Here is a 57,671-nt window from a genome sequence, read left to right on the forward strand (position 1 = left end):
CACGATGATTCGGCACGCGGCGGTTGGCCATCGGAATTGCGTTAACTATTGGTTAACTTTAAATATCTTGCAAAAAACGGTGGAATCGGTTGACCTATCCACGGTAAATAGGTGTGTTTACGAAAATTACCGTGTGTACGAGAGGAAGTCGTGGAAAATCCGGCTCAGCTTCAGAAGGCTATTCATAAACTGATCGGCGCTCATGCGCGAGACCTCTCTGGGGCCTTGCATGAGCACCGCGTGAAGCTGTACCCGCCGGAGGCGCGTAAAACCCTGCGCTCCTTCTCGTCGACTGAAGCCGCCAAACTTATTGGTGTCAATGACGGCTACCTCCGCCATCTCTCTATCGAAGGGAAGGGTCCGCAGCCCGAGATCGGAAACAACAATCGCCGCTCTTACACCATCGAGACGATCCAGGCCCTCCGCGAGTATCTCGATCAAAACGGAAAGAACGACCGGCGCTATTCACCCAAGCGCTCGGGTAAGGAGCATTTGCAAGTCATCACCGTCGTCAATTTCAAGGGCGGTAGCGGAAAGACAACGACAGCAGCACACCTTGCTCAGTATCTTGCTTTGAATGGCTACCGTGTTCTTGCAATCGATCTCGATCCGCAGGCCAGTATGTCGGCGCTGCATGGCTTTCAGCCGGAGTTCGACGTCAAGGACAACGAAACTCTCTATGGCGCGATGCGGTATGACGACGAACGTCGCCCGCTAAAGGACGTCATTAAGAAGACCTACTTTACTAACCTCGATTTGGTCCCCGGCAATCTCGAGCTCATGGAGTTCGAGCACGACACGGCGAAAGTTCTTGGCTCCAATGATCGCAAGAACATCTTCTTTACGCGAATGGATGAAGCCATTTCCTCCGTCGCCGACAGCTATGATGTTGTCGTTGTCGACTGCCCTCCCCAGCTGGGCTTTTTGACGATTTCAGCACTCTGCGCTGCGACTGCTGTGTTGGTGACCGTTCATCCTCAAATGCTTGATGTCATGTCGATGTGCCAGTTCCTCTTGATGACATCCGAGTTGCTCAGCGTCGTTGCCGACGCCGGCGGAAGCATGAACTACGATTGGATGCGCTACCTCGTCACGCGCTATGAGCCAGGCGACGGACCGCAGAACCAGATGGTGTCCTTCATGAGGACGATGTTTGGAGACCACGTTCTCAATCATCCGATGTTGAAGAGCACCGCGATCTCCGATGCGGGGATCACCAAGCAGACGCTCTACGAGGTCAGCCGTGATCAGTTCACGCGAGCTACCTACGACCGGGCGATGGAAGCTCTTGAGAACGTCAACTCTGAGATTGAACAGTTGGTTCGCGCGGCATGGAGAAGATCTTCATGATACGGCGGATGAAAATAGAAAGTTGTCGGGCGACAACTTTCGGCCCGATGCCCAGTCAGTTTTCCCGGAAAGGGGCCGTCTAATGGCTCGCAAGCACCTTCTATCGGACCTAGTTCCTACGAAGTTGTCGGCCGACAACTCTCCGTCCGAAACGCCTCCTTTGCCGGAGCAGAGCGCCTTCGTCGCCCGTGGAGCAATCGGTGCGGTTTCTCGATCGATCGAAATGTTGAAATCGCAATCCATCAGCGAGATCGACCCTGATCTGATCGATGCGCCGGATATCACAGATCGCCTCGATGAAAGCGAAGAGCACTTCGAGGAATTCGCGGTGCAGATCAAGGAGCATGGGCAGCAAGTGCCTATTTTGGTGCGGCCACACCCAGGGGCAGAGGGGCGGTACCAGATCGCTTATGGCCGGCGGCGACTGCGCGCAGTGAAAGCCGCCGGGCGGCTGGTCAAGGCTGCCGTTCGGCAGATGACTGACGAAGAGCTCATTCTGGCGCAGGGGCAGGAAAATAGCGCGAGGAAGGATTTATCATACATCGAGAAGGCTTTGTATTCGGCTGAGCTGGAGAGCCGAGGATATTCGAGGCAGTTGATTATGGCCGCCCTGGGGGCGGACAAAGCCGCTGTCTCACACCTGATATCCACAGCTGCCCGTATACCAGCCGACCTTATTCGAATGATTGGTCCGGCGCCTAAAGCGGGGCGTGATCGCTGGGTCGAACTTGCGAGCCGCATTGAGCGGAAAGGTGTTCTGGAAAAAGTACGTGCACAACTGCAGGGGCCGCTGAAGGAAAGGTCTTCAGACGAAAGGTTCGTGCGCGTGTTTGAAGAACTCGCGCCAGCTAAGAAGGCCGCGCCGCGCGCTCGCGTGTGGACGGCGGACGATGGGGTGAGAGCAGCAAAGGTCAGAGACGACGAGAAGTCTCTTACGTTGATAATCGACAAGCACGCGGCGCCTGAGTTCGGCAGCTATGTGATAACGATGCTACCTGAACTCTATCGATCCTACATGAATGCCCGCAACGGCACCAACGGCGAAGAAGGGAGCAACTGAGCAAAGAAAAAGCCCTCCGAAACAGCGTTCCGAAAGGCCTCTCTCAGTTTGGTCACTAAGAGAATCGCATTTCCCGGAATCGCAGTCAAGACATAACTGTCGTTTCGACAGGCGCTTTTGCTTTGCCTTTTGAAAGGTGAAGATGATGACTGCTGTAAACGTAACGACGCCCTTTGGGCGGCGGCCAATGACGCTCGGCCATATTGCAAGCCAAATGGCTGCAAAGGCGGTCGCACCGGATGCCGTGGCCCACAAGTGGCAGGTCTTCCAGCACATCCGTGAATCTAGGGAGCTGATCGGAGCGACGGACCGTTCCCTCTCGATCCTGAACGCGCTGCTAACGTTTCATCCCGAGACAGCCTTGACCGGTGGTACCGAGTTGGTCGTGTGGCCGTCTAACGAACAGCTGATGGCTCGCGCCAACGGCATGCCCGCCACGACACTGCGTCGGCATCTTGCCGTCCTGGTTGATTGCGGGCTCATCATCCGCCGCGACAGTCCCAACGGCAAGCGGTTCGCCCGCAAGGGGAGGGGAGGGGAGGTAGAACAGGCCTACGGGTTCGATCTGTCGCCGATCGTCGCGCGCGCCGATGAGTTCCGCGATCTCGCCCAGGCGGTGCAAGCTGAAAAGAAGGCCTTCCGGGTGGCCAAGGAGCGTTTGACTCTTCTTCGCCGTGACATCGTCAAAATGATCGAAACTGGCATTGACGAGAGCGTTCCCGGAAAATGGGGGAGAGTTTCACAGACCTATCAGGGGATCGTCGGCCGCCTACCACGCTCTGCGCCTCGCCAGATTGTCGAGAGCATTGCCCAAGAGCTTGAGGAACTCTGGACTGAGATCCGTGACATATTGGAATCGTTTACGAAAACAATGAATTTGGACGCCAATGAGTCCCACAACGGTCGCCACATACAGAATTCAAAACCAGACTCTAAATTTGAATCTGAATACGGCTTCCGAGAAAAAGATGAAGCGGGCGGCAACGCTGCGGAAACCGACAACGTGCGGAGCTTGCCGAAACGTGAGCTGCCTTTGGGGATTGTGCTGGACGCCTGCCCCGAGATTCGGGAACTGGCGCAAGGTGGGTCCATCCGGCACTGGCGCGACTTGCTGGCGGCGACCGACCTTGCCCGGCCGATGCTAGGGATCAGCCCAAGTGCGTGGCAGGAGGCCCGCGAAACCATGGGCGAGCAGCACGCAGCGATCACGCTGGCGTCGATTTATCAGCGGGCCGGTCAGATCAACAACGCCGGCGGCTATCTGCGCAGCCTGACCGATCGGGCCAAGGACGGGAAGTTTTCGACCTGGCCGATGGTCATGGCGTTGCTCCGGGCAAAGCTGGACGAGCAAAAGAATGCAGCCAGCGCCGGAAAACCACGAACGGATGAGGACGCCGAAGACGATAGCCGCGTCCACGTTTCGGCTTCGCTGCTGAAAAGCCTGCAAAAGCCGAGATCGTGGTGATCTCCTCGTTACTCGGCCACGGCGATGTCGACGTCGGTGATCAACCCCGACCGTTGGGCGCGATCGATGAGGTTCTTGACGGACGAGGGCGACCATTTGGATCCGCCGCGCGGCGTACGCTCGTGCAGCCTTTCGAGCTGAACGGCGATCTCGCGGAGCTTGAGGTTCGGGTTCGAAGAATGGATGCCAGCCACAAGCGTCATCAGGCGGTCTTCGGGAAGACGGGGCGGAGATTTTTTCAGCAGCGCTGCATCCGCCATGCGTTCCGTCACCATCCACTTCACGGCGCGGCGAAGACGTTCTGGCGTCCAGTCGAGGCCCCGCTGCTTGAGCATTCGGGCGATGTCGTCCCATGTGTGATCCGGCCGCATGCGCCGAACGGTAGGAAGCCATTGGTTCGCGGAGGCCTGAATCCGATCGCCATATGCCGCTTTCTGGGCCGCGGTCATCCTTGCCAGCGCCTCCGGGCGTTTTTCCCGGATGCCAGGGTTGCCAGGAAGCTTTCCTTTGGACTTGGCTGCCCGGATACCCGCCTTCGTTCGTTCGGAAATGAGCGCGCGTTCGAGCTGCGCCACGGCGCCGAGAACCTGGAGCGAAAACATGCCCTGCGGCGTGGTCGTGTCGATTGGATCGCACAGCGATCGGAAATGCGCTCCCTTCTCCGTCAGATCCGCGATCACCTCGAGCAGATGGCTGACCGAGCGCGCCAGACGGTCAAGCCGAACCACAACGAGCGTGTCGCCGGCGCCGATCTCGTGAACGAGTTTGGAAAGCGCAGGGCGGGCACGCGAGGCGCCGGATCCGTGTTCCTGGACAATCACATCGCACCCGACCGATCGCAGCTCGATTTCCTGTGCTTCCGTAGCCTGCTCGTCCGTAGAGACGCGTGCATAGCCGATCAGCCGGCCCTGTGGTCGACGGGAAGCCTGATTGTTGGTGTTAGCGACCATTTGCAGTGCCTGAGGAGTGTTGAAGGACAGTTTTCCAAACGCAGAGGATAAGGATAAACGATCATTTGTAAACGTCTCTTGATGCATTGAAACCTCGGGAAGTTCGACGCAAGAGGCTGGAAAAGAACGGTTTTCGTCGATGTCACGTCCGTCGGCGCTGATCCTGTACAGTTCGAACGCCCTGGCAACTCTATCTAGTACGCGCGCGAGAAAAAGTATCTGCTATGATTGAAGTGTATGCTATTATAGCTTCATGATTGGCTAAATAGATGCGTTAAAACAATGAGATATGAAATCGGTGATTTGCCACTGGCGGCGCTGCTTCCGGCCATCGCAAGGGCGGAAGATCAGCTCGCGCGTCTCGACGAAATTGTTCGTCGCAGCCCCGTCAGGCAGGGCTTTACCGAAAGGTCGCACTTCATCGAGGCGGCCGCCAGCATGTGGGTCGCCGGCGAGCTTGTCCATCTCGAGGATCTCGTTCTCCACGACGCAAATCGGGATGTGCGCACCCCGACCCATGAAGTCACAATCGCACATTCAATCTTGAGGGCGCGGCGGCGCATCGCAAGCGCTGACCCTGGCTGGGCGACGAGCAGGGCTGGGGTCGTAAGCCTCGCGGGGCGGTCAGAGGACTCTACGGAACGAGATGTGGTAGGCGAAGGGAGCTCGCCATTGTCCATCGAACTGGCATTGAACGAAGACGAGAACGGTTTTGCGGCGGAGATGGCCGAAATCGATGCGGTCCTTAATCGATCCGCCCGTGTGCTCGAAGCGGTGGCAACGGGCGAGGGCCGCAAGGCGGATCCTTTGATGGTCGGTGAGCTCATTGTCCGGGATCCGGGTTGGAACGAGGAAGGGCGCCTTTCGGATTGGAGAGCGGCTCTGGCTGAGGCCGACGCCTTGCCAACCACGTTGGCGGCCGCAGTTATATGGGACGCATGGGAATGCATGGAGCCATTGCAGCGGCAGCATTGGCTTGGTGCCCAACTTGTGAGTTCCTATTTTCGGGTGCGCGGAAAGGTATCTTCGCACCTGTTCTGCTTCTGCTCTGGTCTGAAGGGTGTACCTCGGGAACGGCGGCGATCGCCGAAACGAATATCACGAGTGCTCGCCGGGCTGGATGCGATGGCGAGCAGCGCTGAACTTGCCATGAAGGAAGCCATTCGGCTGGGACAGGCGAGGGAGCACCTCGAGCGCAAACTGAAGGGAAAGCGCTCGTCCAGCAGTTTGCCGCTCGTTGTGGACTTGCTGATGGCGCGGCCGATCGTGTCCTCGTCGATGATAGTCAAGGAATTGAAGGTGAGCCATCGTGCGGCGCTCGATCTGGTCGCCGAACTCGGCGTTCGGGAAGTGACGGGGAGAGGAAGCTTCCGTGCATGGGGTGTAATTTAAAGGATGAGATAGAGGCTATGCTTGCTGTCACTTCGCATCGAACATGGATCCGGTATCCGAGCGAACTGCATAAACTGCTCGTTTCTATGCCCGCGGTGTATTTGACTTGACTTGTGCCCAACGGGCAACGACGATCATGCAATGGTTGATTGCCGTTTGCGTCGCGATGATGGGCTTCGGCCCATTTCCGTATAAGGATGCCAATCCAATGCCGACATGGCCGAAAGACAAGCTGCTGAAGCATGGCCCCGATCTTCCCCTGGAGGAGCGTATCCGTCGTTATCAGCACAATATCCGGACTATTCGGAAATCCGGCTGCAAAGTGCCAACGTCTGCTTTCATCGATACGCTTGACCCCACCGAAATTGAGCTATGGTTTGCGGACAAGGCTTTCACAATCGATCGCCTCAAACGGGTCATGAAGGATGTTGCAGATTTGCCGGAAGGGACGCTGTTGCCATCCCCTTTTATCCCTCTCCGAAAGTAGGTGGTAGCCCGCTCCCCTATAGGCACGGACGAATTCGAGTCGAATGTTGCGGCCGTGTCGGCGGGACGCAATAGAAAGCCTTATAGTTCCGCTCTACGATGCGACCTTTGGGAAACAATCTGGACAAACCGGACAATTTGCACTATCTTTGTTGTAATCAAGAAGGAAGACGAAGATGGTTGCCGTCACCCGTAAATCGCAGATGCGCGCAAAGCTAGAAGTCAATCCGGCTGCGGTCGCCGATGTTCTCAAGGTTCTGGCCCGACACAATCCAGGCCTTTCAAAGCCGGCGCTTGCAGCGACTGGCAAGGTCATGGCCGTGGTCTCCGCGGCAGCAGCGCGCCTTTCTGTCGAGCAACAGCATCGGATTGCCGACGATGAAACGGAACTCGCCCATATTGTGGAAGCCGCCGTCGCCGAACTGGCTGCGAAGCCAGGTCATGTACTCGCGGAGGTATCGGTCGAAAAGCCTGTGGAGGTCAGCCGAGGTGCTGGTCTGGGGCAATCGGTAGACATGGAGGAAGGGCGCCGCAGGCTCGACGAATTTGCGACGCCGACCCGCATCGAAGACTGGGCCGGTCCGGTCGCCGGTCCGGGCGATATCGAGAAGAAGTTCGGCACGAAGCGATCGACCTTGCACGACTGGCACAAGCGCGGAGCTGTCGTCGGTCTGCTCAAGGGCGAGCGAAAGCATGTCTTTCCCCTGGCTCAGTTTGTCGATGGCCGGCCGGTCGAGGGCATGCCTCAGGTCACCAAAATCATCCGCAATCCGCGTGTGGCGTGGCAATGGCTGATCCAGCCAAAGCCGAGTATTGGCGGAACGCCGCTCGACAATCTCAAGATGGGCAATCTTGACGAGGTTCTGGATGCAGCCGAGCGCGATTTTGGTTGAGCTGAATCGTGAAACTTGATCCCCAAACGGTTCGGGAGCTCGCGCTTGCGTTTCTCCCGCAATCCTATCTCCGCATCATCCCTGTAGCCCACATGTCGACCCCGCTCGGTATGGGTTTCGGTCAATCGCGGTTCTCAAGTCCCAACCAGATGTTCCGACTGCTTTATGCCGCATATGATCTCGCGACCGCGATCGCAGAGACGATTGTCCGCGACCGCTTCGAGGGGACCCAGGAGCGAGTGCTGGATGAGAGCGAAATCGAGGACTGGTCGGTCACTGAGGTGACGGCCACGGATGCTCTCATTCTTCTCGACCTGCGCACGACCGGCCTCCTGAGGTTGGGCGTCAGCACGGACGCGGCCCGCGGCAAGGAGCATCAGGAAGGGCAGAGACTGAGCGAGTCGATCTTTCGATCCTATGCAGTCGATGGATTGCTCTATTCCTCCCGCCTCACGGCGGCAGATTGCGTGGCGGTCTACGATCGGGCTGTCGCTGCGAAACTTGTCGCCTCTCCGGTGGTCGAGTTGGTTCGTCAAGCCGACCTGATACCCGCCCTGCGGTCTATCGGGGTGTCGATCCGGGCTGGGCGGTAGGCATGTCCGTTACAGTCACGTCCGAAAACTTCTCGGGGCGCTTTAGGGCGTTGAATGGCACGAAAACGCTGCCAGCGACACATGCCGCCATCATCCGCTCGTTGCTGACCGTCGGCTAGGCTATGGCATAGAGCCAATTTCGAAACCTTTTCTGGACGACGGCAGTCTGATTTCAGTCCTGGAAGGCCGGGTCGCCCCCCATCCGGGGTTCATGCTGTGTTATCCAAAGAACCGGAATATTTCCGCTGCGCTCAAGGCATTGCGTTCGTATGTAAGATAGCAGAGCCGTGCCGGTAGTAGACTGAACGACGAACGTGTGAATGGTCGCCTTGGATCTACTCATATTGTTCGAACATGAAGTGCGCTCTTGAATGTCAGAAAAATATAGCCTAATTTCTGACACATGAAACCCCTCGCCATATCAGTTCCAGACGTAATTATGAAGCGTGCCCTTGTCGGCGGGCGCGGCAGTGTCTTCACGCCGAGTGATTTCCTGGACGTGGCCGCGCGATCGACTGTCGACCAAGCCCTTTCCCGGTTGGCAAAGAGTGGAAAGCTTCGGCGCCTGACGCGAGGCTTGTACGACTTCCCAAAGGTTCATCCGCAACTTGGGCCCCTTTCGCCGACCCCTGACGATGTCGCGAAAGCGTTGGCACGGGAGACCGGATCTCAGGTGCAAATTGCCGGCGCGCGCGCGGCGAATGCCCTTGGCCTTTCAACGCAGGTTCCGGCAAAGAGCACCTATCTGACTAATGGCCCCTCCCGCCGTGTCGTACTCGGTAAGCGCGTGGTCGATCTGCGTCACGCTTCGCCCAAGCACCTTATTGCTCCGGGCAGTGCTGCAGGTACCGTCGTCCAGGCTCTTCGTCACGTTGGAGCATCACGTGCCGCCGACGTTGTGCACGTTGCCGTCCGTTGGTTGTCGGTCAGTGACAAGAAAACGCTTGCATCCAATGCGATCCAGGCCCCCGCATGGATGCGGCCGACGCTCGTCTCTATCGCTAACGCAATGCCGAGTGAGGTAGATGGATAACTATGCGAATGTGTCCATCAAGCTGATGGGAAAGAATTTGTTCTCGTTGCAGTCTCAAATGTTGGGAACTGTTGCTTCGTTCAAATTGCTTTTCTCTATGGCGATCAATAAACTGGATTTTAACCAGTTCTTGGGGAGAGGCGTCTATCTCTCGAAAGTGCCCAAAAGTCACCGCGAGAGGAACACGATGACGCAAATGTGGACCATTCAATCAGAAGGAGCTCGATCTATGAACCGAGCTCAGTCGTCATGACCACGGCGCAGCAGTTGATCTCGCTGCTGAAGAGCCACGTCGAAGGCGACGACGAGCAGTTCCTGACGATTGCATTGCAGGCCGCAGCAAGTGAGGCCCGCAGGGGTCATGGAAAGGTGGCTGTGCAACTCCGCGAACTTGTCGATGCCGCGCGCGCCAACAAGGATCGTACCTCCGGGCGTAAGAAGGCTCCTGTTCCTATTGCGCAGCCACGCGGTGACCTCGTAAACCTCGTTGCAGTTCGCTATACTGACGTTCGGCTGTCAAGCATGATCCTGCCTGCGGCGCTCGAAGCTCGTTTGAAACGAGTCATTCTCGAGCAGCGACAACAGCATAAGCTTCGCAGCCATGGGCTGGCCCCACGTCGCAAACTGTTGCTCATCGGTCCCCCCGGATCCGGAAAGACAATGACCGCGGCTGCGCTCGCCGGGGAACTCCATACGCCGTTGTTCACCGTTCAGCTCGATGGCTTGATGACGAAGTTTATGGGGGAGACCGCCTCGAAGTTGCGGCTGGTGTTCTCGGCGATGGCTGAAACCAAAGGCGTCTACTTCTTCGACGAGTTCGATGCCATCGGCGCGAAGCGCGCGGAACGCAATGACGTGGGCGAGATCCGGCGTGTCCTCAATTCATTCCTTCAGTTCCTGGAAGAGGATGAGAGTGACGGTCTGGTGGTGGCGGCGACCAATCACCCGGAATTGCTCGATCCAGCGCTCTTTCGGCGGTTCGATGACGTCATCGAGTATGCATTGCCGAGCGTTGAGGTCGCGACCGGGATTTTGCAGGCGCGCCTTTCCAGCTTCGACACCCGGGATATCGACTGGACAAAAGCGGTTACAGATGCTGCCGGTTTGAGCCAGGCCGAGATTGCCCGCGCTGCGACCGATGCCGCGAAACTCGTCGTCCTGTCCGACCGGGACCGCATCACCCAGAACGATCTGTCCCTCGCGATAGCCGAACGCAAAGGAGCGGCGTCGCAATAATCGATGGCAGAAGAACCACCGCGTCCACTCCCACACGTTTATTTGCCCGGTCACGGGAACATCCAGGACTACACCGCCAGAGGCGGAGGTGGCGGCACAACCGTGCCGGCGCGCGATAGGGCTCAGCATGCTGTAAAGCTGACAGAAGCCCTTACCCGCGCGGTGGCAGACGCGGAAGCGCAATTGAGAGCTCGCGAGCCCGACCTTGCGGGTGGAACGCCAGGTTTCTATCTTGAGTTCGAACTCCCTTCATCCCAGAGCGAGATCGTCGATAAGCTCGAAAACCGGCAGGGCAAGTTTCCGATCGAACTTGTTAGCGTTCGCCCGTTAGGAGAGGGAGGGAACTCAATCGCCGCCACTGTCTTCGTCCCCGAACGCCAGCGCGATTATTACCTCAAGAAGGTGGCCGAATATCGCGACCAGGACCGGATCCAACGGATCGAGGTCGACGGTGAGATCGTCGAAAAAAACAACGGACCCAAGAATGAAGTGCTCGTAGCCTCGCTTGAGACCGCGCGCCTTGCGGTGGCCAGATCCCTCTATACGGATGACGAGGCGTTCTTTCCGGTGCCCGGTACGGCCATCTGGTGGGAGGTCTGGCTGCGTCTCGGGACCAGAGACACCTTTGCGGCTGCGGCTGAGCGACTGGAGCTGCCGGTGCGTGAACACGCCCTGCAGTTTCCGGAGCGGGAGGTGTTGATCGTCCACGCGAGCGCCGAAACCCTCGGGCGGATCATTGCGCACACCGACACGATCGCAGAGCTCAGAACCGCTCGTGATACACCCGCCTTCTTTATGGAAATGGACGGCGCCGAGCAACGCGCCTGGGCCGCGGAGACGGCAGATCGCATCGTAGCCAACAATGGCGACGGTCCCGCCGTCTGCCTTCTCGATTCAGGCTCTACCCGACGTCACCCTTTGATCCTCCCGGCGCTCTCAGCAGTGGATCAGCAGGCATTCGATCCCGGCTGGAACGTCGAAGACACGAGCAATCAGGGGCACGGCGGCCATGGGACCCAGCTTTCCGGCGTTGCCATTTATGGTGACCTGAGCGATGTTCTCGCCGGAGCCGGGCAGATCATCCTGACGCACCGGCTGGAGTCGGTAAAGATTCTGCCCGACCATGGTGCAAATGACCCCGATCTCTTCGGCGCCATCACCGCCCAATCAATCGCCCGTGCCGAAATCGTCGCACCGAACCGGCCTCGCGCCATCTGCCTTGCCCTGACCAGCGATGGCGATCACTGGCGCGGCCGTCCGTCGTCATGGTCTGCAGCTCTCGACGCACTCGCCTATGGCGCCGACAATGCGCCGCGCCTGATTGCAGTCTCCGCCGGCAACATTCGTGAGGATATCCATCAGAACGATTATCTCGTCCGCAACGATATCACGCCGATCGAAAGCCCTGCCCAGGCGTGGAATGTGCTGACGGTCGGAGCATTTACCGAGAAGACGACAATCACCGACCCTGTCTTCAACGGATGGGGTGTCATGGCCCAGGTCGGCGATCTCATGCCACGTAGCCGTACCTCCGTCACTTGGAACCACGATTGGCCCCTCAAACCCGATGTCGTCTTCGAGGGTGGCAATCTGGGCGTAGATCCGGCGACGCTCATTGGTGATCACCTTGACGATCTCGCGCTGCTGACGACCTATCGGACGCCTGAGCACCGGGCGTTCACGACGACCGGCGAGACCAGCGCAGCAACTGCGCTCGCGGCAAGGATGGGCGCGCAGATCCTGGCTCAGCGTCGCACTCTGTGGCCCGAAACGGTCAGGGCGCTGATCGTCCATTCGGCCGAATGGACACCGACGATGAAAGCCCATCTGGGCGGGATCAACAAGAATGCCTTGATGCGGCGTTACGGTTTCGGGGTTCCATCACTGGTGCGCGCCCTTGGAAGTCTCGATAACGATGTCACCATGGTCATCGAGAACGAGATGCAACCATTCAAGACCGTGGGCAGCAAGATCGAGACCAAGGACATGGTCCTGCACGCGCTTCCCTGGCCAACAGAGGAACTCGAGGCTCTTGGTGAAACCCAGGTCCAGTTGCGGATCACGCTCAGCTATTTCATTGAGCCCAATCCTGGGGAGCGTGGCCAAACACGCCGTCACAGCTACGCTTCGCATGGATTGCGGTTTGCGTTGAAACCGGGCGACGAGCGCCCCGATGTCTTCTTGCGTCGCATCAATGCCGCGGCCGGGGCCAGGCCGCCGGCAAGGGCGGCGGGAGACGCAGGCTGGACGCTTGGTCCCGTTCTTCGCAATCGGGGATCGCTGCATGGGGATATCTGGGAGGGAAACGCCGTCGAGCTCTCCCAGCGTGACGCTATCGCCATCTATCCGACTGGCGGATGGTGGCGGGAGAATACCGGTCAGAGAAGGGGTAATACAGCGGTTCGTTACGCGCTTGTCGCAACGTTACGAACTGCGGCTGATGTCGATCTCTACACCCCGATCAGCACCCCCATCCTTCCAGAGGTGGCGCCCGAAATTCTGATTGAGACTTAGACCCTCCCGCATGGGGGGGCATTGGACCGTGTACGTCCCAGACGAGGTGGCCTTCCGGTCAGTCAACCGACTCGGCAGCTCATATGGGCGGGTTCCGGCCCCACCGCCTTGAAGGAGAGATGTGTGGCTTTCCCCAACTGATCGGGCACGCGTGTGCATGTCAGATATCGACGGCGCCGGGCCAGTGGAGGCGGCTGATCCGGCCTTGTTCGATGACACCGGTACGGCCGCACACGACGCACTGAAACCTTCCCAGACTGGCGAAGGTGCCATGAGGATGTCCCCATATGACCACCACCAATGAAATCGCCGACAAGATCGCAGCCGAACAAAACCTCACCAAGGCGCAGGCCAAGACGATCGTCGAAAGCGTCTTTAAACAGATCACCGACGCGGCGCTTGCTGGCGCTGAAACGTCGATCCCGTCGTTTGGAAAGTTCAAGCTGAAGGACACTCCGGAGCGTGAAGGCCGCAATCCGGCAACCGGAGCGACCATTCACTGACCCGCAAGCGCTGCGTATTCGACCTGAGCCAATCCAACGGACTGATGGCCGATCAGTTCGGCGTAAAATCCACCCAGGCTCATCAGATCACGGTGTTTTCCCCGCTCGACGATCCGCCCATCCCGCATCACGAGAATCTGATCGGCTGCCCGGATCGTCGATAGCCGGTGGGCGATGATAAGGGTCGTCCTGTTGACCATAAGCTCGTCGAGTGCTGCCCGCACATGAGCTTCGCTTGCCGCGTCGAGGTGCGAGGTCGCCTCATCCAGGATCAGCACCGGCGCGTTTTTGAGGAATGCGCGGGCGATGGATATCCGCTGTCTCTGCCCACCGGAAAGTTGAACGCCTCGCTCTCCGACCGGAGTTTCCAGTCCAGCGGGCAAAGACGCAACAAAATCCGTGAGGGCCGCTCGCTGGATAGCCAGATCCAGATCTTCCTGAGTGGCATCCGGTCGAGCAAGCCGGATATTTTCGGCTAGCGTCGCATTGAACAGGTATGTGTCCTGAGCGACGAGTGCGATATGCTCTCGAAGGCTATCGAGCTTAATTTCGCGCAGATCATGGCCGTCGATCGTAATACAGCCTTGCTGAGGATCCCAGAAGCGGAGCACCAGGTTCGCGATCGTGGTCTTGCCAGCTCCCGACGAGCCGACAAGTGCGATCCGTGCGCCAGCTGGCACCTTGAAATCAACCTCCTCAAGCACGGTAGATCCGGCTTTGTCGTAGGAAAAGGTGACGTTCGAAAATTCCAGCTCCGATCCACCGGATGTCTCGGGCAGGATATTTGGACCATCGACGACCGGAATAGGCTCGACATTAACGGCATGGACACGCCGCGTCGACGCGATAGAGTCTGCCAGCTGTCGTGCCGCCTGCGCCAGTTCCGACACAGGCAGGAATGCCGCAGAAGAAAGCAACGCCACAAGCGGGAGGAGCGTCGGCTCGAACGCATGGCTATGGATCATGAAGGCCGCAGTGACCAGCACTGCGGCAGAGCCGAGGGCGGAAACCACCTCCTGCCTGGCCGTCTGGAACGACAGGTCTGCATTGAGCGCCACCCTCGTGCGCTGATAGTCGGCCGTCTGATCGTGAAAGACCTTCCGGCGCGCAGCAACCGCACGAAAGGCGATGAGTTCGCCCATGCCTTGCACTGTGTCCACGACAAAGGCATTGAGGCCACCCAGTTCGGCGCGAGCCTGGCCGCCAAGGGCATCAACCTTGCGGCGCTCGAACACCGGTGCGAGCGCCGCATAAACCAGGAATGGCAGCAGTACGAGTGCTGTCGGCCAGGCTATGAAGGTGAGAGCGATCAGAACGGTCAGTGGTATCAGGAGCGCCACCATCGCCGGCGCCACGACGTGCGCGAAGAAGTATTCGACCGTCTCGACGTCCTGTGTCCCGAGCGAAACGAGATCGCCAGAGCGCCGCTTCAGAAGATAGGCCGGCGCAAGCTTTTCCAGGGCGTAGTAGAGATCGACGCGCATCTGGGCGAGCAGTCTGTAGGCCATGTCGTGGGAGCGCCACGATTCATTCCATTGCAGAAACGCTGCCAGAGGTACCAGTGCCGCCATCCACATGAGATACGCACTAAATGGCGCGCCCGTCTTGATTGCCGCCACTGTCAAAGCGCTGAGCGTGCTGACGCCGATCAAGGCATAGACGCGTCCCACGCCGGAAGTGACGGTCAGGATCAATTGCTTGCGCCATGGCCCGATCAGTTTGAACAGCGTTCCCAAGGTCCGGAATGAGGTCAGGCCTGCGGCAATTCTTTCCCCTTCGGTCAGTTGAGGTTTTGCCGGGGATGCTTTTACGATCTCGGCCGAACGTTGGTTTTGGGGCGCTATGACGGTGTTGAAATCGACCAGGGCGTCACTCTCGCTCAGTTGGATCTGTTCGGCCATGAGTTTCCGGTACGGCCCGTCGCGGGCGATCAGTTCGGCGTGCGTGCCACTGTCGGCGATCAGTCCATCGGACACCACGAGGATACGGTCAGCATCGATCACGCTCGACAGGCGATGCGCCAGCACGATGGTTGTCCTCTCCCTGGAAAGATCATCGAGAGCAGCCTGGATAATGCTTTCGTTCTCGGCATCGACCGACGAGAGGGCCTCATCGAGGACGAGGATGGGCGCGTCCCTCAAGACCGCACGGGCAATTGCTATTCGCTGTCGTTGACCGCCCGACAGTCGGAGACCGCGTTCCCCGATGATTGTGCGATAGCCCTGCGGAAGCGAAGCAATAAATTGATGGGCGTTGGCGGCATGCGCAGCGGCCTCCACCTGTTGCGGTGTCGCGTCGGGACGGGCGATGCGGATGTTGTCTTCGACCGATCCGTAAAAAAGATAGGTGTCCTGTTGCACGACGGCGATCTGATCGCGGATGTGATCGGCAGCAAGCGTTGTGACATCGTGCCCACCAATGCGGATCGTGCCGGCATCTGCGTCGTAAAATCGCAGCAAAAGCTTGACAATGGTCGATTTGCCCGAGCCGCTGTAGCCGACGATGCCAATGCGCTCACCTGCCCTGACGTCGAAAGACACGCCCTTAAGGGCTGCGCCGCGTTCGTCCGAATAGCCGAACCGCACATTCTCAAAGGATATAGACGGCTCGATATCCGGAGTGGCAGAGGTTTCGCGCGGGGGACGCGGTGGTGTTGCCTGAAGCAACGCCTTGATGCCAACGGCGGCTGCATTGGCCATCATGCCCCGGTGGAGGAGGGAGCGCAGATCGCGCAACGGCCGGAACACCTCCGTCCCTGCCATCAGAACGATCAGCAAAGCCTCGATACTCATGTCCCCGTGGCTGACGCGCCATGCGCCAAGCGCAATGGCAACTGCTGCGCCGCCGGCGATGGCGAGGTCCGTGAATGCCCGGCTCATAAGGGCGGCTTGCAGGACAAACATCGTGCTGTCGGCCAACTGGTTGGCTTTCAGGGCAAGCCGCTCGCCGAACGTGGCGCTCTGGCCGAACGCCTTGAGTGTTGGCAAGCCTTGCACGGCATCGAGAAAATCCGCGCCGAAGGCTTTGAAGGAGCGAACGCGGCGCAACGTCGACTGTTCGCCAATACGCTTGAGGACCACCGGAAAGATCAAGGCGAGAATGGCGGCCACCGAGATCACGGCCGCGACGGGGACGTCCCAGAACGACAGGACCGCAAACAGCAGCACGGGCGCCAGAAAGGCGATGGCGACCTGTGGGATAAACTGGCCGAAAAACGCCTGAAGTTGTTCGACGCCATCAATTGTCGACAGGGCGATGCTACCCGTCCGGCGCTCGGCGAGCCATGCTGGTCCCAGCCGCACGATCTGGTCGAAGAGGCTGAGCCTCACCCGGTCCTGGATTAGTGCGGCGGTGCGGTGCGCCACCATGGCGCGCCAGTATTCAAGACCCATGCGCGACAGGATGACCGCCACGAGTACGACGATCGCAACCAGCTGGTCGGCCAGTGGGGCGCCTTCGAACAGACGCGCGATCAGCCAGCCGAGGATAATGAACCTTGCGATGCCGAGTGCCAGCGAAACAAATCCGAGGGCAATGGCTGCGGCGATTCGGGCACGGAAGCCCTTCGTCGCCGCCCAGAGTTGCGCGTCAAAATGCATGTTTATGTCCTAACGAGGCGTTTGTGGGCGTAGTGACAACTACGTTTACTATCTACACTACGGGTGAGGTAATGTCCATTACGTCAGGTGGGAAGAGTGCTCGGTCTCGATCTCGTGACATCGATCAACGTCGCCGGGGCGTTGTCATCCGCCACCATCAGCATACGGCGGTCCGCGATCGCCGTGCTCAGGTCCTGATCATGGGTAATGAGCAGGATGGCCAACTCATCCTCGTCGGCGACCTTGCGCAGGTGCCGGATAACCTGCTCCTGCACCGGAGGATCGAGGCGCGAGGTGGGTTCGTCGGCAATCAGCATCGTCGGCCTCATCGCAAGGATGCGAACAAGTGCCAGGCGCTGCGCTTCGCCGCCGCTGATCTGGCTTGGGCGGCGATGAAGCAGGTCATGCCGCAGGCCAAAGCGCTGCATTAATCCCTCAACCTGTCTGAACCCACGGTCGCCGTCTGGCAGGCGGCGCAGGTCTTCGAGGCTCCGCCCGAGGGATTGCCATGGCGCAAACACCCGCGTCGGATCCTGATGAAGTTTTTGAAGGGAGCCGCCGCGTTCGGCCGTCGGCCGCCGGACGATCCCCCCAAGTGGAGAGGTTTGACCAAGAAGCGTTCGGCCAAGGGTTGTCTTTCCGATACCGCTCTTGCCCAGAAGCGCTGAAATATGTCCGGCATGACAATGAAAATTCACATCGTCCGCCAGAACCCGTTTGCCAATACCAATGCGCAGGCGATCGGTCTCGATCACTTTCGTGGTCGTTGACCGTGCATAGGGGCGGGGTTCCCACGTTGCGGGATCGCTCGCGATGTAATGACGCGCATAGGCCGTGCGGGGGTCGCTTAGGATTTCGGTCGCAGGCCCGGATTCTATGATCGAGCGTTCATCGAGAAAGGCGATCTGATCGGCGAGCGACCGGACGAGCGCTATGTCGTGGGTGATGAGGAGGATCGCGCGACCGCTCTCCCGCAACGCGGTAAAGACCTGGGCCACGGCATCACGCCGGTCTGCATCGAGACCCTTGGTCGGTTCATCGGCGAGAATGATACCGGCACTGGTCACGGAGGCGATCGCCGCCATCACACGCTGGGCCATGCCCCCGGACAGTTCGAATGGACGCTTGTCATGATGTTCAGCATCCAGTTGCATGGCCGAGAGCGCTGCGCCGGCTTCATGTGATTGTCGTGGCGAGTGAATCTGCTCTGCGACTTGCGACTTTGCACTCAGGAGAGGCGCGAGTGCGTTGAGCGGTTCCTGTGGCAACAGGAACAGATCTTTCGCCCATAGGGATCGAAGTGCTGTGCGGTCGGCGGCGTCATAGACGCGCCCGTTGACGATGATGCGCCCCGAGACCGAAACGCCGCGCGGAATGAGACCCATGATGGCACTGCCGATCAGACTTTTGCCACTGCCTGTTTCCCCGAGAACGGCGAGAATCTCGCCAGCAGCGATGCTGAGCGAGATGTTTTCCACGATGACACGATCGGGCGTTGCGATTGTCAGTCGTTCGATAGCAAGAGTACTCACAAGGCGACCTCCTCGATCCCCTGGCGGCGGGCGCTGTAATATTCGCCGATCAGCGTTGCCGAGAGCGTGCAAACCAGAATGGCTCCAGCCGGAGCCAGCACCATGTGGGGATAGGTACGGAAGAAGGTCATCGTGCTGGCGATCATCCCGCCCCATTCGGCATCTGGCGGACGAAGGCCAAGACCGAGGAAGCCGACGGATGAGATCGTAAGGACATTGGCGCCGACGGTCAGGGCTCCCAAGGACGTAAGATAAGGGGCAATCGCCGGCAACACGTGGGTGCGGAAGATGTAGGCCGAACCGAATCCGAGCAGGCGGGAGGCTTCGACATGATCGGTGGCCAGTTCACGCGCGGTAATCGCAGCGGTAAGGCGGGCAAAGCCTGGCCACTGCGACATCCACAAGCCAAAAAGGATCGGACCGACACCGCCGCCCAGCAGACCCGAGACCAGGATCACGAACAGGAGACTGGGGCAGGCGATGATCACATCGGACAGCCGCATGATGACCTGCCGCGTCCAGCCGGTGCGGAACGCGGCCAGAAATCCGAGCGCAAGGCCGGTGGCCAGCGAGGCGACCACGCCGGCAAAGGCAATCCCCAGTGATACGCGTGTGCCCGCAATCAGCCGGGCTGCAATTGATCGACCAAGATTGTCTGCGCCCAGAAGGTATTCGGCAGATGGAGAAGCATAGGCTGCACCGAGATCCTGCCGGTTGGGGTCGACCGTCAGCAGGAGCGGCCCGAACAATCCCACCAGTAGCATCACAGCCAAAGGCATGAATCCAAAGAGCACGATCGACAGTGGCGGCATGCGCCGGGGCCTCATGGTAACTCGATCGAGCGGTGAAAACGTCATGGCTGGTGGCCCGCCACAAACAGCCGCGGATCGAGCAGCCTGACCGTGACGTCGCTGATACCATTGATTGCGACCACGGAGATGCCAATCAGCAATCCCGCACCCATCGCCATCGGTATGTCGGCCGCCAGAACGCTGTCGATCAGCCGCGTTCCGAGACCGTCAAGGTTGAACAGTACGTCGATGACGACAAGACCGCCGATCGTATGGGCGACCAGCGGCCCGAAATAGGCAATCACCGGAACGAGTGTCGGCCGCAGCGCATGTGTAAAGATAATCCGCAACCAGCTCTGGCCCTTGATCCGCCCATAGGTCGGATAGAAGTCCTGCATCGTTGCGACCACGGCGTTACGGACCACGCGCGAAAGCTCCGGAAGCAGCGCAAGCGCAAGCGTGCAGGAGGGAAGGATCGCGTAACCAGGCAGGTTATTACCGGCCGCCGGCAGCCAGCGCATACCAATGGCAAATATCGTGATCAGAATGATACCGAGCAGGAACGACGGCACTGATGACAGGACCGCAGAAACGACCAGGAATCCCCGATCGAAGATACTGTCTTGCCGCATCCCGGCTGCAAAACCCACCATCAGGCTCAGGACAAGAGCGACGCTGACACCGATGATCGCAATGCTCATCGTCGTCTGAAAACTCTGCCACACTTCCGGCGTGACCTCGCGGCCACTGATCATGGAGCGTCCCAGCTGTCCGGTGAATACGGAGCCGACCCACCGGCCATATTGCAGAATGACGGGCTGATCCAGTCCCGTCATCTGGCGCGCCTGATCCACGGTCTGCAGGGAAATCCGCTCGCCGTAACGAGCTTCCGCAACCCGAAACGCAATATCGCCCGGGGCCATCTGCACAGCGACAAACGCGAGGCTGGCAACGGCAAACGCAACGCCTGCCGCAGCCACCAGATGACCGATAACCGCTCCGGCAATGCCGCGCATGGCAGGCATGCCTCAGCTAGCCCATTTGACGCGGTCGATCCAGAAGCTGACCTCGAGGGCATCGATTGGCACGCTGTCGAAAGCGATCCGGTCGGAAATCGAGACATTGTAGTCGTACCAGACCACCGGAATGACCGGCAGATCGGCATTGACGAGCGCACGGATCTTCTTTCGAGCCGCTACGCGCTGGTCCTCGTTGCGAGCGGCAAGATAGTCGCTGAGGGCTTGTTCCATGTCCGGATTGCGGTAATTCACACCGCTCCACACCGCGTTCGCCGCATTGCTTTCGGCATAATCCAGCACAAGAGTGGCGACGGGATCAGGCACGGCACCATAGTTTCGTCGCGTGAGGCCGAAGAGGAAGCTGCCCTTGGCGACGGCCTCCAGAACTTGTCCCTGGTTGCCGTTTTCGAGCTTGACCTCGATGCCGACGTCGGCGAGCTGCGCCTGGATCGCTTCCGCCAAAGATTTGACTTCCGGCTGCTTGCCGACAATCATCGTCAACGAGAAGCGCGTTCCGTCGCGGGTCAGGACGCCGTCCGGGCCTTTGGTCCAGCCAGCCCCGGCCAGTAGCCGCTCGGCTTCTTTCACGTCGCGTTCGATCTGCGGCAGATCGGGATCGTACCAGTCGGGAAAGGCAGCAGAGAAGAGCTGGTTGGCGGCGGCTTTTGGATTGCCGAACAGTGCCTGGGCAATTCCTCGCCGATCGACGGCCAGGGAGATCGCCCGACGCTCGACAGGGTCATCGAAACGCACGTCCCCTGCATTGACGAACACGCCGTTGATCCGCGCAGTCTGGACCTGCTTGACCTTGACCTTTCCGCTGCCTTCGACCCGGTCGCGCAAGGCCTGCGGCAGACCGAGAACCAGATCGACCTGACCCGCTTCTGCCATGTTGGCAATCGTGTCGGGCGACGTCGCGCCGGTGAAATGTACCTTGGCGATATGCGCTGGCGTTCCCCAATAATCGGAGAAGGCTTCCAGATCCACCGAGGTTTTGCCCTCGATTTTGGTGATCTTGTAAGGCCCTGTGCCGATGATGTGTTTGACGGTCCCGTCAGGAGCAAAGGAGGATTTTGCCAGAATAACGGCCGGGCCATCGGTGAAGAAGTCCGCCACGAGGCTGAACGGTTTCGTCAGAGAGACAACCACTGACTGACCGGCAACGCTCACGGACGAAATCGGCAGTTGCGGCACCATTTCGGTATTGTTGCGCGACTTGCGCATGACTTCGATCGCGTCGCGAACCAGTTCCGGGGTCAACGCACTACCATCATGGAAGCGCACGCCTTCGCGAATGACGAAGGACCAGTTCAGACCGTCGTCGCTGACCGACCAGCTTTTGGCAAGTTCCGGCGCGAGCTTGCCGTCCGGATCGATCGTCACCAGGGTTTCGGCGACCCGAAGCCTACGGAAATGGTAGCTGGTGTCAGCCAGCTCAAGGCTGGTGATTTCTCGGGGCGAGGTGATCTGAAGGATCCGTTCCTCTTTTGCAAAAGCGGCGCGGCCGAGCACGGTCGTTACGGCGCCGAGCGCCACGGACGCGGCAAGCACCGCTCTTCGGGAAATCATGAATAGGCTCCTCGGGTTAAACTCGACATGACGACGATGCCGAATGAGGCCCCAGCCTGTCCGGCGCGACGCTGCCTGTGGAATGACATCGTGTTCCGGAGCCCGGCCACTACGCAGCGTAGTAGCTGTTACCATTCATGATAATAACGATCAAGTTTAAATATCGCCAGAATTGCTCGACCCGGTCGGCTTCCCAGCCATTGGCCCCATTCTTCGTCATCCCCGTTCATCATTAGCGTAGTGTTGACGACGCAGTGTCCGGCTTTCAGGTTCTGCGATCCAGTTCACTGCGAAAATCGCGAAGTCGGCGCGCCGTCTCCATGGCCTGATCCGGGCCAAGCTGGGTAAGAGACAGGACAAGGGTCTCAAGCGCGAGCAGGATCGTTCCATAGAACGTCATATTGCCGACCTCGGTTCGTGGCACTTCCAGAACGGCCTGAGCACCAACCGCGAGGCGACCGGTCGGGTTGTCGGTAATGACGACGAGTATTCCACCGATACGCTGAAGCTCCTCCTTGATGAGGAGGCTTTCCTTGTGCACCTTCCCGTAGGCGAGGAGGACTACCGCATCGCCTGGCTGCAGGCCGAGCAGTGCGTCGGCGAAGGCGTGGCCGGTACCCTCCATCACGAAATTCGCACGGCCTATTCGGCCAAGATGCGTTGCGGTCTGCTGCGCCAGACGGGAAAGCGGCCCGCCGCCATGGAGGCCGATCCGGCTGGCATCGTTCAGGAGGTGCGCCGCAGACTGAAACTGCTCTGGCAATGCCGGTCGCGACAGTCTCTCCAGTGTCCTGGCATAGGCCTCGACCACCATTTGGAGCGGAGGCCGGCTTCCATCCTGTGTCAACTCACTCACGGTCACGCCCACCTTTTCTACCGGTGTACGGGCACCCTCGTCGAGTTTCTCTGCGATCACGGTCTTGAGGTGAGGTAGCCCATCGAAGCCAAGCGTCTGGATTGATCGGATAACGGTGGCGTCGGATGCGTCAATCTTCGCAGCTAGCTCGAGAGCAGAACTGACGAGCACGGCATTGGGATGTCGCTCGATATAGTCCAGGAGTCGAGTAGCCGCGGCGCTGAGATTTTGTCTCTGCTGCACTTCAAGCATATGATATTCCACTATCCGTTCCTGGGTTCCTCGAAGGGCTGAGCGCCATAACTAGCCCGAACAGGGAACGAATTCCAGCAGCAGGAATGTTTCGCATCCCCTCACGATGCCGTTCGCCGGAGGACAGCGTCACAAGACACCGCGGACTTGCCCAGCTTGTCGATCATTGCGAGGCATGCCTCGATAGGCCGAAATCTGTTCTTCAAGTCGAACGGCAACTTTGTGCGCTCGCTGATAAAATGCCCCTCGGCCATGCCATATCGGTCTATGTGGGTTTCCAGATTGAGCGGTGCTTCGTATTTTGTTGCCGCGATTGCGCGTGTAACGGCTTCCCAGTCGATCCGCCCATCGAAGGGCAGAAGATGATCATCGGTTGCGCCAAAATTGTCGTTGATATGCGTCGTGATAAGACGATCTCCGTACTGTTCCACCACGGAGCATGATCCTGGCGCGATCATTTCCCAATGGGCTCTCCGGATTTGGACACGATCGTGGATCCGTACGGTTCGCGCGACGAAATGATCAACGCATCATCTGGCAAAGGTCGTGCCAGTTCTTTGGCTTCGTCCCATGGCGCCTGCATCCACACCTCGGTCTCCTCTTCGGTCAGGAGAAGAACAGGCATCGCCTTCTCATGGATCGGCTTCACGAGATTGTTGGGATCAGTGGTCAAAAACCCATAGAGGTCGTCGGTCGTCGGCCCATCCTTCACCTTCCGGACGCTCTGCCATTGCGGGACATGGATGCCGGCGAAGAACATCAGCGACTTTTCCTCGTCGCGCGCAAACCAGGCGTTCGGCACGTTCCCGCCGGGTTGCTGGCTGGCGGGATCGGGTTCGGCGAAGCTGGTGACCGGGACGAGGCATCGGTGCTCGACACCAAACCATCGTTTCCAGTGTGGGAAGGTGAGCTTGCGGACGTTGGTCGTGCCGCGGTCCGCCTCCATGCGGATGAGCTCTTCAAGATCGGCGGGCTTCCCTTTGGCTTTCAGTTTTTCGGCCTTGGCTTTGGCGGCCTTTTCCAAGGTGAACCGCGGCGAGGGAAGACCCCAACGCGCATGTGCCAATTGTCTCCTTCCATCAGCGGAGTTGCGGACAATCGGTCCCATCTGATCGGGGTTCATTTGATAGGCTGGCATGAGGTTGATGAGGCTCTCGGCGTCCTGAGCCCATTTTGAAACCCAGTCCTTGTCCTCCATCCGATAGAGATTACACATGCGACCCCCTCCGCTTCGACCAAATACGGCTACTCTAGCGCATGTCGCTTGTTTCGCTAGTCGAGCTGGTAAACGTCGGCATTGTCTTGCCGTTCCCGCAGGCCCTTGTACGACGGATGACGGAGTTTCCCGTCCGATGTCCAGGCGCGAAACTCGATCTCGGCGATCAGGGTAGGCTGGACCCAGACAATGTCGGCAGTTCCGGAATGGGGCAGGGGCGGCTGCTTTCGCTTCCATCGCAGCGTGTCCAGCATCTTCCGCAACCGGATGATCTCGGCTCCCTTGAAGCCCGTGCCGACGCTTCCGACGTGGACGAGATCGCCATCGCGGTAGGCGGCAAGCGCTAACGAGCCGAAGCCGGCAGGGGATGCCGTCGACCTCTCATAGCCGACGATGAAGAACGCTTCGCTCTGTACGCATTTGACTTTCACCCAATCCCCGGTCCTGCCCGAACGATAGGGCTGATCGAGGCGCTTGCCGACGATGCCTTCCAGGCCGAGGCGGCAGACATGCTCAAGCAGGACAGCTGGCTCGGCATCGAGTGTTTCTGATATCCGAATGGCGCTGGCTTCATTCGTTGGGCCGTTTATCGTGTCCTCGAGAAGGTGTCGGCGCGAACGGTATTCAACACCGCGCAGATCGTGCCCATCCAGATAAACAAGATCGAAAGCGTATAGGACGGCGTGGGAGGCGCGCTTGCCAGCTTGTTTGCCGGATGCACCCAGCGATTGCTGCAGCAGCCCGAAATCCGGCCGCCCCTCATCGTCGAGCACGACGGCTTCCCCATCGATGATCATCGTCGCCGGCCCCAGCGCTCGGGCGGCCTGCTCTATGGCCGGAAACCGATGTGTCCAGTCGTGGCCGCCGCGGGTAAGGATCCGGATCCGCTGGGGCTCGATATGGACCGCAAGGCGATAGCCATCCCATTTCAGCTCCCAACTCCATTCGTTTCCGGTGGGAGGCTTAGCCTTCAATAGGGCCAGCGCCGGCTCGACGCGATCAGGTATGGGATCGAAGAGGAGCTGTGGTTGAGCTGGATTACGCTTCCTGCGCGGCTTTGAGCGGATTGGCGGCTCGGTGTCGCGCAGGAGGGGTTTTGATCTCGGAGGCCTCGTCATCCGGCCAGTTCATCAGAAAAACCTTAATAATACTGTGACTATCCCTATATTGTCCCCGCTATTCACCGATCAGGACATAAGACTGTAGAAGCCAGCGAAATTTCTTGGTCGCAGCTATTCACCTGATTCTCATGAAGAATCTCGAACTTCTAATGTTCGGAACAATACTCGTACGTTTTTTGCCGCCTTGACTCCTTTCTCATATGGGAACAAAAACAGAACATTGACATTTGCACGACATGAAGTCGCCCTGCCAACACGACCTTGAAGGGAGCCGTGAACAATGACTGCTGCCCGCGAAAGGGTAATCTGCGATCTGCGGGAGCGTATTGCATCGCTCGAAACCAGCACGGCGAAAAAAGCCGGTTGGTTGCCATTTGGCGTGCCGGAGATGGATGCGGTTCTGCCTGGCGGCGGCCTTGCTCATGGCGCGCTTCACGAATTTGCCGGTGGTGGATCGGGCACCGTCGATGGTGCGGCCGCTGCTCTTTTTGCAGCCGGCATAGCGGCACGGACGAAGGGGCCGATCGTGTGGTGTCTGACGCGACCAGATCTGTTTTTCCCCGCGCTTGCGCAGGTCGGACTGCATCACGACCGGATAATCTTCGTCGAGTCCGACACGGAGGAAGACGTGCTCGCCAATATGGAGGAGGGGCTGTCCTTTGGTGGGCTCGGCGCCGTCGTCGGTGAACTCGTTCGCCTGCCGATGGTCAGCTCGCGCCGCCTGCAGCTGGCGGCCGAGCGCACGGGGACAATGGCATTGGCTGTGCGTCGTTGGAGGCGGCAGACAGAGGCCAATGATTTCGGGCAGCCGACGGCGTCGACCACGCGGTGGCGGGTGAGCGTGATGCCATCGGAGGATTTGCCAGTGCCGGGTGTGGGGAGAGCCCAATGGTTGCTGGAATTGATGCGCGTGAAAGCGGGTGAATGTGCTGAGTTTCTCGTGAGGGCGTGCGATGACAAGGGTTGTCTCGATCTATCTTCCGGATCTGCCGACGGATCGCATTCGTCGCGCCGATCCATCCATTCCGCCTGAACAGGCGATCGCGGTGATCGCCAGGAGCGGCTCGAAACGCTGGGTATCGGCGGCCGACGCAGCCGCCAGACAAGCCGGCGTTCATGTCGGCATGCCGGCTGCGAAAGCACAGGCGCTGTTTCGCGGCCTGATGCTGGTCGATGCGGATCCTGCTATGGATGCCGCAGCACTCGAACGCATCACCCTCTGGGCGCTGACGCTTTATTCCCCGATCGTCGCGGTCGATGGGATCGACGGCATCGTCATGGACACAGAGGGTGCCGATCACTTGCAGGGCGGAGAGCTGCCGATGGTGACGAAGATCGCCAATCAGTTCCTGGCAAGGAAACTCACTCCCCGGGTCGCGATCGCCGACACCTGGGGTGCAGCACACGCCTGCGCCCGTGCCATCAGCCGCGAAACGGTCATAGTGCCTTCAGGTGAGACCGTCCGCGCCGTCGAGAAGCTGCCGATATCGTTGCTGCGCCTTCCCGGGAAAGTCGTCAGTGATCTGCGCACGCTTGGCTTCCAGACCGTCGGCGAATTGGCCAACACGCCGCGCGCGCCGCTGACCCTTCGTTTCGGCCCGGAGATTGGCCGGCGGCTGGACCAGATGTTTGGCCGCGCCTGCGAACCGATCGATCCGATCCGCACCGCCGAGCTCATCGAGGTGAGCCGCGCCTTCGCCGAACCGATCGGTGCTGCCGAAACCATCAACAAATATGTCGGCCGGCTGGTCGTGCAACTGATCGAGGAGCTGCAAAGGCGCGGCCTTGGTGTCCGGCGCGCCGACCTGATCGTCGACAAGGTCGATGGCACACGGCAGGCGATCCGCGCTGGCACCGTGAAGCCGGTGCGCGACGTCGCCTGGCTGACGAAGCTGTTTCGCGACCGGACGGAGAAGATCGAGCCGGGCTTCGGGATCGAAAAGCTCACTCTGGTCGCGGTGATGGCTGAGCCCCTGGAGGAGCGCCAGAAATCTTCCTCGCTGGTCGAGGAGGAAGTGAAGGACGTGACGCCGCTGATCGATATCTACGGCAACCGCGGGCAGCGCGTCTATCGGGTGGCACCGGTTGCCTCCGACGTTCCAGAGCGCTCCGTCCAGCGCATCAGTCCTGCTGCCGATCCGGTCGAGGTTACCTGGGTCAGCCATTGGCGCCGGCCGGTCCGGCTGCTGGCCCGTCCGGAGCTGATCGAGGCAATCGCCTTGCTACCGGACCGCCCGCCGGTTTCGATCACCTGGCGCGGCAAGCGGCGGAAGGTCAAGCGGGCCGATGGGCCCGAGCGGATCTTTGGCGAGTGGTGGCAGCGCGACGCGGAGATGGAGGCGGTGCGGGACTATTTCGTCATCGAAGACGAGGCCGGCGAGCGTCTCTGGGTGTTTCGCTCCGGTGATGGCATCGATCCTGAAACCGGAAGTCACCGCTGGTTCGTGCACGGGATCTTCGCATGAGCTATGCCGAGCTGCAGGTCACGACCCATTTTTCGTTCTTGCGCGGTGCAAGCTCGGCGCAGGAACTGTTCGAGACCGCGAAGGCTCTCGGCATCGAAGCCCTCGGCGTTGTCGATCGCAATTCGCTTGCCGGAATCGTCCGGGCGCTTGAAGCATCGCGCGCCACCGGCTTACGCCTCGTTGTCGGTTGCCGGCTTGATCTGGCCGACGGCATGTCGGTGCTGGTCTACCCGACCGACCGGGCTGCCTATTCCCGGCTGACCCGCCTCATCACGCTCGGCAAGTCGCGCGGCGGCAAGAACAACTGTATCCTCCACTGGGACGACGTCGTCGCATACAATGACGGCATGATCGGCATTCTGGTGCCGGACCTGCCGGATGACACCTGCGGGATCCAGCTGCGCAAGATGGCCGAGGTGTTTGGTGATCGCGCCTATGTGTCGCTTTGTCTGCGCCGTCGGCAGAACGACCAATTGCGCCTGCATGAGATTTCCAATCTTGCGGCGCGGTTCAAGGTGCGGTCGGTCGTCACCAATGATGTCCTCTTCCATGAGCCGGGCCGCCGGCAGTTGCAGGACATTGTCACCTGCATCCGAACCCGCACGACGATCGACGAAGTCGGCTTCGAACGCGAGCGCCACGCCGATCGCTACCTGAAGCCGCCCGAAGAAATGCAGCGGTTGTTTCCGCGATACCGGCAAGCCCTCGCGCGAACCATGGAGATCGTCCGTCGCTGCACGTTCTCGCTCGAGGAACTCACCTACCAATATCCGGAGGAGGCGATCGTGCCGGGCAAGGATGCTCAGGCCTCGCTGGAGCATTATGTCTGGCAATGCGTGCCCGACCGCTATCCGGAGGGACTACCGCCCGACGTGTTGAAGGTCGTGCGGCACGAGCTCTATCTTATCCGTACCATGAAATACGCCCCGTATTTTCTGACCGTCTTTTCGATCGTGCGTTATGCCCGGTCTCAAGGCATTCTCTGCCAGGGGAGGGGCTCCGCCGCCAACAGTGCCGTCTGCTACATCCTCGGCATTACCAGCATCGATCCCTCGACCAACGACCTTCTGTTCGAGCGTTTTGTATCCCAGGAGCGCGACGAGCCGCCGGACATCGATGTCGATTTCGAGCACGAGCGGCGCGAGGAGGTGATCCAGTGGATTTACCGCACCTACACCAGAGAAAAGGCAGCGCTCTGCGCCACCGTGACGCGCTACCGGGCGCGCGGCGCGATCCGCGATGTCGGCAAGGCGCTCGGCCTGCCGGAGGACGTGATCAAGGCGCTGTCATCCGGCATGTGGTCCTGGTCGGAAGAGGTCTGCGATCGCAATGTCCGCGAGCTCAATCTCAATCCAGACGACCGGCGTCTTGTGCTGACTTTGAAGCTCGCACAGCAACTGATGGGCGCCCCGCGCCATCTCGGCCAACACCCCGGCGGTTTTGTCCTCACTCATGATCGGCTCGACGATCTCGTGCCGATCGAACCGGCGACGATGAAGGACCGCCAGATCATCGAGTGGGACAAGGACGACGTCGAAGCCCTCAAATTCATGAAGGTGGACATCCTGGCGCTTGGAATGCTGACCTGCATGGCCAAGGCCTTCGATCTGATCCGCGAGCACAAGGACCGCGATCTTGATCTCTCGAAAATCGAGCAGGAGGATTCTGCGACCTATGCGATGATCCGCAAGGCCGATACGCTCGGCACGTTCCAGATAGAAAGCCGCGCGCAGATGGCGATGCTGCCGCGGTTGAAACCCCGGACCTTCTACGACCTTGTGGTACAAGTCGCAATTGTCCGGCCCGGTCCGATCCAGGGGGACATGGTGCATCCCTATCTGCACCGGCGAGAAGGCAAGGAGGCAGTCGAATATCCGACGCCGGAGCTGGAAGCGGTGCTCGGCAAGACGCTCGGCGTGCCGCTGTTTCAGGAGTCGGCGATGCGGGTCGCGATGGTCTGCGCCGGCTTTACCGGTGGCGAAGCCGACCAGCTGCGCAAGTCGATGGCGACTTTCAAGTTCACCGGCGGCGTCTCGCAGTTCAAGGACAAACTCGTCTCCGGCATGGTGAGGAACGGCTACGCGCCGGAATTCGCCGAAAAGACCTTCTCCCAGCTCGAAGGCTTTGGCTCCTATGGTTTTCCGGAGAGCCACGCGGCTTCGTTCGCGCTGATCGCCTATGCCTCGAGCTACATCAAATGCCATTATCCGGAAGCCTTTTGCGCGGCGCTCATCAATTCGCAGCCGATGGGTTTTTACGCGCCGGCGCAGATTGTCGGCGACGCGAGAGCCCACGGCGTCGAGGTGCGGCCGGTTTGCATCAATAGATCCCGGTGGGACTGCACGCTTGAACGCATCGGCAATACCGATCGGCACGCGGTGCGCCTCGGTTTCCGGCGAGTGAAGGGGCTGGCCATCGCGGATGCGGCCCGGATCGTTGCCGCCCGGATGAATAGCGATTTCCAATCTGTCGACGACATGTGGCGCCGGTCCTGTGTTCCGACCGAAGCGCTCGTCCAGCTCGCCAAGGCCGATGCCTACCGGCCGTCCCTGAAGCTTGAACGGCGTGATGCGCTCTGGGCCATCAGGGCGCTGCGCGATGAACCTCTGCCCTTGTTTGCTGCCGCGGCCGAGCGCGAGATGGCGACGATTGCCGAACAGCAGGAGCCGGAGGTCGTGCTGCGCCATATGACCGACGGGCATAACGTCATCGAGGACTATAGCCATACCGGATTGACGCTACGGCAGCATCCGATCGCCTTTCTGCGGAAAGATCTCGCGACACGCAACATCATTACCTGTGAGGAGGCAATGAGCAGCCGCGACGGCCGTTCGGTTTTTACCGCCGGCCTCGTTCTCGTTCGCCAGAAACCGGGATCTGCCAAAGGGGTGATGTTCATCACTATCGAGGACGAGACTGGCCCTGCCAATATCGTCGTCTGGCCATCGCTGTTCGAGAAACGCAGGCGTGTTGTGCTTGGATCAAGCATGATGGCGATCAATGGTCGGATCCAGCGCGAAGGCGAGGTGGTGCATCTCGTCGCGCAGCAGCTGTTCGATTTGTCGGGCGATCTATCCGCACTGGCGGACCGTGATGCTGAGTTCAAGCTACCGGCGGGCAGAGGCGATGAGTTTGTCCATGGTGGCGGGCCGGATCCGCGCGACAAGCCGAAGCCGATCGCTCGCCCGCGGGACATGTTCACCCGAGACATTCATATTGACACGCTGAAGGTGAAGGCGCGGAATTTTCACTAAGACCCCTCAAGCCGAAATGCTGGCGGCGAGGCATCCTCCGGAGCGAACCAACGAAAAGAGGGCGCCCGGACGGCAATGTCGGGATCTCGCTCCTTAAGCTTGCCCCTTGCCCCCCAAAAAGGGATGTTTCGGTCCACCTACCCACTGGAATTCTTCCCAATGGGCTTCTTTCGTCGCAAGCGCGGCCGATCCGCGGGTTGGCATACGCCCCCGATCCCGAGCAGGCCCGCATCGGAGTGGCGGGGACGGGCTGCCTGACAACCCGGCTTGAAGGGAGAGGAGTACGGCTCACATCATCGAACGTGAACTGTTCAAGCAATTCGAACAGCGCCGCTGCTTCCCGCGCGAGACTGTGGCTGGCGGCTGTCTGTTCCTCGACCACAGGAACACATGTCGGATCGCTTATACGATCGAGCCTGTCCGCGAATGGATTTTTCCGGCAGAAGAACGCTTAGGGTGGCCGTGCTGCGCGAGGGCAAGTGGGCCGCCACAGCGGCGTCGCAAAAAGAAAGGGCCATCGGAAAACCGAGGCCCATTAAGGTGTGAAGGTCAAAACCTCCAGAGGGGAACAGCTGGTGCGATGGAAACTGGGAGGAGACCATCGTGTGCATCAGCTGTAGGCTTAATGAGTAAATTTTGTGCGATGTGCAAACAAATTTTGTGCAGTGCAGCCATGCAAGAACAGAGAGGATGGCGTCTCACTTCCGATTTAAGCTGTGGCTTCCGTGCCGGTCGATACTCAATCCCGGCTTGGTGCGATGAGCGTGTACACGCGACGCGCCAATCGCAGATGGCGGCTGCTTTCATCCGCCAGCAGGACCGAGATCATCCGATTACCGAGGAAGAACAGGACGACCGCGATCAAGACCGCCGCGGGCCAGAGCTGATGCTCGACAGGGACCAGGCTGCCATGAGGATCGAGGATTTCCATCCCTTTACGATACCCGGAATATACGGCAAGAACCAATCCGAACCTGATGGGCATGAAGACGAGGAGTTCGATCAGGCGCAGGATCGCGACTTTTGAGAGGGGCGCCGGTTCGGACTGCCTGTTTGTCAACGCCGCAGTCCGCAGGCCCGGTCGTTGTTCGTCCCTCACAAGTGCCCTCCATTGACCGCTGCGCAGCGTCGCCCAGGCATTCAGCGATCGCTTTGCGTCGCGCAACAGCACGTGTCCAGGCTCGGCCCGCATCGTTATGGCGGTGCGGATGACGCTCAGCGTGGCAAGGATGATGCTGAGCCAGATCGCAACCTGGTACAGGACGGTCACGTCGCTCAGCGAGAAATTTGCCCACATCCAGTGAACCAGCCAAAGCGCTGCGATCACGACAAAAGTCCGCAGCGGAAAGATGAGAAGCTCCACTCGACGCAACTGCGACGCGGATGGTTCTGGGAACGTTGTTGTTGCTGACATTCTCAATGGCCTCCGGACGATAGAGGTAGAATCTACACTATGTTTTTAGCAGCACAAGATTTGCATGGTCCAAAGGTTTCACAGACGCTTCGGTCTCACATCGGCATCCTGGTTCTAATGGCGCAAAGGCATGCGGTCACGTGTCGCTGCGAGCCGAAGCGGTAACTTCCCAAGTGCTCGAGGCGAGCCGCAGGTCACGGCAGCGAATGGATGGACATCTGTTACGATACCGCACCAACGCCGAAGCAGACCAATCCCGCTCTCATGCGATGGCTTCCTGGTCCATCCCTGGATCTTCCACGATCAACCCTCAAGGGGTCCGCTAGCAAGCTGCGGCCGCTTGGGCGATGCCCTTCGCGGTGATCGCGACCAGGGTTGGACACTGACGGAGCCATCGAGCGGGATTGGCCCGCTCCGAAGATGGAGCCTTCAGATGAAGCAAGATCTTTCCCTCGCCCAGAACCACGCATTCCAGCTCGCCCGCACCCTGATGGTCCCGGTCACGCTCTTTAGGTCCGGTAACGAGTTCGGCGTTCTGCCGAGCGACGAACTCGACGACGAAGACGATCTGGTGATCGTGCATGAATACGTTCCGGGCGGGTCTCATTGAGACCCTTCTCGCCTTTTTGGTGCCGCTTGCGAGCCGCAGGCGGCAAGGGAAGCTTCGCCGCTGCTGGCACCCGGGCGGTGGCCCAAGGTGCAGATTGTCATCTTGCCAGCCGCGCCCTTGCCTCCTTTGCTCTTCGCGATGTCCGGAGCGGGCCCGCAAGGTGCGGGGAAAAGAAACAGAAGGAAAGGCGGACGCAAGGGTGCGTCGGGAATTCAAATGGAAAAGAAGGAACTGGAAGAACTGCGGGACCGCGTGCAATGCGCCGCGGTGCTGGAGCAGGCAGGGTTTGCCATCGACCTGAAGGAGAGCACCCGCAGGGCGGTCAAATTCCGCGGCGGCGGGGCCATAATCATCGTGATTCACGAGGGCAGGGGCTGGTTCGATCCGCTGTCCGATGCCAAGGGTGACGTGTTCGGTCTTGTCGAGCATCTCGACCGAGTGCCCTTTGTCGAAGCCCTCGACCATGTCGCATCGCTGGTCGACTTCGTCCCGAAGGAGCCGGTCTGGACCCACGCTGCGCGCGAGATCGATCTGCCGGCCGGAGTTTCAGAACGATGGACGAAGCGCCGCAAGCCGTGGCCGGGTTCGATGACCTGGCGCTATCTCCGCGACGACCGCTGCGTTCCGGAAGCGACCATCCGCGCAGCGATCCGGCATGATCTCGTGCGCGAAGGTCCGCGCGGCAGCATGTGGGCCGCGCACCGTGACAGCGAGGGCGCCGTCACCGGCTGGGAGGAACGCGGGCCGGAATGGCGCGGCTTTTCGACGGGAGGCGCGAAGGTGTTGTTCAGGTTCGGCGCGATCCATGCGCCGCGCCTTTGCGTGACGGAGGCTGCCATCGACGCCATGAGCCTTGCCGCGCTGGAGAGTAATCGGCGCGATAGCCTCTATGTCAGTACCGGCGGCGGCTGGGCCCCTGCCACCGATGCGGCGATCCGTTTATTGGCGGCGCGTAAGGGTATTTTGGTGGTCGCCGCCACGGATAATAACGCGCAGGGCGATATCTACGCTGATCGGTTGGAAGCAGTTGCCCGGGACGCTAACTGCGGCTTTGAGCGCCATCGTCCCCGCCACGAGGACTGGAACGAGGACCTTTGCACTCAGCTGCGCGCGAATTCGAGGAGAGGCGCGATGTCGTGATTATCCGCGGCCTGCAGTGCCGCGACGTATCGCGTGCGCAGATCTCCCACGTCGCCCAGGCTTCCGCTACCCCAGCTGAAGGGCTCGGCGCCCAGTTTTTCCACGAGCAGATCGGCGGCCAGCCGCGCGTGACGTCCGTTGCCGTTTGGAAACGGATGGATGGCGACCAGGCGATGGTGGAAACGTATTGCGATCTCGTCGGCTGCGAAGGTCTCATGCTGGACCCAATACCGCACGTCATCCAGCAAAGCCGCAAGTTCGACCGGGATCCGGTAGGCCTGGATGCCAATATTGCGCTCCGTCGTTCGGAAGCTGCCTGCCCATTGCCAGACCTCGCCGAACATGCGTTGGTGCAATGTACGCATAAAGTCTTCGGTCAGCATCCTGCCGACCGGCATGCGCCGTCGTCCGCGAGCCCAGGCTGCGCCCTCGACGATATTTTCCTGTTCAGCCTCGTTGAGATCCTGCCTGTGGGTGATCCAGCTTTGAAGCAGGCCCTCGCGCTCCTGCGGCTCAAGCGGTGTTGCGTCCTCTGGTTCCTGGAAAAGGTCCGTCATTTTTGTGACCAGAGATCGCGCTCGGAAAGCTGGTCGCGGATGTAGGCCTGGACGCGGGCTTCGAGATCGTCATCGCCCGTTCCCTGCGCCTCCAGGCGCATCGTATGCGCGACCCGCTGGAGTTCGCGCATTGCGATCTTGCGCGCTCGCTCATCGACGGTGGCCTCGAGCGACGTATTCGGGACCAGTGCGTAGACGAGGGTGCAGTCGAGTGCCTCTGCCGCACGTCGCAACGTACTGAGCTGGATCGTTCCGGATGCCTCCGACTTCTCGATCGCTTCGACGGTCTGGGGCCGGATTCCCATCCGCGAGCCGAGCTGCGACCCCGTCATGCCAAGCGCGTCGCGCAACGCCCGGACCCATCCTTTCGGCGGCGCCCTGAAGCTCTCCGCCGGCTGCAGGCCGCGAAGACGCTCGTCTAGCCTTTTGCGCGCTCGTTTCCTTGCATCGTCCTTCATCGTTCAACTTTCCACCGACGCTGCCGATCAGGCAGCAGGCTGATTGAGACGCTTTGTTTATCAGATTGTGAGCTGATAAACAATATCGACAGATCAGTCCACGACATGATCAGATATGTAATTTGATCAGTCTATAAGCTGACCGCTTTGGTCAGATGGAGCAGAATGAAAAAACGAAAAGGAAGAAGGGAGAGGAGGAAACCGGTTGCCGCATGCCCGCCGGCCGCGTCAAGGGTAAAGCTTCGCCCGCTGCGCGGCCCTTGACCCGTCCGGGCGGAGAGGCGGCTCCAAGGAGGGGTCAGGAAGGGCTGAAGAGGATGGCGACATCGCGAGGATGAGCCGCGTGTCCTTCCCGACGAGGCTGAAAGGAGCCCGCCCATGACCGTCTCTCCAATACGTAAAGTCTTTGAATGCATCGCCGACCGCCGGCAGATGTTCCGCTTGTTCGACCGCCACGCGCAACGCCTGAACCGCTGGGAGGGTGACGAAAGCGCGCTCTATCGAGGCGAATGGTTCGAAGTCGCCCAGGCGCAGCACGATTACATGTTCGAGATTCTGCCGCCGCTGTTCATGCGGGGCGATATGTTCGCCATGCGCGAGTTCCTCACGGGCAGCATCGCCAGCATCTTTTTCACGCTGAAGATCGACGACCGGATGCGGTATTTCCATGCCTATTGCGACCTCGCTGGCAAGGGCTCGCCCGAACGGATGCGCGATGCGATCGTAGAACGCGAAACCCGGCCCGTCCGGGCGATGACGCGTGCGGAACGCCTGGACCACATCTGGTCGAGCACCCATGATGACTATCGCGGCTATGCCGGCGAACGCTGGCCGGAACACGACCACGGCAAGCGGACCGTGCTCTTCTACGGCGGACGCCAGGGCACCGTCCTGAAGCTGCTCGACGACCTCACGGATGCAGAGATCGCATCGAAGCTGCCGGTGCATCTGCGCTACCTCCCTGACGCGATAGCGGCGTAAGGGAGGCGGCGATGTTCACTTTTTCCGTGACGGACATCCACGTCGTCATGATGCGCGGACGCCTCGACGCGCACCTCAACGGCGGCTTCCGCAATCCCCACTACGGCATGTTTCCGGGCCGCGATGAGAAGCCCGGTCTTTGGCTGGTCGGAGACGAGGGCGTCTACATCCTCTCCAACGGCAAGCTCGCCGAAGGGCAGCGGCCGTTCGTCGTCTATGCCGAAGAATGCGATCCGAAGACCAACCCTGACTATTGGCAATACAAGCGCCAGCATTTCGGCGGCGATGACGGGGTCGAGTTTCTCGACGGTGCCATGCTCGTGAAGCTGATCGCTGCCAGCCCCGGATGCACGCATCTGAGGGTCGTCTTCCACGAGGATTCGATGCAACTCACCGTGATCGCGCGAGACTAGCGATCCGCAGACGCTCGCCGTCCCGCGGCCGGTCCAGCCCACCCAGTCCTCTTCATCCCCGCACATCGTCAGCCGACTGGAACCTTCCAGCGGGACGGCGACGCGCGCCTTCACCCAAGGAGATTCCAGCATGTCACATGATGATCCCTTCACCATCGATCTTTTCGGCAACACCGCGCTTTCGTCCGGTCTCGGCCTGGGCGTGACGGCCTTCGGCAGCAACTTCGAGCCCGACGACGATCCGGATCCCACAACTCCAGCGCCGGCCTTGCCGATCGCCGCGTTCGTGGGGCCGTCTTCCCCGCCGTGCCGTGCCCGTGGCCCGAACTTCCATCTCGTCGATGACCGTGGTCTCGCCCGCCGCTGGAAGGACCGTGCGCGCGACAATATTGCCGCGATCCGGCTCGCTGCCGAGATCGAGGCGAGCGAACGTCCTGCGACGCGCGAGGAACAGGAGACGCTGATCCGCTTCACCGGCTTCGGCGCGTCCGATCTTGCCAACGGCGTCTTCCGCCGTCCGGGCGAGCTCGAATTCCGCAAGGGCTGGGACGAGATCGGTTTCGATCTGGAGGATGCGGTCGGCGAGACCGACTATGCGTCGCTCTCCCGCTGCACTCAGTATGCCCATTTCACACCGGAGTTCATCGTCCGGGCGATCTGGTCTGGCCTGCAGCGTCTCGGATGGCGCGGCGGCCGGGTGCTGGAGCCGGGGATCGGCACGGGCCTGTTTCCGGCGCTGATGCCGGAAGCTCTTCGTGATCCGTCGCACGTTACCGGCGTCGAACTCGATCCCGTCACGGCACGCATCGTCCGGTTGTTGCAGCCGCGGGCGCGGATCCTCACCGGAGATTTTGCGCGCACGGAGTTGCCGGCAAGCTTCGACCTCGCCATCGGCAATCCGCCATTCTCGGACCGGACCGTACGCTCCGACCGCGCCTATCGCTCGCTCGGGCTGCGATTGCACGACTATTTCATTGCCCGGTCGATCGACCTGTTAAAGCCGGGGGCTTTCGCCGCCTTCGTCACCAGCTCCGGCACGATGGACAAGGCGGATTCCTCCGCGCGCGAGTATATTACAAAGACGGCAGACCTGATTGCCGCCATCCGCCTGCCGGAAGGCAGCTTCCGGGCCGACGCGGGAACCGACGTCGTCGTCGACATTCTGTTCTTCCGCAAGCGCAAGGTCGCCGAGCCAGAGGGCAATCTTTCCTGGCTCGACACGGACGAAATACGGCCCGCCATGGAGGATGAGGGCGCCATCCGCGTCAACAGGTGGTTCGCCCAGCATCCGGAGTTCGTGCTCGGCACCCACGCACTGACCTCCGGGCCCTTCGGCGAGACCTATACATGCCTTCCGCGTGACAACGAGGACCTCGCCGCGGCGCTGTCGGCCGCCGTCCATCTTCTTCCGGAAGGCCGCTATGACGGCGAGCCCACCGGGATCGATCTCGATCTTGAGGACGCGACCGACGATAGTCCTCGCGATCTCCCTGCCGGCCGGCATGTCCGCGAAGGCAGCTTCTTCGTCGATAACGCCAGGGGCCTGATGCAGGTGATCGACGGCGAACCCGTTGCGGTGAAGGCCCGTAAGGGTCGCAGCGCCGACGGTATCCCGGAGAAACACATCCGCATCATCCAGAAGCTTATCCCGGTCCGTGACGCGGTGCGCGAGGTGTTGAAGGCGCAGGAGCTCGACAGGCCCTGGAAGGACCTTCAGGTCAAGCTGCGCATTGCCTGGTCGAGCTTCGTGCGCGACTTCGGCCCGATCAACCACACCACGGTCTCGATCACCGAGGACCCGGAGACAGGCGAGACGCGCGAGAGCCACCGCCGCCCGAACCTCCAGCCGTTCGCAGACGATCCCGATTGCTGGCTGGTCGCCTCGATCGAGGACTACGACCTCGAAAACGACACAGCCAGGCCCGGCCCGATCTTTACTGAACGGGTGATCTCGCCGCCCGCGCCACCGGTGATCACCAGTGCCGCGGATGCGCTCGCCGTGGTGCTCAACGAACGCGGGCGCGTTGATCTCGACCATATCGCCGAGCTTTTACACCGTGATCCCGAAGACGTCGTCACTGAACTTGGCAGCGCGATCTTCCGCGATCCCGCCGACGGATCCTGGCAGATGGCCGACGCCTATCTATCCGGTCATGTCCGCGACAAGCTCAAGGTCGCGGAAGCTGCGGCCGCGCTCGATCCCGCCTATGAGCCCAACGTCTCGGCGCTCACAGCCGTCCAGCCGGTCGATCTTCGACCTTCGGACATCACCGCGCGCCTCGGCGCTCCGTGGATACCGGCTGGAGACGTCGTCGCCTTTGTCAAGGAGATGATGGGAACGGACATCCGGATCCATCACATGCCCGAACTGGCGTCATGGACCGTCGAGGCCCGCCAGCTTTCCTACCTCGCCGCCGGAACATCCGAATGGGGAACGGACCGCCGCCATGCCGGCGAACTGCTGTCCGATGCCCTGAACAGCCGGGTGCCGCAGATCTTCGATACGATCAGGGACGGCGACAGCGAAAAGCGGGTTCTCAACGTCGTCGATACCGAAGCGGCCAAGGAAAAGCTTCACAAGATCAAGCAGGCCTTCCAGCGCTGGATATGGTCCGATCCCGATCGCACCGACCGGCTGGCACGCGTCTATAACGACCGCTTCAACAACATCGCGCCGCGAAAGTTCAACGGCGATCATCTCAAACTTCCAGGCGCCTCAGGCGCCTTTGTTCTCTACGGGCATCAGAAACGCGGGATCTGGAGGATCATCTCGGCCGGCTCGACCTATCTCGCCCATGCCGTCGGCGCCGGCAAGACCATGACGATGGCAGCAAGCATCATGGAGCAGCGGCGTCTCGGCCTGGTCGCCAAGGCGATGCAGGTCGTGCCGGGGCATTGCCTTGCGCAGGCCGCGCGCGAGTTCCTGGCGCTCTATCCCACGGCTCGCATCCTCGTTGCGGACGAGACAAATTTTTCGAAGGACAAGCGCGCCCGGTTCCTGTCGCGCGCGGCGACGGCAACCTGGGATGCGATCATCATCACGCATTCCGCCTTCAGGTTCATCGGTGTCCCGTCGGTGTTTGAACAACAGATGATCCACGACGAACTGGAGCTCTACGAAACCCTGCTCCTGAAGGTCGAGGATGAGGACCGCGTCTCTCGCAAGCGCCTCGAGCGCCTGAAGGAGGGACTGCGGGAGCGGCTCGAAGCGCTTTCCACCCGCAAGGACGATCTCCTCACCATCGCCGAGGTTGGCGTCGACCAGATTATCGTCGACGAGGCGCAGGAGTTCAGGAAGCTCAGCTTCGCGACCAATATGTCGACGTTGAAGGGCGTCGATCCGAACGGCTCGCAGCGGGCCTGGGATCTCTATGTGAAATCCCGTTTCATCGAGACGATCAATCCCGGCCGGGCGCTTGTCCTCGCTTCGGGCACGCCGATCACAAATACGCTCGGCGAAATGTTCTCGGTCCAGCGCTTGATGGGTCACCCGGCGCTGATCGAGCGTGGCCTGCATGAGTTCGACGCCTGGGCCTCGACCTTCGGCGACACCACCACCGAGCTGGAGCTTCAGCCATCCGGCAAGTACAAGCCGGTGTCCCGCTTCGCGAGCTTCGTCAACGTGCCCGAGCTGATCGCGATGTTCCGCAGCTTCGCGGATGTCGTCATGCCGGCGGACTTGCGCGAATATGTAAAGGTGCCGGCGATCTCGACCGGCAGGCGCCAGATCGTCACGTCGAAGCCGACACAGACGTTCAAGCACTACCAGATGGTGCTGGCCGAGCGCATCAAGGCGATCGAGGAGCGCGAAGGGCCGCCGCAGCCGGGCGACGATATCCTGCTCTCCGTTATCACGGACGGCCGGCATGCGGCGATCGACCTGCGCCTCGTGGATGCCGACAATGACAATGAGGCGGACAACAAGCTCAACAACCTCATCTCGAACGCCTTCAATATCTGGAAGGCGACCGAGGGCAGCACCTATCTCCGCCATGACGGTAAGTCGTTTGAGCTGACCGGCGCGGCACAGATGATCTTTTCCGATCTGGGCACTATCAGCGTCGAGAAGACAAGGGGTTTTTCGGCCTATCGCTGGATCCGCGACGAACTGATCCGCTTAGGCGTGCCGGCGTCGGAGATCGCCTTCATGCAGGACTTCAAGAAGTCTGAGGCGAAACAGCGGCTGTTCGGCGACGTCCGGGCAGGCAGGGTCCGGTTCCTGATCGGATCCTCGGAGACGATGGGAACCGGGGTCAACGCCCAGCTCCGCCTGAAGGCGCTGCATCATCTCGACGTGCCCTGGCTTCCCTCCCAGATCGAGCAGCGCGAGGGCCGCATCGTGCGTCAGGGCAACCAGCATGACGAGGTCGATATCTTTGCCTATGCCACCGAGGGTTCGCTCGACGCGACGATGTGGCAGAACAACGAGCGCAAGGCGCGCTTCATCGCCGCTGCGCTCTCCGGCGACACCTCGATCAGGCGGCTCGAAAATCTCGGCGAGGGGCAGGCCAACCAGTTCGCAATGGCCAAGGCCATCGCATCGGGCGATCAGCGCCTGATGCAGAAGGCAGGGCTTGAAGCCGATATCGCGCGGCTGGAGCGCCTGCGCGCCGCTCATATCGACGACCAGCACGCCGTTCGCCGGCAGATCCGCGATGCCGAGCGCGATATCGAATCTTCCATGCGGCGGATCGCAGAGGTCGGGCAGGATATCGAGCGCCTGGTTCCAACGGCTGGCGACGCCTTCTCGGTGACCGTCATGGGCAAGGTCTATGCCGAGCGCAAGGAGGCTGGTCGTTCCTTGATGAAAGAGATCCTGACCCAGGTGCAACTCAAGAGGCAGGGCGAGACGATCGTCGCTTCAATCGGCGGCTTCGACCTGGAATATGTTGGGGAACGCTTCGGCCGCGACAATTATCGATACACCACCATGCTGATGCGCACCGGCGCGGATTTCGAGATCGATCTGCCCGTGACGGTGACGCCGCTCGGGGCCGTCTCCCGCCTCGAACACGCAGTTGGCGATTTCGAGGGTGAACGCGAGCGCAATCGCCAACGCCTCGCCGATGCGCGCCGCCGGCTCGCATCATACCAGTCGCGCGACCAAGGCGGCGATTTCGCCTTCGCCGGTGAACTGGCCGAGAAACGTCGGCAGCTTGCCGAGGTCGACGCGGCACTGGCGATTGATGTCGATGAGCGGATCGCGGCTTGAAAAGCGATACTCGATTTATCGCGAATTTTAAGAGGGATCGGGTAGACCCGCAAATGCGACCGATCATTTTGATTTTACAAAATCGCTCTTCTGAAATGAGAAAATAAGGAAGGGGAGAAGCTTGCTCGCAGCTCGGGCAGGCCGCTGACGCTTGCGCTCAACCGCGCCACTCGCGATCCCGGCCCGTCGTCCTGCGCAGGGCTGTAAGCCGTGCTTGGCCAGCCGGGCAGGGATGCTCGGCCGCAGTTGCACCGGCCCGTCCGCTCCGCGGTCCGGGAAGTGTCTTTGGAAAGAACTGAAGACGGAAAAGGGCTGGCAAGGCGCCGGCTCATTAATCCCGGAAGGAGCCAATCTCATGCAAATCCTCAAACTCGATCCCCGTGCGCTGAAGGACAATCCTGACGACACGCGTCGCTCGAAATCCTCGCCACAATCCGACGCGCTGTTGCTTGCGACGGTGAAAGCGGTCGGCATCATCCAGCCGCCGGTCATCTCGCCGGAAGTCGACGGTGGCAATGGCTACATCATCCAGGCAGGACACCGCCGCGTGAAGCAGGCGATCGCAGCGGGACTGGAGGAAATCACCGTCCTCGTCGTCGCAGCGGCCAACGACAATGGCGCGATGCGCTCGATGGTGGAAAACATCGCCCGCGAGCCGCTCAACCCCGTCGACCAATGGCGCGGCATCGAACGCCTGGTTGCGCTCGGCTGGACCGAGGAAGCGATCGGCGTGGCGCTCGCACTGCCGGTCCGCCAGATCAGGAAGCTCAGGCTCCTGGCCAATGTGCTGCCGCCCATGCTCGACCATATGGCGCTCGGCGACATGCCGAACGAGCAGCAGCTCCGGACCATCGCCGCAGCCTCGCTCGACGAGCAGAGGCAAGTCTGGAAAGCTCACAAGCCGAAGAAGTCCGAGCGGGCCGACTGGTACAACATCTCTCGAGCACTCTCCAAGACCCGCATGTTCGCCAAGGATGCAAGCTTCGGGGATGATCTCGCCGCTGCCTATGGCATCGAATGGGTCGAGGATCTGTTCGCTCCGGCCGACCAGGACAGCCGCTACACCACCAACGTGGAAGCGTTTCTCGGCGCCCAGCAGGAATGGATGACGAACAACCTTCCGAAGAAGGGGTCGATCATCGAGGTCAACAACTGGGGCCAGCCGGAACTGCCGAAGAAAGCGGAGCGCGTTTACGGCAAGCCGTCCAAGTCCGATCACGTCGGGATGTATCTCGACCGTGACGGCAAGGTGCAGTCAGTCGCGTACCGGATGCCTGAGGACAAGAAAACGAAGAAGGGCGCTTCGTCCAAGACGGGCGGTCTGGCCGAAGCCGATGATGCAATCGTCGACGCGCCGAAGCCGCGCCCCGATGTGACCCAGAAGGGGCAGGACATGATCGGCGACTTCCGCACCGATGCCCTGCATGAGGCGCTTGGACGCGCCCCGATCGAGGACGACATGCTGATGGCCCTGCTCGTGCTTGCGTTCGCCGGCCTCAACGTCCGCGTGGATTCCGGCGCGACCGATACCGTGTTCGGGTCGAAGCGCTTCAAGCGCCACGCCGCCCGGCTGATCGGCGAAACCGGCAAGCTCGCCTTCGACGGGGAGACACTGCGCTTGGCCGCGCGTTCGATGCTGATCGATGTGCTGTCGTGCCGGCGGGGTATGTCCAACAGCGGCGTGATCTCCCGGATCGCAGGTGACGCGATCGGCGCCGACAACTTCCTGCCGAACATGGGCTCGGAGGACTTTCTGCTGTGCCTGTCTCGCCAGGCGATGGAAGCAGCGGCGAAGGAGGCGAACGTGCTTCCGCGCCAGAAGGTGCGGGAGACCCGTGCGGCTCTCGTTGATCATTTTAAGGAAGAGCGCTTCGTTCACACGGCCGCACTCTTCGCGCCCGATCCGCAGGACATCGTGGATCTCATCAGGAGTAGCGAGGTTCTCGATGACGACGACTGCGCGGAAGAAGCAGACGTCGATGAGCCCGCCCTTGATGGAGAAGAAGCCCTCGCCACCCCCGAAGACGAGGTCGATCTTCCGGGCAGCGCCGATGACGCTCCCGAAGCCGTCGATCCTGACGAAGAGCAGGATGCTTACGGGATCGCCGCGGAGTAGCCGCGTCCCTCCTTCCCCTTCCGAATGAATGTCCGCCGCCGGTGATTTCCACCGGCGGCGGCTTCGTTTCCAACCCTAAAGATCAAGGAGATCAACATGTCTGCACATCTCGCATTCCTGGCGCCGATCGGCACCGTTCTGGCGTGGTCCGACGGAAAGCCGCGCCCGCCGGAGCGCCATCGCAAAAACATCTCCGCGTGGAAGACCAACAACAGCAGAGGCCGGCTGATACGCAAGCAGGATGAGCGCGGCGCCGGCAACATCAGCCTGCCGCCCAGCTTCACGCTGCACGAAGGTGACTATGGCAGCGGCGGCGTGATCACGATCCGTATCCATCGTACCTTCACGCTGGAAACCAGCCTGACGTTCACGATCGTCGAACGTCCGGCAGTCGGCAGTTGCCGTGTCTTCGACCGCCCTGGCGACAGCGCCGAGCTCGTCCATCTCGCGGCGAGCCGGCAGGCTGCGGAGGAATGGCTAACCAACCATGGCTATCCGTCCGCCGTCCTCGAGGACGTCACGGCGGATGAGATAGCAGCCGATGTCGTGGAAGGGAGGGCTGCCGCATGATCGATCCTCCCAACACGAACATGCCCGACTGCACCCCTGGATTTCCAGGGGTTTTCTTTGGTCTGTCCTGCGAAGGGTTCCCCGTCGCTTGCGTCGGCGATCACGCCTTTGCCATGCTGCAAGGTCAATCCGGACGGCATTATCTGGCCACCGGCTGGAAGATTGGGCGTCCGCTTCCCGAGTGGCGACGGGGAGACTTCTACGGCCATTCCGGCGAACTGGCCGATGAGGCGGCGTTTAGTGCACACGTCCTTGAACAGGCCGAACATCAGCGCGAAAAACAGGCGCTCGGACGTCGAAATATCGCCCCCCATGTGCATACGCCATGGGGTTCGGCCCAGCACTCGACAACCTATGCCGAGGGGATCGAATTCCACTCCACTGCAAGCCACGGCGGCTTCAAGCTCTCGGCCGACCGAAACCGCATTGTCCATCCGCTGCTCCGGGCGGACGACGCGTTTTACGAGGAGGATTGCGCCTGGGCTGCCATGGCGCTCACCTTCCCTGAACTGTTCACCAGCTTCGAGAAGCGTTGCGCCAGCGAGACGCTAAAGGACTGGGAGCCTGATGCGTGGGAGGCTATTTTCGCGACCGTGCTAGCTCACGGCGAATCTCATGTGAAGGATCGCCGCGCGTTCGAGCTCGAGCACGCCAGCGACTGGATCGTGATCTCGGCACTTCGATCGGATCATCATCCAGGCATGACCGAGGTGATCGCCACGCGCGCAGGCAGGCGCGATCATAGCGGCGAGGAACGGCGATTTCTCGTGCCGTCACCCGAATACGAAGCAGGCCGTTTCGGCTTCGTCATCGATGAAGCGCGCCACGCAGCCTACGACGGGCCATCAAGCTTTGCCTCATGGACGGGGAGGGCGGCGGCATGAACCGGTCCATCGATCGACAGGCGGAGTTGCGGCGCATGGAAGAAGCGTGCCGGCAGACGCGGCATCAGCTCGACATGATCGACCGCCAGATCATTCGCAGGATGACCGCGCTGATCCCATCGCTTGGACGGCGCAAATACGGATATCGCCGCGGCAGGCCTCCTGAACCCGAAGCCTTCCTCACCCGCTACCGCTCCAATCTTGCGGCGATCACCGCGCAGCGCCAGCCAGAGATCGATGCTCTGACGCGCAAGCTTATGCGGCAGCAGGCCGCGATTGCGGCATTGCAGGAGACGATACCATGAAGCGCCATGAACCGCTTCCGTCCCTCACGGATCAGGAGGTAAAGGCGCTTCAGCATTACGCAGCGAGGCACGGCCGATCATGGAAGCGCATCCTCAACACCGTCTGGATGGGCGAAGGGCGCTGCGATGATGGCCAGATCCTTCGCAAGCTGCGCAACACGCACGGCCCGACCTGGCTGGATCGCTATCGGCTGCCGAAACCTTGAGCAATCGGCACAGCCCTGATCAACGCTTGCGCACGAACTCGGTGCGCAGGACCAGGCCTTTGATTGCGCCCTGCCGGCAGTCAATCTCTTCTGGATCGTCTGTCAGCCGGATCGAGCGGATCACCGTGCCCTGCTTCAAGGTCTGGCCGGCGCCTTTGACCTTCAGGTCCTTGATCAGCACGACGGAGTCGCCATCGGCCAGCACGTTGCCGGAGGCGTCGCGCACCTCTGCGGCTTTTGCTTTTTCGGCGGAAATCTCGGATGCCGGACGCCAGTCGCCGGTTGTTTCGTCATAGACATAATCGTCGCCGCTATGATCGCTCATCTGCGGTGTTCCTTTCGCGAGTAATGTTGGTCGGTCGTAACGCCAGATGCGCGTCTATCGTGGAAAGCCGGCGCAAGCAAATCAGGGTGTCTGACAGGCGTATCGGGCATATCGGCGATCCATTCTGGCGACGCGGAGCAGCAGTGACGTCAGCATGGACCAGCTTGCAGGCGCGGGCCTGGCGCGCATTTTGCATGACGTCCTTTCCGGCTTCGGCATCCGGGATCAGCCCCTTTGCCGTTCTGTCCTTCGGTTTCGTGGCGGTCTGAACCAGCGCCCGTCCGGTTCAAGGCCGCTGTCGCGCCGCGGGGCGGCCGGTCATGCCGCTCTCGACAAAACAGGCACGCGGGCTTCGCAGAACCGTGGGTTCCGCTTGCCCGCCCACCTGCTTCGCTCGATCTGGCCTGCCCGGACCCTGAACCGCCCGGCTTGCGCCGGTTCCTTTCGACCGCACCGAAGGACAGAACGGCCAAGGGGCCGAACGCTTCGGGCAAACCGAAAAGGAAACCATCATGGCAAAGCCCGCAACCTCTTCCCGTCAAGCTTCTCGCCCTGCCGCCCGTGTCGTGCAGCTCCGCAAGGGCGCCACGATCGAAATGGTCCGCCTGACATGCCCCGACGAAGCGCAGGCGCTCCGGATCGCCGAAAGCTTCGGAACGGCCATCCTCGACAGCGACGGCATCCGCGACATGCACGAGCGCCTTATCGTCGAAACCGCGACTGGCCTCTCCGATGGCCTCGGCGAACGGGCGATGCAGATCCATCTCCAGCGCATCGTCGGCGCCTATGTCGGATCGGCCCATGGCGCTGGCCAGTTCTACAGCAAGGCCGTCACCGAAGCACGCGATGCGACCGCCAAGGGTGCGTCGGACGCTCGCGACGAGGATCTCGATGGCCCGGTCGGTTACGACAGCGCCGCCCAGCGCAAGCGCGAGTTCGCAGCCGACATGGGTATTCAGGCCCACGCGCTCCGCCTGGCAGCTGAAGGCGCCGTCGCAGCCTACGAACAGATTGTCGGCGAAGCGTGGAAGCCATTCGATCGGCCGGTCGACAACCCCGGCCAGGCGCTCGACCGCAAGGCGGCCGCAGCACAGATGGACGCGCTCGGCTGAGACGTCTCCGGCGGAGCATCCAGCTCCGCCTTCGTCGGGACGAGGCCGCCTCACTCCGAGGCGGCCATTTTTTGTGTCGCCGTTGGAGTAAAGCTCAATGGGGATACAGAGGAAAGAGGAAGAGACGCGGGGCGACATCGCTGCCCCGTCCCGTTCGTCGGTCCTGCAGGATCCGGCGGCAAGCCGCAACGGCTGCGCCGTCCTCCACTGGCGTTCCGGCCGTTCCGGTGCGCCTTCGCCCCGATCGCTCCTGCTTTCGGCCCTCCGCGACGGGGCCGCGATGGGCGCGGCCTCCTGAAACGGAGGTTTGGAAATGAGCAGGAAAACAGCAGACACGCGGACCGACATTTATGCACGCATCACCGACAGGATCGTCGCCGATCTGGAAAAGGGCGTGCGCCCATGGGTGCAGCCGTGGAGCGCGGCCACTCTATCGGGCCGGGTGAGCCGGCCGCTTCGTCACAACGGACAAGCTTACACCGGCCTCAATGTTCTGCTTCTGTGGTCCGAGAGCGTCGCCAGTGGTTTCATGTCGTCAACATGGATGACGCTGCGCCAGGCAAACGAACTCGGCGCTCACGTGCGCAAGGGCGAGAGCGGCTCGACCGTCGTCTATGCCAGCCGCTTCACCAAAACCGAGAGGGACGCGGGCGGCGGAGAGGTCGAGCGCGATATTCCCTTCCTGAAGGCCTATACAGTTTTCAATTGTGATCAAATCGATGGCCTTGCAGATCATTATTACAGTCGCCCCGAGCCGATCGCGAAACCGCTCGAGCGTATCGAGCATGCCGATCGCTTCTTCGATAACACGGGCGCTGTCGTCCGTTACGGCGGCGACAAGGCCTATTATTCTCCTGCCTCCGACCACATCCAGCTGCCGCGGCCCGAACAATTTCGGGACATGGCCTCTTTCGTTGCGACGAGAGCGCACGAAACCTTGCATTGGGCGGGCGGTCCCGCCCGACTGAACAGGGACCTGAGCCGCTACCACAAGGATCGCCGCGAGAGGGCGTTCGAAGAGATGCTGGTGGAGCTTGGGGCAGCGATGATCTGCGCCGATCTGGGTATCGTGCCGGAGCTGGAGCCTCGGCCGGATCATGCCGCCTATATCCAGAGCTGGGCCGAAATCCTCGGATCCGACAAGCGGGCGATCTTCAATGCGGCGGCGCATGCGCAGCGCGCTGTCACATATCTGCACGACCTTCAGCCGCAGGCAGCTTCCGGAAAGGAGGCGGCCTGATGCTCCAGGTGTCGAACTTTACCGGGGACGGCGCGCCCTCCCCGATCCGGCTGCGGGCGCTTTCGCTCGGCGCCGGCGTCCAGTCCACCACCATGGCGCCGATAGCAGCGCATGGTGAGGTCGGGCCGATGCCCGATTGCGCGATCTTTGCCGATACCGGTTGGGAGCCAAAAGCCGTCTACGATCATCTCGAATGGCTGATGTCGCCGAATGTCCTTCCATTCCCGGTCCATGTGGTGTCGGCCGGCAATATTCGCGATAATCTCATGGACGCCGCCGCCGGCAAACGGTGGGCTTCGATTCCGGCTTTTGCAAAAACCGTGACGCCAGCCGTGGCGGGCGACACGAGCGTCGTGCCGTGGATCGGCCGCAAGATCGGAAAGGCAGGCGCAGCGGAGTTCTATGCGCAGATCAGGGAGCAGATCGCATCAGAGGCCTTTGCGGTGCGGGAAATCCTGTCGCAAGGCAATCGGGTTATAGCAATCGGAGAACTTGCGTCCCGCGTTCTGCGGACGGGTAAGCTGATCGAGTCAGAATTTTGCTTTGATTTCACCGTGGAGAATGGCGAAATCACCCGCTTCCGTCTGTTCGAGGATAGCTTCGCCGTGGCGAAAGCTGCCGTCTAATTTTATATTATCACCAGCCCGACTCAATACACTAGATAGGCACATGCCGTTCGTCGCAAAAATCCTGACTTTTATGGGGGTTTCAGGTATTTCCATCCCAATCGGCAGATCAGGGATGGAAGATGACCCGCGACAAGCTCTTTTTATTGCGTCCGGATTTTGAAGACCCGGCCTATCCGGGCCAGCGGTTTTATTGTTGGCACTGCGCCCTCATGGAAGGCGTGCTTGCGTCATTTCCAGAGCTGGCGAGGCGGCTCGACGTAGAACGGATTGAGTGGCCCCGGCCGAGGCTTCCGGTCACTGGCCTCGTAGGGGAGGAAAACCAGTCTCTCCCGTTGTTGGTGCTGGCAGATGGGGCAACGTCAGCCCATCAAACGGGCACATATCAGGGCCGGTCCTTCATCTCAGAGAAGGACAAGATTCTCGCCGCTCTGTCGGAGCGGCACGGTTTTCCCGATCCGCATCCGTGAGGCTCCGAAACTGCCGCAAAACTCAGTCGCGAAAGTCAGACTTTTGCAGCCGATTTTTGCGACAGAAATTCCCCTGATAATTCAGCGCCGCCGATTCTGTCGCAAATGTTAGGATTTCTGCGACGGTGATTAGCGGAGTCCCAACCGTCATGCATAAGCGACCAGTGTGAAAGTTCCTGGAATGCTCGCATCTGTCCAGTCTGGGTGTTCATCCAGCCTTGCTATCGTAAACCCGGCTTTGATGGCGGCCGTCATGATGTCTCCCATCGTCCAGAAGCGATAAAGGCATTTCCCCAAGGATACGCCAGTGGCGTCAGGATTGGGCACGTCGGCCTCTATTAGCCCGGTCTGGAAATAATCATGCGGACCTTCGGCCCAAAACAACTTCCGCTGAACCGGATGAAATTCGTTCAACACGAGCATGCCACCGTTTGCAGTGAGCTGGCGCATTACTGTGAAAAACCGCTCGATATTCTGATGGTAGTGGAGAATGCCAAGCTCCAGTACGAGCACATCGAAGCTGTGGTTCTGACCTAGTTTGCCCGCTTCCATGGTATCGCAAAGAGCATAATCAATCACGACGCCAGCCGCTTCGGCCAAGCGGAGGGCAAAACGCCGGTTCTCTTCCGAGAAGTCGATGACCCACACCTCGGCACCTAGCCGAGCGAGTGCTACGGCAACGCGCCCATGAGAGCCTTGGACATTGCAGATGCGTTTCCCCGTAACGTCTCCAAGATAGGGATATAGCCGCCGCAGAATATGTTTCGGGTCGGCAATGATCTTTGCCGCCTCATCTTCTGGTGTCCCGAAGGCGGATACCCACGCGTCAAAGCGTTGCGCGTTCCAAGCGAGCCGGTTCGTTTCGGTGATTTCGTCCACTCTGTTTGTTACCATTGGTCTAGCCTACCGCCGGGTAAGGCGTCGGAAAAAGGGGAGACGTCGCGAAAATCCCAAGTTTTTTCACGATTCTGCGTCTGATATTTGTCTTGTCGCAAAATACATATTTCCGCGACGGATTGTACGCGGTAAATTCCGGGCTGCACCATAGCGAATGGAACCACCTTGCTTATCGGATATGCCCGCGTTTCGACAGACGACCAGACTCTGGACCGACAGCGTGCGGCGCTAAAGGCGGCTGGGTGCAAGCGCATTTTTGAGCAAAAGGTGTCTGGAGCGACATGTGATCTTCTCGACATTGCGGAGCTGCTGGACGCGGCCAAGGCCGGCTTGCGGTCTTTGGCCGAGCCATGGGCCGATACCACGTCGCCGGCTGGTCGCATGGTGCTGACCATCTTCGCCGGAACTGCCGAGTTCGAGCGAGGAGACACCATCCAGTCGAAGATGGTTCTGCTGTCGAACGGTCGGTAATGCAGACGCACCCATCGGCGATGGCGTCGAAGGGAACGGCAGGTCTGCAGCCGTGACGTGGTGTGAGGATGGTCCCGAAAACGATTGAGCCAGCGGCGTGCTGGTGGTGAATTCAACGATTGGTCTCGCGGCATGTCGTGGTCGATCCGGCTCGGACAGGCCACACCCACGCAGACCTCGATTCAACTGGTGTGACCGAAGGACGCCTTCGTCTCGATCGCCTTGGCCGCAACGGCCATACGCAACTTTCTTCCCCTGCGAACAGGTTCGCATTCCTCGCGGGCCAAGAAAGCCGCTCCCGGCCGTCCTCCACTTCGTTCCGGCCGCCAGCGGTGCGGCGTCGATCGCCGTCGGTCTTAACACCGTCATCGAGGACGCGATGGGCGCGGCCCGAGCAAACCGGAAAGGTTACGACAATGGCAGTCATCGGCGAATTCACCACCAACGGCAACAACTCGATCATCGGCAACGTGCGCACTCTTACCGTCAGCATGAAGGCCCGCCTGAACCCCATCGAGCGCGTCTCGCGCGACGCTCCGGACTTCCGCATCACCGCCGGCAACGGCGTCGAGGTCGGCGCCGGCTGGAAGGCGGTCTCCAACGACGGCGAGGAATACATCTCGGTCAAGCTGGACGACCCGAGCTTCAACGCCCCGATCACCGCAGCCCTTTGGCCGGGCGAGAAGGAAGGCGACTACGCCCTCATCTGGAACCGCCCGAAGCGGGAGGCCTGATCACCGCCGAGGAGCTCCGCCGAAAGGCGGGGCTCTTTTCGTGTCGCAAGGGAGAGCCGGGCGCAGGCATCGAGCCTGCTTCCGGCTTTTTGGGGTGCCACACTGGAGGTGGGGGAACTGCTCAGTTCGTCCAAGGGTGCCATGGCGAACCGAAGGCGTCCAGCACGAGCGGCGCCTCCAATTTGCTCCTTCCGCCGATGGCGGCTTCCGCAAATCGGCTCCTCCACTCGCCGCCTCCGGCGGTCGCGTCCCGCGATGCTGGACCCCTCCGCTTCGCCATGACGCGCTGCGTCGTCTTTCACAAACGTCAAGGAGACGACGATGACGATTTCTCTCGAAATTCAGCGCGAAGAACTTAAGGCCGAATTGCGCAATGCCGTGGATGCGGGCGAGCGCCGCCAGATCGCGGCGGAGCTGGAGATGGTGCAGGCCGAGCTTGCAGCCATCGAGGCCGAGCAGGACGGCCGCGTCAGCGCGGAGCCTCCTTTCTAGGAGGCTTCCATCATGCTGCCGCTTCCGGCAGCGTGATAGCTTCAGCCGTTCAACGCGTCCTTGACCGCCTTGCCGGGCGCAAAGGTCAGCTTCTTCGACGCCGCGATCTTGATTGTCGCTCCGGTTGCCGGATTGCGGCCTTCACGCGCCGGAGTGTCCTTCAGCTTAAACTTTCCAAACGATGGGATCGACGTTTCTGCGCCAGCAAGCGCCGCGTCGGTGATCTGCTTGAAGACGCTTTCGACGATCGTCTTGGCCTGCGCCTTGGTGAGGTTCTGGTCGGCTGCGATCTTGTCGGCGATCTCGTTGGTCGTGGTCATGAAGGACGCTCCTCTTAGGTTTTCGATCCTTCAGCTTTGACAATGAAGATGTGGCGAAGAAAGGGGCAGAAAGGCAAGAATGCCCGTAAGATCAGCGAAAGCCACAGGAAATGCAGGAAGTCGGTCGATTGAACCGGCTATTCGGTGCTGCCCGCGTCCCGATAACCACGCCGTCTCTTCGTTCGTTCGAAACGGGAGAGTGCTGTGTTCGCGTCGTCGGGATGATCGAAGGTCTGCATCATCGTCTGGCCGCCCGATCCGATCCGGCCCCAGTTGCGGATGACCGAAGCCCCGCCGAACAGTGTCGGCTGGATCGCCAGCATGTAGAAGCGCCGCATATTCTGCGCCGCATCAACGCGGTGAAGATGAACCGGGCATGTCTCCGTGTCTTCCATGCCCTCATTGTCGCTGTCTCGGCAAGCCGCGTCCAACGAGTTATCTGAATCGATCAGGTGTCACCGATTCATCGCAGTGATGATTTCAGACAGGGAACTGGGCGAGGCGGCTTCACCGCACGGCTCTATGCGCAAGCGCACCGAACCCGCCATGCGGTTTCGGCCGGTCCCGGTTACGATCCATCTCGCATGGCCGGCCATGCCGGCGGATGATACAACTGGAACGGCCTGATTTGCGGTCAGCTATCGCACCAGCTTCGACGCGCACCGTCCCATCGACGCGCAAGGCCTTCTCCCACGAGAATCTCGCCAAGCGATTGCCCTTCACGGCTGACAGTCCTGAGCTTGCGACCATACCTGTCTTCGTCGCGCAATCCCGTGCTCATCGAGAATGGGCCAGCGTTTAGGAGCACCAGAATACGTGCTTTGGCCGCCTCGCCCTTGACCCGTTCTGCCGTGCAACGGGGCGGGCTGAGTTCGGGTGTGTCGATATCGGCGATCCGAATTTTCTCTCCCTTGAACCAGAAGGTGTCGCCGTCGACGACGCAATTCATGCGGCGGTCTTCACCACAGATCGAGAACGAGGCTGAAAGCGTGTCCTCTGCAGGAGCAGAGGTGACCGCGACCGTCCGATCCAGCCCGCCGGTGCGCTCGAAGCACAACACACCGCCAACCACGAGCACCGCAAGGATCAGGACACAGAACATGCCGATTGTTTTCAGGGCCGTTTCGCCAAGCAGCGGGAGCACGCCAAGAGAGGCGATCGCTGCCACACCGAAAAACGGCGTGACGATAATGAACGCGACCCAGATCATCAGCGGGCCGATCAGCGAGTACCAGGTTTTTCTCCAATGCCTCATGGGCGCGTCCCTTCCTTCTGCCATGGCGGCGCATGTTCGGTGTGCGTATCGGTTCCGGTTCCGGTTCGATGGAACCTGTTCTCGCCGACACAGGCTTTCATGTCATCACGGCGGAACCAGATGGCCCGGCCGCACCGGAGCGGCGGATTGCCCGAGGTGAAGACGATCTGCTCGTCGCTGCGCATGCGCAGAACTTCATGCGGCAGGATCAGCGGCCGGCGACTGAGCTGCTTCGATCTCGATCGCGAAGATCCCTTCATTCCGGTTGAACGGTTGGTCTGGTCGACCTCGACGGTGGTGTCTCCACAGCGCTTCGAGATATAGTCGGCGGTATCGGGATCGTTAATTGCCGCAAACGAAATCCACGATGCGGATTCGAACCATTTGCTGGTCGCATCACGCCCGCCATAGGCCTCACGCATCTGGCCGAGCGACTGGAAGATCATCGTCAGCATGATGCCGTATTTGCGGCCTGCGTCGCGAGCGGTTTCGAGGATGCGCAGGTAGCCGAGACGCGCTACCTCGTCGAGCAGGAAGAGGGTGCGACCCTTCACGTTGCCGTTGCGGTTATAGATCGCGTTGAGCAGCGAGCCGATGACGACACGCGCGAGGCCGGGATGGGCTTCCAGCACCTTCAGGTCGAGCGCGATGAAGATGTCCGTTCCGCCGTCGGCGAGATCGTCGGTCGAAAAGCTGTCGCCCGATACAAGTCCGGCATAGTTGGGATAGGACAGCCAATGGGTTTCCTTCACCGCATTGGCATAAACACCGGAAAACGTCTCCGGCGTCATGTTGACGAAGACTGACACATTCTCCTTCACGAAGTCGGATTCAGACCCTTCGTAGATCTTCGTCAGACGCGCGCGCAGCTTGGGTTCCGGTTCGGACAGGTTGGCGCGAACACGGCGCAGCGTCTGGTCTTCCGCTTCCGTGTGCCCTGACAGGCAGACGTCGGCGATCAGGGCGGTCAGCAGCTGCATGGCGGAAGCGCGGAAGAAGTCGTCGCGGGCGGATGCCGTTCGGGGATTGTCGGTCATGATCCATGTGGCGACGGCGACGATATCCTCTTCCTTGGTATTGCCATGACGGCCGATCCAGTCGAGGGCATTGAAGCCGACACCGCCGGCTGTCGGATCGAGCACGATCACCTTGCGGCCGGCCTGACGCCGGTGCTCGCAGACCATCGGCGCGACCTCGCTTGACGGGTCCAGAACGACAAGCCCGCCGCCCCATTTGAGCGCGGTCGGGATCGTCACCGATGTCGTCTTGAAACCGCCGGAGCCGGCGAAGACGATGCCATGCGACGATCCGAAGGAACCGTCGAAGCACAGGAGCGGCGACTTGCCGCCAGCGCCCCAGCTTTGTCGATCGTCAGCGCGAAACGGCATGGCGGCAACACTGTCGCGATCAACCCGATAGCGCTCGCCGATGATGATGCCGCCTCGTTCGGGAAACAGTTTTGCCGCCTCCTGGATCTTCATCCAGTCGGCCTCGCCATGCACAGCCCGCTTGCCGCCGATCCGTTTGGGCGCTGTTGTTGCGAACGCGGCATTGCCCTTGATCGCGACACGCAGCGCGAACATTCCGCTGATGAAGGCAATGCTTGCGCCGATCATCGTCACCGGATCAGCATAGGCCAGAACCGATTGTTCGGCCGGCACGCTGCTTGCGATGCTATTCAGGCGGATTACTTCGCGCAGTGTTGCGATGGTAATGACCACGCCGCTTCCGGCCAGCACGCTCAGACCGGCGGCCTTGATGTTGGCCGATCCGTTCGCGGCGAAGAGGCCAATTATGCCGATCGCCACCGCAGCGATGTAGGGGAGCGCGAGCCCGGCACGTCCCAGCATCAGCTTCGCCTGCGGGGACGTTCCGAATGCCGCCAGTCGCTGCTCCATCCCGGATGTCGCGAACATCGCCGCGAGCATTATGATTGCCGGCAGGATCAACAGCAAAAGCCTATTCATCGTCATGGCCGAACGCCTCCGCGCCGATGGCGGTCAAGCGTGACCGCTCTTCTTCGTCGCCCTTGAGCCGGCGGCCGCCGTCGACCAACAGCCCGAGCAGCAGCGCCCGCTTTTCGTAACGCAGTCCTGCCTTGACGATCAGCCCGCCGAGCTCGATTTTTTCGCGGGTGTCCTTCTTGCGTGCGTCTGACGTCATCGACTTTGCCATCCGTTCAAGCCTCGCCAGACCCGCCTTCATCCGCGCCAGACGCGAGCGCCGCGGACGGCTCGGTACCGGTCCGGCTATCTCCGGCTTGTCTCTTTCCGGTCGCCGAGCCCTTGCCGCCACGAAACCGTTTGGCGACTTCCTCGAAGGCGGCCTGAAGGTCGCCCTCCTCGATGTCGATTTCCCCAAGCCCAGCCTTTAGCGCAATCCGCCCGATGCGCTCGGCCTCGCGTGTTTCGGCCTGTTTCAGCTGGTCCTGCAATCTGGCGATTTCTTCCCTGATCTTCGATGACGGTTTTTTCATTCCGGTTGGTTCTCCTTGAGATTCTGGCGTTGCACTTGCGACGCCAGAATTCCTCCGGATGTCACGAAAGGGAATGTGCAGATCTGCACATCGGCAGATCGCACGCTTTGGTGGATGATCCCGGCCGTTCCGAAGGAGCGGTTCCAAGGGCGCAATTATACGTCGCTGATGCGACGTGCTTGCTTACAGCGCTGGCGGGGCCGGGCTGTGCCGCCACTCCCGACGAACGATGTTCGAACCTGGAGTTTCCTGCGCCGTGGCCATCGCCCACTTCTCAGCCAGCATCGTCAGCCGCGGCGGAGGCCGCAGCGTGGTGCTGTCGGCGGCCTACCGGCACTGCGCGAAGATGGAATACGAGCGCGAGGCCCGCACCATCGACTACACCCGCAAACAGGGACTGGTGCATGAGGAATTCATGCTCCCGGCCGATGCCCCGAAATGGGTCCGCGCGATGATTGCAGACCGTTCTGTTGCCGGAGCCTCGGAAGCCTTCTGGAACAAGGTCGAGGCGTTCGAGAAGCGTGCCGACGCACAGCTTGCCCGGGATCTGACAATCGCACTTCCGCTGGAGCTGCCGGCCGAACAGAACATTGCGCTGGTGCGGGACTTCGTCGAGAAACATATCCTTGCAAAAGGCATGGTCGCCGACTGGGTTTACCATGACAATCCCGGCAATCCGCACATCCACCTGATGACCACATTGCGTCCGCTGACGGGGGATGGGTTCGGGACCAAGAAGGTGGCGGTTATCGGTGAGGATGGCCAGCCGGTTCGCACGAAATCCGGGAAAATCCTCTACGAACTCTGGGCCGGGTCAACTGATGATTTCAATGTCCTGCGCGATGGATGGTTCGAACGGCTCAATCATCATCTGGCGCTCGGCGGGATCGATCTTCGCATTGATGGCCGCTCCTACGAGAAGCAGGGCATCGACCTCGAACCAACTATCCATCTCGGCGTTGGCGCCAAGGCGATCGAGCGTAAGGCGAAGGAGCAAGGCATCCGGCCCGAGCTTGAGCGGATCGAATTGAATGAGGACCGGCGCAGCGAGAACGCCCGGCGCATTCTTCGTCGTCCAGAGATCGTGCTCGACCTGATCACGCGGGAAAAGAGCGTCTTCGATGAACGCGATGTCGCGAAAGTGCTGCACCGCTATGTCGACGATCCCGCGCTTTTCCAGCAACTGATGTTACGCATCATCCTGAACCCCGAGGTTCTCCGGCTGCAGCGCGACACGA

Annotated in this window: 51 protein-coding genes and 3 pseudogenes (1 of these 54 running past the window's edge); 33 read left to right on the plus strand and 21 right to left on the minus strand. The window is 60.7% G+C overall.

Going from position 1 to position 57,671, the window contains the following annotated elements; translation table 11 throughout:
* Positions 1-150 precede the first annotated feature (150 nt).
* From repA to repC, 3 genes are all read left to right on the plus strand, one after another.
* Complete coding sequence (gene repA / locus ADU59_RS00850; protein ID WP_068950830.1) at positions 151-1,350, plus strand: plasmid partitioning protein RepA; 1,200 nt, start codon at positions 151-153, stop codon at positions 1,348-1,350.
* Positions 1,351-1,432: 82 nt separating this feature from the next.
* Positions 1,433-2,410: a plasmid partitioning protein RepB gene (gene repB / locus ADU59_RS00855; protein WP_068950831.1), complete on the plus strand. Its 978-nt coding sequence runs from the start codon at positions 1,433-1,435 to the stop codon at positions 2,408-2,410.
* A 145-nt stretch (positions 2,411-2,555) separates the two neighbouring features.
* Positions 2,556-3,875: a plasmid replication protein RepC gene (gene repC, locus ADU59_RS00860; protein WP_374189145.1), complete on the plus strand. Its 1,320-nt coding sequence runs from the start codon at positions 2,556-2,558 to the stop codon at positions 3,873-3,875.
* Positions 3,876-3,883: 8 nt separating this feature from the next.
* Here repC and ADU59_RS00865 read toward each other — a convergent pair whose 3' ends face one another.
* Positions 3,884-4,825, minus strand: a complete 942-nt coding sequence (locus ADU59_RS00865) for a recombinase family protein (protein ID WP_068950835.1) — start codon at positions 4,823-4,825, stop codon at positions 3,884-3,886.
* Between the two features lie 282 nt (positions 4,826-5,107).
* Here ADU59_RS00865 and ADU59_RS00870 point away from each other — a divergent pair, with 282 nt between their 5' ends.
* The 8 genes and pseudogenes from ADU59_RS00870 to ADU59_RS00910 all read left to right on the plus strand — a co-directional run.
* Positions 5,108-6,217 carry an RHE_PE00001 family protein gene (locus ADU59_RS00870; protein ID WP_045024906.1) on the plus strand — a complete coding sequence of 370 codons (1,110 nt, stop codon included), beginning with the start codon at positions 5,108-5,110 and terminating at the stop codon, positions 6,215-6,217.
* A 136-nt stretch (positions 6,218-6,353) separates the two neighbouring features.
* Entirely contained in the window at positions 6,354-6,704 is a 351-nt protein-coding gene (locus tag ADU59_RS00875) for a hypothetical protein (RefSeq protein ID WP_045024908.1), read from the plus strand.
* 175 nt (positions 6,705-6,879) lie between these two features.
* Positions 6,880-7,596: an antitoxin Xre/MbcA/ParS-like domain-containing protein gene (locus ADU59_RS00880; RefSeq protein ID WP_045024910.1), complete on the plus strand. Its 717-nt coding sequence runs from the start codon at positions 6,880-6,882 to the stop codon at positions 7,594-7,596.
* Between the two features lie 8 nt (positions 7,597-7,604).
* Positions 7,605-8,189 (plus strand): RES family NAD+ phosphorylase, encoded by a 585-nt coding sequence (locus ADU59_RS00885; protein WP_045024912.1) that lies wholly within the window; start codon positions 7,605-7,607, stop codon positions 8,187-8,189.
* A gap of 439 nt (positions 8,190-8,628) precedes the next feature.
* Positions 8,629-9,222 carry a DUF6088 family protein gene (locus ADU59_RS00890; protein ID WP_045024920.1) on the plus strand — a complete coding sequence of 198 codons (594 nt, stop codon included), beginning with the start codon at positions 8,629-8,631 and terminating at the stop codon, positions 9,220-9,222.
* Between the two features lie 249 nt (positions 9,223-9,471).
* Positions 9,472-10,458 (plus strand): AAA family ATPase, encoded by a 987-nt coding sequence (locus ADU59_RS00900; protein WP_045024916.1) that lies wholly within the window; start codon positions 9,472-9,474, stop codon positions 10,456-10,458.
* Between the two features lie 3 nt (positions 10,459-10,461).
* Positions 10,462-12,972: a S8 family peptidase gene (locus tag ADU59_RS00905; protein ID WP_068950836.1), complete on the plus strand. Its 2,511-nt coding sequence runs from the start codon at positions 10,462-10,464 to the stop codon at positions 12,970-12,972.
* 287 nt (positions 12,973-13,259) lie between these two features.
* A pseudogene (locus tag ADU59_RS00910) lies at positions 13,260-13,469 on the plus strand (HU family DNA-binding protein); the annotation flags it as partial.
* Here the strand turns inward: ADU59_RS00910 and ADU59_RS00915 are convergent.
* From ADU59_RS00915 to ligD, 9 genes are all read right to left on the minus strand, one after another.
* The gene (locus tag ADU59_RS00915; protein WP_045024917.1) at positions 13,469-17,074 is read right to left on the minus strand and encodes an ABC transporter ATP-binding protein/permease; all 3,606 of its coding nucleotides are present in this window, start codon (positions 17,072-17,074) and stop codon (positions 13,469-13,471) included. The pseudogene ADU59_RS00910 and the gene ADU59_RS00915 overlap by 1 nt on opposite strands.
* 83 nt (positions 17,075-17,157) lie before the next feature.
* The gene (locus ADU59_RS00920) at positions 17,158-18,678 is read right to left on the minus strand and encodes an ABC transporter ATP-binding protein (RefSeq protein WP_083198071.1); all 1,521 of its coding nucleotides are present in this window, start codon (positions 18,676-18,678) and stop codon (positions 17,158-17,160) included.
* Positions 18,603-19,418, minus strand: a complete 816-nt coding sequence (locus ADU59_RS00925; protein ID WP_045024918.1) for an ABC transporter permease — start codon at positions 19,416-19,418, stop codon at positions 18,603-18,605. The genes ADU59_RS00920 and ADU59_RS00925 overlap by 76 nt, the downstream gene beginning before the upstream one ends.
* Positions 19,419-19,459: 41 nt before the next feature.
* Positions 19,460-20,422, minus strand: coding sequence for an ABC transporter permease (locus ADU59_RS00930; RefSeq protein WP_083198073.1), 963 nt, complete (start codon positions 20,420-20,422; stop codon positions 19,460-19,462).
* Between the two features lie 3 nt (positions 20,423-20,425).
* Positions 20,426-21,985 carry an ABC transporter substrate-binding protein gene (locus ADU59_RS00935; protein ID WP_045025185.1) on the minus strand — a complete coding sequence of 520 codons (1,560 nt, stop codon included), beginning with the start codon at positions 21,983-21,985 and terminating at the stop codon, positions 20,426-20,428.
* Positions 21,986-22,250: 265 nt separating this feature from the next.
* On the minus strand, positions 22,251-23,093 hold the full coding sequence (locus ADU59_RS00940) for a MurR/RpiR family transcriptional regulator (RefSeq protein ID WP_045025186.1): 843 nt from the start codon (positions 23,091-23,093) through the stop codon (positions 22,251-22,253).
* A gap of 101 nt (positions 23,094-23,194) precedes the next feature.
* Positions 23,195-23,527, minus strand: coding sequence for a TIM barrel protein (locus tag ADU59_RS00945; RefSeq protein ID WP_139093125.1), 333 nt, complete (start codon positions 23,525-23,527; stop codon positions 23,195-23,197).
* Between the two features lie 20 nt (positions 23,528-23,547).
* Positions 23,548-24,309 carry an SOS response-associated peptidase gene (locus ADU59_RS00950; protein WP_045025188.1) on the minus strand — a complete coding sequence of 254 codons (762 nt, stop codon included), beginning with the start codon at positions 24,307-24,309 and terminating at the stop codon, positions 23,548-23,550.
* Positions 24,310-24,365: 56 nt separating this feature from the next.
* Entirely contained in the window at positions 24,366-25,427 is a 1,062-nt protein-coding gene (gene ligD, locus ADU59_RS00955; RefSeq protein ID WP_045025189.1) for a non-homologous end-joining DNA ligase, read from the minus strand.
* A 283-nt stretch (positions 25,428-25,710) separates the two neighbouring features.
* Between ligD and ADU59_RS00960 the strand changes: the two genes are divergently transcribed.
* From ADU59_RS00960 to ADU59_RS00970, 3 genes are read left to right on the plus strand one after another with little or no spacing between them, the layout of a single operon-like run.
* Entirely contained in the window at positions 25,711-26,463 is a 753-nt protein-coding gene (locus ADU59_RS00960; RefSeq protein WP_068950840.1) for an ImuA family protein, read from the plus strand.
* Positions 26,384-27,895, plus strand: coding sequence for a Y-family DNA polymerase (locus ADU59_RS00965; protein WP_068950842.1), 1,512 nt, complete (start codon positions 26,384-26,386; stop codon positions 27,893-27,895). Before ADU59_RS00960 ends, ADU59_RS00965 begins: the two co-directional genes overlap by 80 nt.
* The gene (locus ADU59_RS00970; RefSeq protein WP_068950844.1) at positions 27,892-31,149 is read left to right on the plus strand and encodes an error-prone DNA polymerase; all 3,258 of its coding nucleotides are present in this window, start codon (positions 27,892-27,894) and stop codon (positions 31,147-31,149) included. Before ADU59_RS00965 ends, ADU59_RS00970 begins: the two co-directional genes overlap by 4 nt.
* A 739-nt stretch (positions 31,150-31,888) precedes the next feature.
* Here ADU59_RS00970 and ADU59_RS00975 read toward each other — a convergent pair.
* Positions 31,889-32,563, minus strand: a complete 675-nt coding sequence (locus ADU59_RS00975) for a hypothetical protein (protein ID WP_139093126.1) — start codon at positions 32,561-32,563, stop codon at positions 31,889-31,891.
* Positions 32,564-32,996: 433 nt separating this feature from the next.
* On the opposite strand from ADU59_RS00975, the gene ADU59_RS30820 reads away from it, so the two are divergent.
* Together ADU59_RS30820 and ADU59_RS00980 are read left to right on the plus strand one after the other, a co-directional pair.
* Positions 32,997-33,173, plus strand: coding sequence for a hypothetical protein (locus ADU59_RS30820; RefSeq protein WP_162843341.1), 177 nt, complete (start codon positions 32,997-32,999; stop codon positions 33,171-33,173).
* A 216-nt stretch (positions 33,174-33,389) separates the two neighbouring features.
* Positions 33,390-34,313, plus strand: coding sequence for a DUF3991 and toprim domain-containing protein (locus tag ADU59_RS00980; RefSeq protein WP_046033750.1), 924 nt, complete (start codon positions 33,390-33,392; stop codon positions 34,311-34,313).
* Here ADU59_RS00980 and ADU59_RS00985 read toward each other — a convergent pair.
* Positions 34,274-34,870, minus strand: coding sequence for a mobile mystery protein B (locus ADU59_RS00985; RefSeq protein ID WP_068950848.1), 597 nt, complete (start codon positions 34,868-34,870; stop codon positions 34,274-34,276). The two genes, ADU59_RS00980 and ADU59_RS00985, sit on opposite strands and share 40 nt — an antisense overlap.
* Positions 34,867-35,328, minus strand: a complete 462-nt coding sequence (locus ADU59_RS00990) for a mobile mystery protein A (protein WP_068950850.1) — start codon at positions 35,326-35,328, stop codon at positions 34,867-34,869. Before ADU59_RS00990 ends, ADU59_RS00985 begins: the two co-directional genes overlap by 4 nt.
* A gap of 378 nt (positions 35,329-35,706) precedes the next feature.
* On the opposite strand from ADU59_RS00990, the gene ADU59_RS00995 reads away from it, so the two are divergent.
* From ADU59_RS00995 to ADU59_RS01030, 8 genes are all read left to right on the plus strand, one after another.
* A complete protein-coding gene (locus ADU59_RS00995; RefSeq protein WP_068950852.1) occupies positions 35,707-36,309 on the plus strand; it encodes a DUF1419 domain-containing protein in 603 nt (200 codons plus the stop codon).
* An 11-nt stretch (positions 36,310-36,320) separates the two neighbouring features.
* Positions 36,321-36,722, plus strand: a complete 402-nt coding sequence (locus ADU59_RS01000; protein ID WP_045024855.1) for a DUF3085 domain-containing protein — start codon at positions 36,321-36,323, stop codon at positions 36,720-36,722.
* A 130-nt stretch (positions 36,723-36,852) separates the two neighbouring features.
* The gene (locus ADU59_RS01005; RefSeq protein ID WP_068950854.1) at positions 36,853-41,934 is read left to right on the plus strand and encodes an Eco57I restriction-modification methylase domain-containing protein; all 5,082 of its coding nucleotides are present in this window, start codon (positions 36,853-36,855) and stop codon (positions 41,932-41,934) included.
* A 355-nt stretch (positions 41,935-42,289) separates the two neighbouring features.
* Positions 42,290-44,050, plus strand: a complete 1,761-nt coding sequence (locus ADU59_RS01010; protein WP_068950856.1) for a ParB N-terminal domain-containing protein — start codon at positions 42,290-42,292, stop codon at positions 44,048-44,050.
* A gap of 96 nt (positions 44,051-44,146) precedes the next feature.
* Positions 44,147-44,620: a hypothetical protein gene (locus ADU59_RS01015; RefSeq protein ID WP_068950858.1), complete on the plus strand. Its 474-nt coding sequence runs from the start codon at positions 44,147-44,149 to the stop codon at positions 44,618-44,620.
* Entirely contained in the window at positions 44,617-45,504 is an 888-nt protein-coding gene (locus tag ADU59_RS01020) for a DUF7007 domain-containing protein (RefSeq protein WP_068950860.1), read from the plus strand. The genes ADU59_RS01015 and ADU59_RS01020 overlap by 4 nt, the downstream gene beginning before the upstream one ends.
* Entirely contained in the window at positions 45,501-45,809 is a 309-nt protein-coding gene (locus ADU59_RS01025) for a hypothetical protein (protein ID WP_041723924.1), read from the plus strand. Before ADU59_RS01020 ends, ADU59_RS01025 begins: the two co-directional genes overlap by 4 nt.
* Positions 45,806-46,015, plus strand: coding sequence for a hypothetical protein (locus tag ADU59_RS01030; protein WP_012654884.1), 210 nt, complete (start codon positions 45,806-45,808; stop codon positions 46,013-46,015). Before ADU59_RS01025 ends, ADU59_RS01030 begins: the two co-directional genes overlap by 4 nt.
* Positions 46,016-46,034: 19 nt before the next feature.
* Here the strand turns inward: ADU59_RS01030 and ADU59_RS01035 are convergent, their stop codons facing one another.
* Complete coding sequence (locus tag ADU59_RS01035; protein WP_012654885.1) at positions 46,035-46,340, minus strand: alkylphosphonate utilization protein; 306 nt, start codon at positions 46,338-46,340, stop codon at positions 46,035-46,037.
* Positions 46,341-46,852: 512 nt separating this feature from the next.
* Between ADU59_RS01035 and ADU59_RS01040 the strand changes: the two genes are divergently transcribed.
* The 5 genes and pseudogenes from ADU59_RS01040 (at position 46,853) to ADU59_RS01065 (ending at position 49,788) form a co-directional block, all read left to right on the plus strand.
* Entirely contained in the window at positions 46,853-47,452 is a 600-nt protein-coding gene (locus ADU59_RS01040) for a hypothetical protein (protein WP_012654887.1), read from the plus strand.
* A 313-nt stretch (positions 47,453-47,765) separates the two neighbouring features.
* Positions 47,766-48,692: an ArdC family protein gene (locus ADU59_RS01050; RefSeq protein ID WP_041723928.1), complete on the plus strand. Its 927-nt coding sequence runs from the start codon at positions 47,766-47,768 to the stop codon at positions 48,690-48,692.
* Positions 48,692-49,024, plus strand: a pseudogene (locus ADU59_RS31360) (hypothetical protein); the annotation flags it as partial. The gene ADU59_RS01050 and the pseudogene ADU59_RS31360, both read left to right, overlap by 1 nt.
* Positions 49,025-49,045: 21 nt before the next feature.
* On the plus strand, positions 49,046-49,318 hold the full coding sequence (locus tag ADU59_RS31365; protein ID WP_234617956.1) for a nuclear transport factor 2 family protein: 273 nt from the start codon (positions 49,046-49,048) through the stop codon (positions 49,316-49,318).
* A 122-nt stretch (positions 49,319-49,440) separates the two neighbouring features.
* On the plus strand, positions 49,441-49,788 hold the full coding sequence (locus ADU59_RS01065; protein ID WP_012654890.1) for a DUF3088 domain-containing protein: 348 nt from the start codon (positions 49,441-49,443) through the stop codon (positions 49,786-49,788).
* Between the two features lie 147 nt (positions 49,789-49,935).
* Here the strand turns inward: ADU59_RS01065 and ADU59_RS01070 are convergent, their stop codons facing one another.
* On the minus strand, positions 49,936-50,667 hold the full coding sequence (locus ADU59_RS01070; protein ID WP_234885313.1) for a class I SAM-dependent methyltransferase: 732 nt from the start codon (positions 50,665-50,667) through the stop codon (positions 49,936-49,938).
* 183 nt (positions 50,668-50,850) lie between these two features.
* Here ADU59_RS01070 and ADU59_RS01075 point away from each other — a divergent pair.
* From ADU59_RS01075 to ADU59_RS30825, 3 genes and pseudogenes are all read left to right on the plus strand, one after another.
* Positions 50,851-51,108, plus strand: a pseudogene (locus tag ADU59_RS01075) (recombinase family protein); the annotation flags it as partial.
* 464 nt (positions 51,109-51,572) lie between these two features.
* A complete protein-coding gene (locus ADU59_RS01080) occupies positions 51,573-51,890 on the plus strand; it encodes a DUF736 domain-containing protein (protein WP_041723935.1) in 318 nt (105 codons plus the stop codon).
* 321 nt (positions 51,891-52,211) lie between these two features.
* Positions 52,212-52,382 carry a hypothetical protein gene (locus ADU59_RS30825; RefSeq protein ID WP_012654900.1) on the plus strand — a complete coding sequence of 57 codons (171 nt, stop codon included), beginning with the start codon at positions 52,212-52,214 and terminating at the stop codon, positions 52,380-52,382.
* A gap of 41 nt (positions 52,383-52,423) precedes the next feature.
* Here the strand turns inward: ADU59_RS30825 and ADU59_RS01085 are convergent, their stop codons facing one another.
* The 6 genes from ADU59_RS01085 to traC all read right to left on the minus strand — a co-directional run bounded on the left by ADU59_RS01085 (position 52,424) and on the right by traC (position 56,433).
* The gene (locus tag ADU59_RS01085) at positions 52,424-52,702 is read right to left on the minus strand and encodes an HU family DNA-binding protein (protein ID WP_012654901.1); all 279 of its coding nucleotides are present in this window, start codon (positions 52,700-52,702) and stop codon (positions 52,424-52,426) included.
* Between the two features lie 137 nt (positions 52,703-52,839).
* Positions 52,840-53,097 (minus strand): WGR domain-containing protein, encoded by a 258-nt coding sequence (locus ADU59_RS01090; protein ID WP_068950863.1) that lies wholly within the window; start codon positions 53,095-53,097, stop codon positions 52,840-52,842.
* Between the two features lie 239 nt (positions 53,098-53,336).
* Positions 53,337-53,804 carry a thermonuclease family protein gene (locus ADU59_RS01095; protein WP_099050724.1) on the minus strand — a complete coding sequence of 156 codons (468 nt, stop codon included), beginning with the start codon at positions 53,802-53,804 and terminating at the stop codon, positions 53,337-53,339.
* 149 nt (positions 53,805-53,953) lie between these two features.
* Entirely contained in the window at positions 53,954-55,930 is a 1,977-nt protein-coding gene (gene traG / locus ADU59_RS01100) for a Ti-type conjugative transfer system protein TraG (protein ID WP_068950865.1), read from the minus strand.
* Complete coding sequence (traD, locus tag ADU59_RS01105; protein WP_035239802.1) at positions 55,917-56,132, minus strand: type IV conjugative transfer system coupling protein TraD; 216 nt, start codon at positions 56,130-56,132, stop codon at positions 55,917-55,919. The genes traG and traD overlap by 14 nt, the downstream gene beginning before the upstream one ends.
* A 4-nt stretch (positions 56,133-56,136) precedes the next feature.
* Entirely contained in the window at positions 56,137-56,433 is a 297-nt protein-coding gene (traC, locus tag ADU59_RS01110; protein WP_068950867.1) for a conjugal transfer protein TraC, read from the minus strand.
* Positions 56,434-56,689: 256 nt separating this feature from the next.
* Between traC and traA the strand changes: the two genes are divergently transcribed.
* Positions 56,690-57,671 carry the beginning of a Ti-type conjugative transfer relaxase TraA gene (gene traA / locus ADU59_RS01115; RefSeq protein WP_068951002.1) on the plus strand. Its footprint extends 2,321 nt past the window's final position, so the window shows 982 of its 3,303 coding nt (coding positions 1-982); it begins with the start codon at positions 56,690-56,692; its stop codon lies off the right edge, out of view.

Source organism: Pararhizobium polonicum (assembly GCF_001687365.1).
GTDB classification, from domain to species: domain Bacteria; phylum Pseudomonadota; class Alphaproteobacteria; order Rhizobiales; family Rhizobiaceae; genus Pararhizobium; species Pararhizobium polonicum.

Coding starts and splice junctions, on each gene's coding strand:
- ADU59_RS01010 (WP_068950856.1), top strand. CDS start 42,290: ATGCAAATCCTCAAACTCGATCCCCGTGCGCTGAAGGACAATCCTGAC.
- ADU59_RS01005 (WP_068950854.1), top strand. CDS start 36,853: ATGTCACATGATGATCCCTTCACCATCGATCTTTTCGGCAACACCGCG.
- ADU59_RS00990 (WP_068950850.1), bottom strand. CDS start 35,328: ATGAAGGACGATGCAAGGAAACGAGCGCGCAAAAGGCTAGACGAGCGT.
- ADU59_RS00980 (WP_046033750.1), top strand. CDS start 33,390: ATGGAAAAGAAGGAACTGGAAGAACTGCGGGACCGCGTGCAATGCGCC.
- traC (WP_068950867.1), bottom strand. CDS start 56,433: ATGAAAAAACCGTCATCGAAGATCAGGGAAGAAATCGCCAGATTGCAG.
- ligD (WP_045025189.1), bottom strand. CDS start 25,427: ATGACGAGGCCTCCGAGATCAAAACCCCTCCTGCGCGACACCGAGCCG.
- ADU59_RS00935 (WP_045025185.1), bottom strand. CDS start 21,985: ATGATTTCCCGAAGAGCGGTGCTTGCCGCGTCCGTGGCGCTCGGCGCC.
- ADU59_RS01000 (WP_045024855.1), top strand. CDS start 36,321: ATGTTCACTTTTTCCGTGACGGACATCCACGTCGTCATGATGCGCGGA.
- ADU59_RS01015 (WP_068950858.1), top strand. CDS start 44,147: ATGTCTGCACATCTCGCATTCCTGGCGCCGATCGGCACCGTTCTGGCG.
- ADU59_RS01090 (WP_068950863.1), bottom strand. CDS start 53,097: ATGGAAGACACGGAGACATGCCCGGTTCATCTTCACCGCGTTGATGCG.
- traG (WP_068950865.1), bottom strand. CDS start 55,930: ATGACGATGAATAGGCTTTTGCTGTTGATCCTGCCGGCAATCATAATG.
- ADU59_RS01080 (WP_041723935.1), top strand. CDS start 51,573: ATGGCAGTCATCGGCGAATTCACCACCAACGGCAACAACTCGATCATC.
- traD (WP_035239802.1), bottom strand. CDS start 56,132: ATGGCAAAGTCGATGACGTCAGACGCACGCAAGAAGGACACCCGCGAA.
- ADU59_RS01095 (WP_099050724.1), bottom strand. CDS start 53,804: ATGTTCTGTGTCCTGATCCTTGCGGTGCTCGTGGTTGGCGGTGTGTTG.
- ADU59_RS01065 (WP_012654890.1), top strand. CDS start 49,441: ATGACCCGCGACAAGCTCTTTTTATTGCGTCCGGATTTTGAAGACCCG.
- ADU59_RS00975 (WP_139093126.1), bottom strand. CDS start 32,563: ATGTCAGCAACAACAACGTTCCCAGAACCATCCGCGTCGCAGTTGCGT.
- ADU59_RS00995 (WP_068950852.1), top strand. CDS start 35,707: ATGACCGTCTCTCCAATACGTAAAGTCTTTGAATGCATCGCCGACCGC.
- ADU59_RS01085 (WP_012654901.1), bottom strand. CDS start 52,702: ATGACCACGACCAACGAGATCGCCGACAAGATCGCAGCCGACCAGAAC.
- ADU59_RS00865 (WP_068950835.1), bottom strand. CDS start 4,825: ATGGTCGCTAACACCAACAATCAGGCTTCCCGTCGACCACAGGGCCGG.
- ADU59_RS01040 (WP_012654887.1), top strand. CDS start 46,853: ATGGCAAAGCCCGCAACCTCTTCCCGTCAAGCTTCTCGCCCTGCCGCC.
- ADU59_RS00890 (WP_045024920.1), top strand. CDS start 8,629: ATGAAGCGTGCCCTTGTCGGCGGGCGCGGCAGTGTCTTCACGCCGAGT.
- ADU59_RS00900 (WP_045024916.1), top strand. CDS start 9,472: ATGACCACGGCGCAGCAGTTGATCTCGCTGCTGAAGAGCCACGTCGAA.
- ADU59_RS30820 (WP_162843341.1), top strand. CDS start 32,997: ATGAAGCAAGATCTTTCCCTCGCCCAGAACCACGCATTCCAGCTCGCC.
- ADU59_RS00965 (WP_068950842.1), top strand. CDS start 26,384: ATGACAAGGGTTGTCTCGATCTATCTTCCGGATCTGCCGACGGATCGC.
- ADU59_RS01025 (WP_041723924.1), top strand. CDS start 45,501: ATGAACCGGTCCATCGATCGACAGGCGGAGTTGCGGCGCATGGAAGAA.
- ADU59_RS01050 (WP_041723928.1), top strand. CDS start 47,766: ATGAGCAGGAAAACAGCAGACACGCGGACCGACATTTATGCACGCATC.
- ADU59_RS00915 (WP_045024917.1), bottom strand. CDS start 17,074: ATGCATTTTGACGCGCAACTCTGGGCGGCGACGAAGGGCTTCCGTGCC.
- ADU59_RS00950 (WP_045025188.1), bottom strand. CDS start 24,309: ATGTGTAATCTCTATCGGATGGAGGACAAGGACTGGGTTTCAAAATGG.
- repB (WP_068950831.1), top strand. CDS start 1,433: ATGGCTCGCAAGCACCTTCTATCGGACCTAGTTCCTACGAAGTTGTCG.
- ADU59_RS30825 (WP_012654900.1), top strand. CDS start 52,212: ATGACGATTTCTCTCGAAATTCAGCGCGAAGAACTTAAGGCCGAATTG.
- ADU59_RS01020 (WP_068950860.1), top strand. CDS start 44,617: ATGATCGATCCTCCCAACACGAACATGCCCGACTGCACCCCTGGATTT.
- ADU59_RS00960 (WP_068950840.1), top strand. CDS start 25,711: ATGACTGCTGCCCGCGAAAGGGTAATCTGCGATCTGCGGGAGCGTATT.
- repC (WP_374189145.1), top strand. CDS start 2,556: ATGACTGCTGTAAACGTAACGACGCCCTTTGGGCGGCGGCCAATGACG.
- ADU59_RS00905 (WP_068950836.1), top strand. CDS start 10,462: ATGGCAGAAGAACCACCGCGTCCACTCCCACACGTTTATTTGCCCGGT.
- ADU59_RS00940 (WP_045025186.1), bottom strand. CDS start 23,093: ATGCTTGAAGTGCAGCAGAGACAAAATCTCAGCGCCGCGGCTACTCGA.
- ADU59_RS01035 (WP_012654885.1), bottom strand. CDS start 46,340: ATGAGCGATCATAGCGGCGACGATTATGTCTATGACGAAACAACCGGC.
- ADU59_RS00925 (WP_045024918.1), bottom strand. CDS start 19,418: ATGCCGCCACTGTCGATCGTGCTCTTTGGATTCATGCCTTTGGCTGTG.
- ADU59_RS00985 (WP_068950848.1), bottom strand. CDS start 34,870: ATGACGGACCTTTTCCAGGAACCAGAGGACGCAACACCGCTTGAGCCG.
- ADU59_RS00930 (WP_083198073.1), bottom strand. CDS start 20,422: ATGCCTGCCATGCGCGGCATTGCCGGAGCGGTTATCGGTCATCTGGTG.
- ADU59_RS00880 (WP_045024910.1), top strand. CDS start 6,880: ATGGTTGCCGTCACCCGTAAATCGCAGATGCGCGCAAAGCTAGAAGTC.
- ADU59_RS00870 (WP_045024906.1), top strand. CDS start 5,108: ATGAGATATGAAATCGGTGATTTGCCACTGGCGGCGCTGCTTCCGGCC.
- ADU59_RS01030 (WP_012654884.1), top strand. CDS start 45,806: ATGAAGCGCCATGAACCGCTTCCGTCCCTCACGGATCAGGAGGTAAAG.
- ADU59_RS00875 (WP_045024908.1), top strand. CDS start 6,354: ATGCAATGGTTGATTGCCGTTTGCGTCGCGATGATGGGCTTCGGCCCA.
- ADU59_RS00970 (WP_068950844.1), top strand. CDS start 27,892: ATGAGCTATGCCGAGCTGCAGGTCACGACCCATTTTTCGTTCTTGCGC.